49 protein-coding genes, 1 tRNA gene and 1 pseudogene (1 of these 51 cut by a window edge) are annotated in these 57,671 nt (G+C 68.4%); 33 read left to right on the top strand and 18 right to left on the bottom strand.

All coding sequences use genetic code 11. The features are described from left to right. From ACSF9G_RS19420 to ACSF9G_RS19405, 4 genes are all read left to right on the top strand, one after another. Positions 1-40: the 3' end of a metallopeptidase family protein gene (locus ACSF9G_RS19420; RefSeq protein WP_436644041.1), read on the top strand. 386 nt of this gene lie to the left of the window's left edge; only the last 40 of its 426 coding nucleotides appear in the window; its start codon lies off the left edge, out of view; the stop codon is at positions 38-40. Between the two features lie 115 nt (positions 41-155). Next, positions 156-359, top strand: coding sequence for a hypothetical protein (locus ACSF9G_RS19415; RefSeq protein ID WP_436643776.1), 204 nt, complete (start codon positions 156-158; stop codon positions 357-359). A gap of 37 nt (positions 360-396) precedes the next feature. After that, complete coding sequence (gene lysA, locus ACSF9G_RS19410) at positions 397-1,662, top strand: diaminopimelate decarboxylase (RefSeq protein WP_436643775.1); 1,266 nt, start codon at positions 397-399, stop codon at positions 1,660-1,662. Between the two features lie 205 nt (positions 1,663-1,867). Further along, positions 1,868-4,447: a TIGR02302 family protein gene (locus ACSF9G_RS19405; protein ID WP_436643774.1), complete on the top strand. Its 2,580-nt coding sequence runs from the start codon at positions 1,868-1,870 to the stop codon at positions 4,445-4,447. On the opposite strand, the gene ACSF9G_RS19400 is transcribed toward ACSF9G_RS19405, so the two are convergent. Genes ACSF9G_RS19400 through ACSF9G_RS19390 form a run of 3 tightly spaced genes read right to left on the bottom strand, consistent with a single transcriptional unit; the run spans position 4,417 to position 6,323 of the window. Beyond that, on the bottom strand, positions 4,417-4,824 hold the full coding sequence (locus ACSF9G_RS19400; protein ID WP_436643773.1) for a response regulator: 408 nt from the start codon (positions 4,822-4,824) through the stop codon (positions 4,417-4,419). The genes ACSF9G_RS19405 and ACSF9G_RS19400 overlap by 31 nt on opposite strands. Positions 4,825-4,839: 15 nt before the next feature. After that, a complete protein-coding gene (gene hpt / locus ACSF9G_RS19395; RefSeq protein ID WP_436643772.1) occupies positions 4,840-5,478 on the bottom strand; it encodes a hypoxanthine phosphoribosyltransferase in 639 nt (212 codons plus the stop codon). Continuing rightward, positions 5,475-6,323, bottom strand: a complete 849-nt coding sequence (locus ACSF9G_RS19390) for a zinc-ribbon domain-containing protein (protein ID WP_436643771.1) — start codon at positions 6,321-6,323, stop codon at positions 5,475-5,477. The genes hpt and ACSF9G_RS19390 overlap by 4 nt, the downstream gene beginning before the upstream one ends. Before the next feature lie 205 nt (positions 6,324-6,528). Between ACSF9G_RS19390 and ftsE the strand changes: the two genes are divergently transcribed. From ftsE to ACSF9G_RS19340, 10 genes are all read left to right on the top strand, one after another. Further along, positions 6,529-7,188: a cell division ATP-binding protein FtsE gene (gene ftsE, locus ACSF9G_RS19385; RefSeq protein WP_436643770.1), complete on the top strand. Its 660-nt coding sequence runs from the start codon at positions 6,529-6,531 to the stop codon at positions 7,186-7,188. 19 nt (positions 7,189-7,207) lie between these two features. Then, entirely contained in the window at positions 7,208-8,173 is a 966-nt protein-coding gene (locus tag ACSF9G_RS19380; RefSeq protein ID WP_436643769.1) for a cell division protein FtsX, read from the top strand. A gap of 76 nt (positions 8,174-8,249) precedes the next feature. After that, complete coding sequence (locus ACSF9G_RS19375; protein WP_436643768.1) at positions 8,250-8,981, top strand: YdcF family protein; 732 nt, start codon at positions 8,250-8,252, stop codon at positions 8,979-8,981. Between the two features lie 32 nt (positions 8,982-9,013). Continuing rightward, entirely contained in the window at positions 9,014-9,799 is a 786-nt protein-coding gene (locus tag ACSF9G_RS19370) for a lysophospholipid acyltransferase family protein (RefSeq protein ID WP_436643767.1), read from the top strand. A 43-nt stretch (positions 9,800-9,842) separates the two neighbouring features. Continuing rightward, the gene (locus tag ACSF9G_RS19365; RefSeq protein ID WP_436643766.1) at positions 9,843-10,610 is read left to right on the top strand and encodes an SDR family oxidoreductase; all 768 of its coding nucleotides are present in this window, start codon (positions 9,843-9,845) and stop codon (positions 10,608-10,610) included. A gap of 178 nt (positions 10,611-10,788) precedes the next feature. Next, positions 10,789-13,200 (top strand): adenosylcobalamin-dependent ribonucleoside-diphosphate reductase, encoded by a 2,412-nt coding sequence (locus ACSF9G_RS19360; protein WP_436643765.1) that lies wholly within the window; start codon positions 10,789-10,791, stop codon positions 13,198-13,200. A gap of 295 nt (positions 13,201-13,495) precedes the next feature. After that, positions 13,496-14,431 (top strand): ImuA family protein, encoded by a 936-nt coding sequence (locus tag ACSF9G_RS19355; RefSeq protein WP_436643764.1) that lies wholly within the window; start codon positions 13,496-13,498, stop codon positions 14,429-14,431. Beyond that, complete coding sequence (locus tag ACSF9G_RS19350) at positions 14,364-15,980, top strand: Y-family DNA polymerase (protein WP_436644040.1); 1,617 nt, start codon at positions 14,364-14,366, stop codon at positions 15,978-15,980. Before ACSF9G_RS19355 ends, ACSF9G_RS19350 begins: the two co-directional genes overlap by 68 nt. Next, a complete protein-coding gene (locus ACSF9G_RS19345) occupies positions 15,977-20,245 on the top strand; it encodes an error-prone DNA polymerase (protein WP_436643763.1) in 4,269 nt (1,422 codons plus the stop codon). The genes ACSF9G_RS19350 and ACSF9G_RS19345 overlap by 4 nt, the downstream gene beginning before the upstream one ends. A 66-nt stretch (positions 20,246-20,311) precedes the next feature. Then, positions 20,312-21,283: an endonuclease/exonuclease/phosphatase family protein gene (locus tag ACSF9G_RS19340; RefSeq protein WP_436643762.1), complete on the top strand. Its 972-nt coding sequence runs from the start codon at positions 20,312-20,314 to the stop codon at positions 21,281-21,283. A 316-nt stretch (positions 21,284-21,599) separates the two neighbouring features. Here the strand turns inward: ACSF9G_RS19340 and ACSF9G_RS19335 are convergent, their stop codons facing one another. From ACSF9G_RS19335 to ACSF9G_RS19305, 7 genes are all read right to left on the bottom strand, one after another. Next, complete coding sequence (locus ACSF9G_RS19335) at positions 21,600-23,897, bottom strand: xanthine dehydrogenase family protein molybdopterin-binding subunit (RefSeq protein WP_436643761.1); 2,298 nt, start codon at positions 23,895-23,897, stop codon at positions 21,600-21,602. 120 nt (positions 23,898-24,017) lie between these two features. Continuing rightward, the gene (locus ACSF9G_RS19330; RefSeq protein ID WP_436643760.1) at positions 24,018-24,299 is read right to left on the bottom strand and encodes a DUF2160 domain-containing protein; all 282 of its coding nucleotides are present in this window, start codon (positions 24,297-24,299) and stop codon (positions 24,018-24,020) included. A 13-nt stretch (positions 24,300-24,312) separates the two neighbouring features. Beyond that, positions 24,313-25,113 (bottom strand): carbohydrate ABC transporter permease, encoded by an 801-nt coding sequence (locus ACSF9G_RS19325; protein ID WP_261615819.1) that lies wholly within the window; start codon positions 25,111-25,113, stop codon positions 24,313-24,315. Further along, the gene (locus tag ACSF9G_RS19320; protein ID WP_436643759.1) at positions 25,110-25,976 is read right to left on the bottom strand and encodes a carbohydrate ABC transporter permease; all 867 of its coding nucleotides are present in this window, start codon (positions 25,974-25,976) and stop codon (positions 25,110-25,112) included. Before ACSF9G_RS19320 ends, ACSF9G_RS19325 begins: the two co-directional genes overlap by 4 nt. A 10-nt stretch (positions 25,977-25,986) precedes the next feature. Continuing rightward, positions 25,987-27,054 (bottom strand): ABC transporter ATP-binding protein, encoded by a 1,068-nt coding sequence (locus ACSF9G_RS19315; protein ID WP_436643758.1) that lies wholly within the window; start codon positions 27,052-27,054, stop codon positions 25,987-25,989. 15 nt (positions 27,055-27,069) lie between these two features. Next, the gene (locus ACSF9G_RS19310) at positions 27,070-28,137 is read right to left on the bottom strand and encodes an ABC transporter ATP-binding protein (protein WP_436643757.1); all 1,068 of its coding nucleotides are present in this window, start codon (positions 28,135-28,137) and stop codon (positions 27,070-27,072) included. A gap of 202 nt (positions 28,138-28,339) precedes the next feature. Beyond that, a complete protein-coding gene (locus ACSF9G_RS19305; RefSeq protein WP_436643756.1) occupies positions 28,340-30,079 on the bottom strand; it encodes an ABC transporter substrate-binding protein in 1,740 nt (579 codons plus the stop codon). Positions 30,080-30,234: 155 nt separating this feature from the next. Between ACSF9G_RS19305 and ACSF9G_RS19300 the strand changes: the two genes are divergently transcribed. From ACSF9G_RS19300 to glpK, 3 genes are all read left to right on the top strand, one after another. Beyond that, positions 30,235-31,032: a DeoR/GlpR family DNA-binding transcription regulator gene (locus ACSF9G_RS19300; RefSeq protein WP_436643755.1), complete on the top strand. Its 798-nt coding sequence runs from the start codon at positions 30,235-30,237 to the stop codon at positions 31,030-31,032. 4 nt (positions 31,033-31,036) lie between these two features. After that, positions 31,037-32,590 (top strand): glycerol-3-phosphate dehydrogenase, encoded by a 1,554-nt coding sequence (gene glpD / locus ACSF9G_RS19295; protein WP_436643754.1) that lies wholly within the window; start codon positions 31,037-31,039, stop codon positions 32,588-32,590. Positions 32,591-32,654: 64 nt separating this feature from the next. Continuing rightward, the gene (gene glpK, locus ACSF9G_RS19290) at positions 32,655-34,142 is read left to right on the top strand and encodes a glycerol kinase GlpK (RefSeq protein ID WP_436643753.1); all 1,488 of its coding nucleotides are present in this window, start codon (positions 32,655-32,657) and stop codon (positions 34,140-34,142) included. A gap of 86 nt (positions 34,143-34,228) precedes the next feature. Here glpK and ACSF9G_RS19285 read toward each other — a convergent pair whose 3' ends face one another. From ACSF9G_RS19285 to ACSF9G_RS19275, 3 genes are all read right to left on the bottom strand, one after another. Further along, positions 34,229-37,252 (bottom strand): EAL domain-containing protein, encoded by a 3,024-nt coding sequence (locus ACSF9G_RS19285; protein WP_436643752.1) that lies wholly within the window; start codon positions 37,250-37,252, stop codon positions 34,229-34,231. 152 nt (positions 37,253-37,404) lie between these two features. Next, on the bottom strand, positions 37,405-38,358 hold the full coding sequence (locus ACSF9G_RS19280) for a homocysteine S-methyltransferase family protein (RefSeq protein ID WP_436644039.1): 954 nt from the start codon (positions 38,356-38,358) through the stop codon (positions 37,405-37,407). A gap of 171 nt (positions 38,359-38,529) precedes the next feature. After that, a tRNA-Gly gene (locus tag ACSF9G_RS19275) sits at positions 38,530-38,604 on the bottom strand. Between the two features lie 167 nt (positions 38,605-38,771). On the opposite strand from ACSF9G_RS19275, the gene ACSF9G_RS19270 reads away from it, so the two are divergent. From ACSF9G_RS19270 to ACSF9G_RS19250, 5 genes are all read left to right on the top strand, one after another. Further along, positions 38,772-39,284 (top strand): prolyl-tRNA synthetase associated domain-containing protein, encoded by a 513-nt coding sequence (locus tag ACSF9G_RS19270; RefSeq protein WP_436643751.1) that lies wholly within the window; start codon positions 38,772-38,774, stop codon positions 39,282-39,284. A 125-nt stretch (positions 39,285-39,409) separates the two neighbouring features. Then, positions 39,410-40,345: a thioredoxin gene (trxA, locus tag ACSF9G_RS19265; protein ID WP_436643750.1), complete on the top strand. Its 936-nt coding sequence runs from the start codon at positions 39,410-39,412 to the stop codon at positions 40,343-40,345. A 22-nt stretch (positions 40,346-40,367) separates the two neighbouring features. Then, positions 40,368-41,045, top strand: a complete 678-nt coding sequence (locus tag ACSF9G_RS19260; protein WP_436643749.1) for an LON peptidase substrate-binding domain-containing protein — start codon at positions 40,368-40,370, stop codon at positions 41,043-41,045. 10 nt (positions 41,046-41,055) lie between these two features. After that, positions 41,056-41,262, top strand: a complete 207-nt coding sequence (locus ACSF9G_RS19255; RefSeq protein WP_436643748.1) for a Trm112 family protein — start codon at positions 41,056-41,058, stop codon at positions 41,260-41,262. Then, positions 41,259-41,696 carry a bleomycin resistance protein gene (locus tag ACSF9G_RS19250; protein WP_436643747.1) on the top strand — a complete coding sequence of 146 codons (438 nt, stop codon included), beginning with the start codon at positions 41,259-41,261 and terminating at the stop codon, positions 41,694-41,696. Before ACSF9G_RS19255 ends, ACSF9G_RS19250 begins: the two co-directional genes overlap by 4 nt. 247 nt (positions 41,697-41,943) lie before the next feature. Here the strand turns inward: ACSF9G_RS19250 and ACSF9G_RS19245 are convergent, their stop codons facing one another. After that, a complete protein-coding gene (locus tag ACSF9G_RS19245; protein ID WP_436643746.1) occupies positions 41,944-43,155 on the bottom strand; it encodes an FAD-dependent monooxygenase in 1,212 nt (403 codons plus the stop codon). A gap of 100 nt (positions 43,156-43,255) precedes the next feature. Here ACSF9G_RS19245 and tesB point away from each other — a divergent pair, with 100 nt between their 5' ends. The 7 genes from tesB to ACSF9G_RS19210 all read left to right on the top strand — a co-directional run bounded on the left by tesB (position 43,256) and on the right by ACSF9G_RS19210 (position 52,457). After that, positions 43,256-44,125 carry an acyl-CoA thioesterase II gene (gene tesB, locus ACSF9G_RS19240; RefSeq protein WP_436643745.1) on the top strand — a complete coding sequence of 290 codons (870 nt, stop codon included), beginning with the start codon at positions 43,256-43,258 and terminating at the stop codon, positions 44,123-44,125. Between the two features lie 313 nt (positions 44,126-44,438). Then, entirely contained in the window at positions 44,439-44,777 is a 339-nt protein-coding gene (locus ACSF9G_RS19235; RefSeq protein WP_261615803.1) for a P-II family nitrogen regulator, read from the top strand. Positions 44,778-44,834: 57 nt separating this feature from the next. After that, the gene (gene amt / locus ACSF9G_RS19230) at positions 44,835-46,187 is read left to right on the top strand and encodes an ammonium transporter (protein ID WP_436643744.1); all 1,353 of its coding nucleotides are present in this window, start codon (positions 44,835-44,837) and stop codon (positions 46,185-46,187) included. Positions 46,188-46,475: 288 nt separating this feature from the next. Further along, positions 46,476-47,777, top strand: coding sequence for an ammonium transporter (locus ACSF9G_RS19225; RefSeq protein ID WP_436643743.1), 1,302 nt, complete (start codon positions 46,476-46,478; stop codon positions 47,775-47,777). Positions 47,778-47,944: 167 nt separating this feature from the next. Then, positions 47,945-50,542 carry an FtsK/SpoIIIE family DNA translocase gene (locus tag ACSF9G_RS19220; protein WP_436643742.1) on the top strand — a complete coding sequence of 866 codons (2,598 nt, stop codon included), beginning with the start codon at positions 47,945-47,947 and terminating at the stop codon, positions 50,540-50,542. A 133-nt stretch (positions 50,543-50,675) separates the two neighbouring features. Then, a complete protein-coding gene (locus tag ACSF9G_RS19215; RefSeq protein WP_436643741.1) occupies positions 50,676-51,347 on the top strand; it encodes a LolA family protein in 672 nt (223 codons plus the stop codon). Between the two features lie 291 nt (positions 51,348-51,638). Further along, positions 51,639-52,457 carry an exodeoxyribonuclease III gene (locus tag ACSF9G_RS19210; protein WP_436643740.1) on the top strand — a complete coding sequence of 273 codons (819 nt, stop codon included), beginning with the start codon at positions 51,639-51,641 and terminating at the stop codon, positions 52,455-52,457. A 54-nt stretch (positions 52,458-52,511) separates the two neighbouring features. Here the strand turns inward: ACSF9G_RS19210 and ACSF9G_RS19205 are convergent, their stop codons facing one another. Beyond that, positions 52,512-52,910 carry a tautomerase family protein gene (locus ACSF9G_RS19205; protein WP_436643739.1) on the bottom strand — a complete coding sequence of 133 codons (399 nt, stop codon included), beginning with the start codon at positions 52,908-52,910 and terminating at the stop codon, positions 52,512-52,514. 110 nt (positions 52,911-53,020) lie between these two features. Here ACSF9G_RS19205 and ACSF9G_RS19200 point away from each other — a divergent pair, with 110 nt between their 5' ends. Then, a complete protein-coding gene (locus ACSF9G_RS19200; RefSeq protein WP_436643738.1) occupies positions 53,021-53,875 on the top strand; it encodes a LysR family transcriptional regulator in 855 nt (284 codons plus the stop codon). 242 nt (positions 53,876-54,117) lie between these two features. Here ACSF9G_RS19200 and ACSF9G_RS19195 read toward each other — a convergent pair whose 3' ends face one another. Together ACSF9G_RS19195 and ACSF9G_RS19190 are read right to left on the bottom strand one after the other, a co-directional pair. Then, positions 54,118-54,603, bottom strand: a complete 486-nt coding sequence (locus ACSF9G_RS19195) for a cyclic nucleotide-binding domain-containing protein (protein WP_436643737.1) — start codon at positions 54,601-54,603, stop codon at positions 54,118-54,120. Further along, positions 54,600-55,313, bottom strand: a complete 714-nt coding sequence (locus ACSF9G_RS19190; RefSeq protein WP_436643736.1) for a response regulator transcription factor — start codon at positions 55,311-55,313, stop codon at positions 54,600-54,602. Before ACSF9G_RS19190 ends, ACSF9G_RS19195 begins: the two co-directional genes overlap by 4 nt. A 99-nt stretch (positions 55,314-55,412) precedes the next feature. On the opposite strand from ACSF9G_RS19190, the gene ACSF9G_RS19185 reads away from it, so the two are divergent. Further along, a complete protein-coding gene (locus ACSF9G_RS19185; RefSeq protein WP_436643735.1) occupies positions 55,413-55,946 on the top strand; it encodes a L,D-transpeptidase family protein in 534 nt (177 codons plus the stop codon). 299 nt (positions 55,947-56,245) lie between these two features. On the opposite strand, the gene ACSF9G_RS19180 is transcribed toward ACSF9G_RS19185, so the two are convergent. Next, a complete protein-coding gene (locus ACSF9G_RS19180) occupies positions 56,246-56,917 on the bottom strand; it encodes a YggS family pyridoxal phosphate-dependent enzyme (RefSeq protein ID WP_436643734.1) in 672 nt (223 codons plus the stop codon). 149 nt (positions 56,918-57,066) lie between these two features. Here ACSF9G_RS19180 and ACSF9G_RS19175 point away from each other — a divergent pair. Together ACSF9G_RS19175 and ACSF9G_RS19170 are read left to right on the top strand one after the other, a co-directional pair. Next, positions 57,067-57,344, top strand: a pseudogene (locus ACSF9G_RS19175) (type II toxin-antitoxin system RelE/ParE family toxin). After that, on the top strand, positions 57,316-57,630 hold the full coding sequence (locus tag ACSF9G_RS19170) for a HigA family addiction module antitoxin (protein ID WP_436643733.1): 315 nt from the start codon (positions 57,316-57,318) through the stop codon (positions 57,628-57,630). The pseudogene ACSF9G_RS19175 and the gene ACSF9G_RS19170 overlap by 29 nt, the downstream one beginning before the upstream one ends. The last annotated feature ends 41 nt before the right edge of the window (positions 57,631-57,671 follow it).

Here is a 57,671-nt window from a genome sequence, read left to right as displayed (position 1 = left end):
CGACGACATGGAGGCGATCGAGGCGCAGGCCCGGGACTGAGCCGGCCCGACAAGCGGCACGGCCCGCCGGGTTGTTCCGTTTCCCGAAGAATTCTGCTACCCGTCGCCGACAGCGTCTTTTCCTCCGGCCGATCGGGAACAATTCGAGCGTGCAGATGCCTTATTTGAGAGCCGCGATCCTGGGTGCCGCCGCAACGGCGGTGTTGCTGCTTGCCGGCTGCGGCGTCAAGCCGTCGCAGCTCCAGCCACCGGCCGATACCGAGGCCTCCGAGATACGCGATCCGAACATCAAGAAGGCGCCGCCCAAGGACGGCACGAAACCGGACAAGCCGTTCATTCTCGACGGCCTGCTGATGTAGCGGCCCTTTCGGGCGGCGTACCTGCGGACACAGACCCATGCATCACTTCGATTACCGGCAGGGCGTCCTCCATGCCGAGGGCGTGCCGGTGCCAGAGATCGCGGCGGCGGTCGGAACGCCGTTCTACTGCTATTCGACGGCGACGCTGGAACGGCACTACCGCGTCTTCACCGAGTCTCTGGCCGGCGTCCCGGCCATGGTCTGCTACGCCATGAAGGCCAATTCCAACCAGGCCGTGCTCGCCACGCTGGCCCGGCTCGGCGCCGGCATGGACGTGGTCTCCGAGGGCGAATTGCGCCGCGCCCGCGCCGCCGGCGTTCCCGGCGAGCGCATCGTCTTCTCCGGCGTCGGCAAGACGGCACGCGAACTCAGCCACGCGCTCGACGAGGACATCTACTGCTTCAACATCGAATCCGAGCCGGAACTGGAGTTGCTCTCCGAGATCGCCGCCGCGCGCGGACAGACGGCGCGCGTCTCGATGCGCATCAATCCGGACGTCGACGCCAAGACCCACCGGAAGATCGCCACCGGCAAGTCGGAGAACAAGTTCGGCATCCCCTGGGCCCGCGCCGTCGACGTCTACGCCCGCGCCGCCGAGCTGCCCGGCATCCGGGTCACCGGCATCGACCTGCACATCGGCAGCCAGATCACCGATCTCGGCCCGTTCGAGGATGCCTTCACCCTGTTGCGGGAGCTGATCGGCACGCTGCGCGCCGAAGGCCACGTCATCGAGCATGTCGATCTCGGCGGCGGTCTCGGCATTCCATATGTGGCGGGCAACACGCCGCCGCCGCTGCCGGCCGACTACGGCAGGATCATCCATCGGCACCTGGCCGAGCTCGATTGCCGCGTCATCGTCGAGCCGGGCCGGCTGATCGCCGGCAACGCCGGTATGCTCGTCACCAGCGTGATCTACGAGAAGCACGGCGCCGACAAGACCTTCGTGATCGTCGACGCGGCGATGAACGACCTGATCCGCCCGACGCTCTACGAGGCCCATCACGAGATCGTGCCGGTCGCCGAACCCGCGCCGGACGCCGTGCGGCAGGCCGTCGACGTGGTCGGCCCCGTCTGCGAGACCGGCGACTATCTCGCCCACGACCGGGCGCTGCCGCCGCTGCGGTCCGGCGCGCTGCTCGCGATCATGTCGGCGGGCGCCTACGGCGCGGTCCAGGCCTCGACCTACAACACCCGCCTGCTGGTGCCGGAAGTGCTCGTGAACGGCGACCGGTTCGTCGTCGTCAGGCCGCGCGGCACCTATGAGGACCTGATCGGCCTCGACCGCCTGCCGGACTGGCTATAGCCCGGTCTCACGCCCGGGGGTTCACAAACGCCTGATTGGCGCCATCTTGCCGTTTGAGACTATGCTGACGCTGTGCCGCGAAAGCGGGCGGACCCATGTCCGCGACCAGCAGTGTCCGTGACCATATGCCGATCGTGCCCTAGATTAGGGATCCCGGATCCGGGATATTCCCATTCGGGGCGACGCGACCGGGAAGGATGAACCGTTGGCCGACTCCCGAGAACGGCGCAGCGACGCCGGCGACAAGGCGACGTCAGCACGCAGGCTGATCCAGGGCGCGATCCGCCGCGCCGCGGCTGCGATCGCCTTCGAACGGCTGTGGCCCGCCCTGTTGCCGGCGGTGACCGTCATCGCCGTCTACTGCATCGTCTCCTGGCTTGGCCTGTGGATTTCGCTGCCGCCCTATATCCGTCTCGGCGGCCTCGCCCTGTTCGTGCTCGCCTTCCTGGCATCGCTCTGGCCGCTGGCCCGTCTGCGCCTGCCGCGCCCCGGTGAGGCGCGCCACCGCGTCGAGACCGCGACCGGCCTCTCCCATCGCCCGCTCACCGCGCTCGAGGACCGGCTCGCCGGCACCCATCCTTCCGGCGCCGCTGCCGATGCCGCCACCGAGCGCCTGTGGGCCGCCCACCGGGCCCGCGCCGCCGCAGGCATCGGCCGGCTGTCGGCGGGCATGCCCGCCCCCCGCGTCGCCGCCCGCGATCCCTATGCCCTGCGCGCCATCGTCGTCCTGCTGTTCGTCGTCTCGCTCGCCTGGGCGGGCCCCGACTGGGGCGGCCGGCTGCTGTCGGCCGCGGCCCCCGTCGGCCCGGACGAGGCCCAGATCGCCCGCATTGACGCCTGGGTGTCGCCGCCGCGCTATACCGGCCGTCCGCCCGTTCTGCTAACCGGCAGCGGCGCGCGGCGCGAGGAAGGGCTTGGCGCGAACGGCGCCGCGCCGGCCCCGATTTCCGTGCCGCAGGGCTCGCAGCTCGTCATCCGCGCGCCCGCAGATGCCGGCGTCGCCGTCGCCGCCGCCTTCGGCACGGCCGAATCGGCGCCGGTGCCCGCCGCGGACGTCGAAAGTGCTGCCACCGCGCCGGCGGAGTACCAGATCGCCCTGGACGAGAACGGCTCCGTCAACGTCAGCCTCGACGGACATCAGGCGCTCGGCTGGCGCTTCGAGGTCATCGCCGACCGCCCGCCGTCGATCGCCTTCGCCCATCCGCCCGACTTCACCGCCACCCAGGCGTTGCGGCTGAACTACACGGTCAGCGACGATTACGGTGTCGTCGGCGCCGACGCCCGCTTCGAACCGCTCGACCCCCGGCTCGCCGACGCCGACCCGCTGGTTCCCCCGCCCGACTTCCCGCTGTCGCTGCCGCAGTTGCGGGCCCGGTCCGGCGCCGCCCAGACCATCAAGGAGCTGTCGAGCCATCCCTGGGCCGGCTCCAAGGTGCGGCTTCGCCTGGTCGCCCGCGACGACGCCGGCCACGAGGGCCTGAGCGATCCCGTCGAGATCACCCTGCCGCAGCGCCGCTTCTACGAGCCGCTGGCCCGCGCCATCGTCGAGCAGCGCCGCAACCTGGCGCTCGACCGCAATGCCGTGCCGATGGTCGCCGGCGCCCTCGACGCGCTGGCCCTGGAGCCGGAGAAGAATGTCGGCGACTACGGCGTCTATCTGGGCATGCGTTCGGCGTTCTGGCGGCTGCGTGCCGGCGACGGCAGCGAGGAGACCCTGCGCGGCGTGATCGACCAGCTCTGGGAGGTCGCGCTGCAGATCGAGGACGGCGACCTGTCGCTGGCGGCCGAAGACCTGCGCGCCGCCCAGGAACGGCTGATGCAGGCGCTCGAGAACGGCGCCTCCGACGAGGAGATCGAGCAGCTGATGGCGGAGCTGCGCGAGGCGCTCGACGAGTTCCTGCGCGAGCTCGCCCAGCGGGCGATGGAGAACCAGGATCAGGCCCAGCAGATGCCGATGGATCCGAACGCCCAGACCTTCAGCCGCAACGACCTGCAGCGCCTGCTCGACGCCATCGAGAACATGGCGCGCTCCGGCGCGCGCGATTCGGCCCGGCAGATGCTGAGCGACCTGCGCAACCTGCTCGAGAACCTGCGCAACGGCCGCATGCAGCCCGGCCAGATGCAGTCCGGCCCGATGGGCGAGATGCTCGACGAGCTCGCCGACCTGATCCGCCGCCAGCAGGAGCTGATGGACCAGACCTTCCAGCTCGACCAGCAGGGACAGCAGCCCGGTCAGGGCGAGCGTGGCCAGGGCGAACGCGGTCAGGGCCAGCAGGGCGAAGGCCAGCAGGGTCAGGGCGGCGACCAGCTGGGCCAGCTCGGACAGGGCCAGGGCGAGCTGCGCGAGGCGCTGCGCCAGCTGATGGAGAAGCTGAAGGAGCTCGGCGGCCAGCCCGGCAACGAGCTCGGCCAGGCCGGCGAGGCGATGGGCGAGGCCGAACAGTCGCTCGGCCTCGGCGATACCGGCGACGCGCTGGACCAGCAGGGCCGGGCGCTCGACAACCTGCGGCGCGGCGCCCAGTCGATGGCCGAGGCGCTGGCGCAGGGCATGGCCCAGGGCATGGGAATGGGCCAGCCGGGGCCGAACGGCCGCCAGCGCACCGATCCCTTCGGCCGCCCGCTGCGCACCGAGGGTCCGGACTACGGCGTGACGGTCAAGGTTCCCGACGAGATCGACGCCCAGCGCGCCCGCGAGATTCTGGAGGAACTGCGCCGCCGCCTGTCGGATCCGCTCCGGCCGCGGCTGGAAAAGGACTATCTGGAGAGGCTGCTCGAGCGGTTCTGAACGTCGGCCAGGTCGTCTGCGAACACGTCCCTGACGCGGACGCGGATCTCGGCGAGCGTGAACGGCTTCAGCACCACGTCATGGACGATCTCGTCGAGCCCGTCGGCACGTTCGCGCTGATTGGCATAGCCGGTCATCAGCATCACCGGCACCTCCGGCCGCTCCCGCGCCACGTTGAGCGCCAGCGCAATGCCGTCCATCACCGGCATGACGATATCGGACAGGACCAGACCGGCGCCGCGCGCAGGTCCCCGCAACAGGTCGAGCGCCTCGGCGCCGTCCGTCGCCTCCTGGACCGCGTAGCCGTCGATCTCCAGGGCGCGGCGCACGAAAGTGCGCACGCCGTCGTCGTCGTCGACCAGAAGGATCGTCTCCATCCGTCCCGCTCCCTATCAGCCGTTCGTCTGGTCGCCATCGTCGGGGGCACCAACGTCCGGGACGCCAACGTCCGGAACGCCAGCGTCCAGGGCGCCATCATCCCCGGCGCGCCCTTCCACGATGCCGACGAACGGCAGCTCCCGGAACGCGTGCGCCACGTCCATGCCGTAGCCGACGACGAACAGGTCGGGACAGGAAAAGCCGACGAAATCAGGGTCGATGTCGGCCGCCCGCTTGCCGGGCTTGTCGAGCAGGACGCAGGTCAGGACGGTATCGGCGCCGCGTGCCGCGAGCAGGTCCTTGGCATAGGCAAGGGTGCGCCCCGATTCGAGAATGTCGTCGACCAGGATGACGGTGCGGCCCTTCACGTCGCTGTCGATGTCGCGCAGCACCGTGACCCGGCCCGACGATTCGGTGCCGGCGCCATAGCTCGACAGGCTCATGAACTCCACTTCCGGCGACAGGCCGGCGGTATAGAGCGCGCGCAACAGGTCGGCGGCGAAGACGAAGCTGCCCTTGAGGATGGCGATGACCAGCGGCCGCGGTCCGGCGCGGGTGCCTATCTCCTGCGCGATCTCGCCGTTGCGGGCGGCGATCTCCTCCGGCGAGTACAGCACCCGGATGCGATGGCCGCCCCGTTCGATCGTCGTCAATTGCCGAGCTCCACAATCCGTCTGTCGCGCTCCATGAAGCGCAGCTGCAAATCGTCCGCGCCCCGCGGCGGCGAGGCGAGCCGGGTGCGGAAGGTCATCGCCGCGTCGGGGTCGAGCACCCGTTGCCGCGGCTCCAGCGTCCAGGCGTACAACTCGTCGCCGCCGTCGGTCCGCAGAGAGAAGCGCAGCGCGGGCACCGGCATCGCCCGGTCGCGGATGTTGAGGATCTCGCCCTCGATGATCAAAACCGGCACTCCGTCCTCGAAATCGCGCCGCTGCGCGACGTTGCCGAACTCCAGTCCGCGCAGGTTTACCGGAAATCCGATCGCGGAGTACAGACCGGCTGTGGACGGCAGTGTCCGCACCACGTCCTCGCGGTAGTGGAACGCGGCGACGAGACCGGCCAGGACACAGCCGAACACGAACGCGTCGAGGCCACGTCCGCCGCGGCCCCGGTAGCGGATTTTGGGCCGGTTGCCGGCATGTTTCGCCGCGAATCGCGCGCGCGCCTCGGCGGCGTGCTCGATCGGGTTGAGGTCGGTTTCACCGGCGGCCGCAGCGCTGTCGGCGCCGCCGTCGTCGACAATGCGCGCGCCGAGCGGCTCGGCCTGTGATTCGGCACGCACCCGCTCGCCGGTCTGCGGCTCCTGGACCCGGTCGGCCCGGCTCGGCGGCGGCGGCGCATCCTCGTCCGGTTCCGGCGGCAGGACCATCGGCTCGGACGTATAGGCGACCGCATGCCAGACATTCCGGCACTTTACGCAGCGCACCGAGCGGCCGTCGGGCGGAAACGTCGCACCGTCGACATCGTAGCTCGTATTGCAGTTCGGACAGGTTATTTTCATAGAAACCCGCGTGCGGCACGGCGAACGTCGCCCGCTCCGGGCGTCCGGCGTGCACATCCACCTCGCCGGATTATGATTAATGAAGCGTTAAGGGCCGGTCTGCGAAGGTTCGTCGATCCGGTCGCGCCAGCGGCAGCCCAAGGGCTGCCGCCGGTACCGCCCCAACACCGATCGGGGCCATGAGATCGGTCCGGGAGCCCGTGAATTGATCCGTTTCGAGAATGTCGGGTTGCGCTATGGCATGGGGCCGGAGGTCCTGCGCGATGTGTCGTTCGCCATAGAGCGCGGCTCGTTCCAGTTCCTGACCGGGCCGTCGGGCGCAGGCAAGACGTCGCTGATGCGGCTGCTGTTTCTCGCGCTGAAGCCGACCCGCGGCCTGATGTCGCTGTTCGGCCACGACGTCGCCACCCTGTCGCGCACCGACCTGCCGACGCTGCGGCGCCGGCTCGGCGTCGTGTTCCAGGATTTCCGGCTGCTCGACCACCTGTCGACCTACGAGAACGTCGCACTGCCCCTGCGCGTGATCGGCAAGGAGGAGACGTCCTACCGCACCGACGTCGTCGAGCTTCTGCACTGGGTCGGCCTCGGCCATCGGGTGCACGTCCATCCGCCGGTCCTGTCCGGCGGCGAGAAGCAGCGCGCCGCGATCGCCCGCGCGGTGATCACCCAGCCGGAATTGTTGTTGGCCGACGAACCGACGGGCAATGTCGACCCGACCCTTGCCCGCCGGCTGCTGCGCCTGTTCATGGAGCTGCACCGGCTCGGCACCACGGTGGTGATCGCCACCCACGATATCGGCCTAATGGATCAGTATGATGCGCGCCGCTTCGTTCTGAACGAAGGCCGCGTGCATATTTACGACTAGAAGGAACGGACAGGCTGACATGGCCATTCCGGCGGAACGCGACGATCTGAACGACGAGACCGACCGGTCCGATGTCTACGACGGCTTCGGTCCCTCCGCCGCGATCGTGCCTGCCTCCGGCGTCTCCGGCCGGGCGCTGTTCTTCGTGCTCGCCATCATGTCGTTTTTGGCCTGCATCACCGTCGGCACCGTCACCGTCATCGCCTCCGCCGCGGCCGACTGGCGCTCCGACATTTCCGGAGAGATCACGGTGCAGATCCGCCCGCTCGACGGCGTCGACACCCTTGCCGCCATCGACAAGGCGCTCGCCGTCATCCTCGAGACGGACGGCATAGAGTCCGCCCGGGCCCTGTCGGAACAGGAGCTGCGCGACCTGCTGGAGCCCTGGCTCGGCGCCGGCGTCGATCTGGAGGAGCTTCCGGTCCCGCGCCTGATCGTCGTCGAGATCGACCGCGCCGCGCCGCCGGACTTCGTCGAACTGCGCCAGCGCCTGACCGGCGCGGTGCCGGCGGCGAGCCTCGACGATCACCAGCTCTGGCAGGGCCGGCTTGCGGTGATGGCCAACACGCTGGCGGTCAGCGGCGCCGCGATCCTGGTCCTGGTCCTGGTCGCCACCGTCCTGTCGGTCGTGTTCGCCACCCGTGGCGCCATGGCCACCAATCGCGACATAGTCGAGGTCCTGCATCTGGTCGGCGCCAAGGAGGCGTTCATCGCCCACGAATTCGAGCGCCATTTCCTGCGGTTGGGCTTTCGCGGCGGGCTTGCCGGCGGCATCGCCGCCACCATCGCCTTCGGCGCCGTCCGCTGGATTTCGGCCCAGTTCACAGCGACTCCGGCCGGAGATCAGTTCGACGCCCTGTTCGGCGGCATCTCGATCGGCTGGGCCGCCTTCGTCGGGATCGCCCTCACCGTCCTGCTCGTAGCGGCCCTGACGGCGATGAGTTCGCGGCTCACCGTCTTCCATTTCCTGAAGGTTTTTGACTAGGAAGGCGTTTGAATCACGGTCCGCCGCGGCCCTTGCCGTGGCCACGCCGCATTTCTTAGTATCCTCCGGGGACGGAATGGTAGACAGCGACCGCAGCGAACTGCCTTTGGAGGGTGCCGACCGGGCAGGTCCGGCGCACGGCGTTCGCGCGCCCGGGCGCCATCGCGGGCGCCGTATCGCCTCGGTGGCGATGGGCGGCCTTCTGATCGGCGGCGCCATTGCCTTCACCATCGGCTTCGTCCATTTCGTCCTCAATGTCGGAGCGATCGAGAAGCCGCGCCCGGCCGAACGGGCCGACGCCATCGTCGCGCTGACCGGCGGGGCCGACCGCATCACCGACGCGATCCAGCTCCTGGGCGAGGGCCGCGCCCGGCGGCTGCTCATCTCCGGCGTTCATCCCAGCACCTCGCGCGAGACGCTCGCCAGCATGACGCCGGGCCGGACGCAATTGTTCGATTGCTGCGTCGATTTGGGCCACGCCGCGCTGAACACCGTCGGCAACGCCAAGGAGGCGCGCGACTGGGCCCGCTTCAACGGCTTCACCTCGCTCATCGTCGTCACCTCCAGCTACCATCTGCCGCGCAGCCTCAACGAAATCAGCCGCGAGATGCCGGAGGCCCGGCTGATTCCCTATCCGGTCGTCACCGACCGAATGCAGATCGGGGACTGGTGGCACAATCCCGGCACCACGCGGCTGCTGCTGGCCGAATACGTCAAGTACCTGATGTCGATGGCGCGTCTGCGGCTCGGCGGGCCCGATACCTCGCTCGAGGCGGCGCGCGCCGACGCCTCGGGCGCCGGCGGCTGAGCGCCGGTCGGCGGCTTTCGAAGGCATACCGCGTGGTCCTGCGCTCGCTCCTCTTCAACCTGGCCTTCTACGTCAATCTCGTCCTGTGGATGGTCGTCTGCCTGCCGCTGATCGTCCTGCCGCGGCGGGCCCTGCGGCCGTTCATGCACGCCTGGGCGAAAAGCTCGATCTGGCTGCTGCGCGTCGTCGCCGGCACGCGGCTAGAAGTCCGCGGCGCGCCGGAGCGATTCGACGGGCCGCTGCTGGTCGCCGCCAAGCATCAGTCGCTGTTCGAGACCTTCGCGCTGCTGCACTGCTTCGCCGACCCCGCCTTCATCCTGAAGCACGAACTGACCCGCATTCCTCTGTTCGGCTGGTGGATCACCAGGATCGGCATGATCGCGGTCAGGCGCGACAAGGGCGCGCGGGCGCTGAAGGACATGGGCCGCGACGCGCGCGTGCAGGCGGAGTCCGGCCGCCAGGTGCTGATCTTTCCCGAAGGCACGCGCCGTGCGCCCGGCGACGACCCCGCCTACAAGGTCGGCGTCGTGCTGCTCTACCAGGAGATGGGCGTTCCCTGCCTGCCGGTGGCGCTCAATTCCGGCCTCTACTGGCCGCGCCGCAAGTGGCAGCGCTATCCGGGCACGATTCTCGTCGAGTTCCTGGAGGTGCTGCCCGCCGGCCTGCCGCGCAAGGAATTCCTGGCGCGGCTGGAAACCGCGATCGAGACCGCATCGGACCGGCTGCTTGTCGAGGCGGCGCGGGCGCCCCACCCGCCGCCGCTGCCGGAGACGGCGAGGAAACGGCTGCAGGCCATCGGCGAGGCCGAGGCCCGGTAGTCGCCGGAAAATCCATCACGAACCTCTGCATGGGAGTGCGCACATGAGCGAATTGACCGGAAAGGCCGCGATCGTAACCGGGGCGAGCCGCGGCATCGGCGCCGCCGCGGCACGGGAACTGGCGAAACGCGGGGCCGCCGTCGTGCTGGCGGCCCGTTCGAGCCGGGAGATCGCGGGTGTCGCGGAGGACATCGTCGAGAACGGCGGCCGGGCGATCGCCTGGACATGCGACGTCTCGCGCTACTACAGCGTCGTCGATACCGTCGAGACCTGCCGCAACGAGTTCGGCCGCCTCGATATCCTCGTCAACAATGCCGGCGTCATCGAGCCGATCGCCCGGATCGCCGAGTCCGACCCGGTGAAATGGGCGGACGCCGTGGACGTCAACCTGATGGGCGTCTACCACGGCCTGCGCGCCGCCATTCCGGTGATGCAGGCGCAGGGAGGCGGCACGATCGTCAACATCAGCTCGGGCGCGGCCACCAGCCCGCTCGAGGGTTGGAGCCACTACTGCGCGACGAAGGCGGCGGTGCTGTCGCTGACCGGGTGCGCCGACAAGGAATACCGCGACCACGGCATCCAGGTCGTGGGCCTCAGCCCCGGCACGGTGGCGACCGACATGCAGGTCGCCATCAAGGCCTCGGGCATCAACCCCGTCAGCCAGCTCGACCCGTCGGTGCACATTCCCACCGAATGGGTTGGCCAGGCGATCGCCTGGCTCTGCGAGGGCGGCGCGGCCGACTTCCTCGGCACCGACGTCTCGCTTCGCTCCGAGGACATCCGCAAGGCGGTCGGCCTGCCGGTGGCATAACGCCGGTCCCGGATCGCGCGAGGGGCCGGGACACCAAATCGGCCCCTTTCGGCCGGCCCACGGGGGCCTTTGCGGCGGCAAGATAGTACAAACCAAGAACATTCATTGACCTTAAACGTCTTTGGCCCGATATTGGTAAGGTCGGGAACGATGTCCCGACGCGCGACGAGTGTTCGTCATGGCCCGCAGGACATCCGGCGGCGACGCCCGGAACCCATCGCCCATCGTCCCCTCGCCCATCGCCGGCGAGATCTGGGACATGAAGTACCGCCTGCGCGACGAGAGCGGCGCGCCGGTCGAGAAGACCGTGTCCGACACCTTTCGCCGCGTGGCAGACGCGGTCGCGGCGGCGGAACCGGCGAAATCCCGCAGGACCTGGGCGAAACGCTTCCGCGAGATGCTGGAATCCGGTGCCTTCCTGCCGGCCGGCCGCATCCTCGCCGGCGCCGGCACGGGCCGCAAGGTGACGCTGTTCAACTGCTTCGTCATGGGCGCGATCCCCGACGACCTCGACGGCATCTTCACCAACCTGCGCGAGGCCGCGCTGACCATGCAGCAGGGCGGCGGCATCGGCCACGACTTCTCGACGCTGCGGCCGAAGGGCGCGCTGGTGAGGTCGATTGGCGCCGATGCCTCCGGCCCGGTGAGCTTCATGGAGGTCTGGGACGCCATGTGCCGCACCATCATGTCGGCCGGCCACCGGCGCGGCGCCATGATGGGCACGCTGCGCTGCGATCATCCCGACATCGAGCTGTTCATCGACGCCAAGGCCGACGCCGCCAGGCTCAGGATGTTCAATCTCTCGGTCCTCGTTACCGACGCCTTCATGACGGCGGTCGAGGCCGACGCCGACTGGGACCTCGTCTTCGCCGGCATGGTGTACCGGACGGTCCGGGCGCGGGCGCTGTGGGACCGCATCATGCGCTCGACCTACGACTATGCCGAGCCCGGCGTGATCTTCATCGACCGGGTGAACGCCGAGAACAATCTCGCCTATTGCGAGACGATCCACGCCACCAACCCCTGCGGCGAGCAGCCGCTGCCGCCCTATGGCGCCTGCCTGCTCGGCTCGGTCAACCTGGCCCGCCTGGTCGTCGACCCGTTCGGCGACGCCGCCCGCCTCGACACCGGCCGGCTGGCGGAGGCGGTCGCCGTCGCCATCCGCTTCCTCGACGATGTCGTCGACATCTCGCGCTATCCGCTGGAGGCGCAGGCGAAGGAGGCGAAGGCCAAGCGGCGCCTGGGGCTCGGCGTCACCGGGCTGGCCGACGCGCTGGCCATGCTCGGCCTCGTCTATGGCCGCGAGGACGCGGCCAAGGCTGCCGGCGATTGGATGCGCGTCATCCAGAATGCCGCCTATCGCGCGAGCGCGCAGATCGCCGCCGAAAAGGGCTGCTTCCCGCTGTTCGACAGGACGCCGTACCTGAAGAGCCCGACGGTCGCCCGGCTCGACCCGGACGTGCGCGCGGCGATCCGCGCGAACGGCCTGCGCAACTCGCACGTCACCTCGATCGCCCCGACCGGCACCATCTCGCTGTTCGCCGACAACGTCTCCTCCGGCATCGAGCCGATCTTCTCGCTGTCCTACCGCCGGGCCGTGCTGATGCCCGACGGCAGCCGCCGCGACGAGGAGGTTAGCGACTATGCCTGGCGCCTCTACCGGGCCAGGGCCGGCGGGGACGCGCCGCCCGAGCCTCCGGAGGCCTTCGTCACCGCCCAGACGCTCGACCCGGACGCGCATCTCAGGATGCAGGCGGCGCTGCAGCCCTATGTCGATTCCTCGATCTCCAAGACCATCAACGTGCCGCGCGAGATCTCCTTCGAGGCCTTCAAGGACGTCTATGCCCGCGCCTACGCGCTGGGCCTGAAGGGCTGCACCACCTACCGGCCGAACCCGGTGACCGGCTCCGTCCTCAGCGTCGGCGAGGCGGTGTCCGCCGAGGGGGCGCCCGCCGAAGACAAGCAGACGAGCCTGCCGCTGCCCGCGCCCGCGGTTCCCGTGGCGGCGCGGGAGGCGGCGCGCGCGGTTCCGCCCGAGGGCGCGGCCGTCGTGCGCCTGACCGAGCCTCTGAAGCGCGACACGATTCTGCCGGGCTTCACCTACAAGCTGCGCTGGCCCGACACCGAGCATGCCTTCTACATCACCATCAACGACATCATCCGCGACGGCCGGCGGCGGCCCTTCGAGATCTTCATCAACTCGCGCAATGTCGAGCACTACGCCTGGACGGCGGCGCTGACGCTGCTGATCTCCGCCGTGTTCCGCCGCGGCGGCGACGTGTCCTTCATCGTCGACGAGCTGAAGGCCGTGTTCGATCCGCGCGGCGGCCACTGGATGAACGGCCGCTACGTGCCCAGCCTGCTTGCCGCCATCGCCGACGTCCTCGAGAAGCACATGGTCGACATCGGCTTCCTGGCGCCCGCGCGCACCGGGACGGGCACGCCTCGGGGCGAGTCGGGCGACAGGGAGGCGGAGGCGGTGATTCCCGAAGGCGCCGGCGCCACCTGCCCGCGCTGCGGCCATCCCAGCCTCTACCATCGCGAGGGCTGCCTCGCCTGCCTTGACTGTGGCTATTCCAAATGCGCGTGACGGTTTGGTGAGCCTGTTATTGCGTTTAGCCAAACACTTCTGCGGTCATGCCGGGACGGGGTCCGGGTAGCCATAAACCCGGTCTTTGCGCCTTGCACGCGGACCTGTGTTGGTGGATTGCCGGGACAAGCCCGGCAATGACACGGAGTGTACGGAGCGATCTCTGCTCGGGCCTTGCTTAAGCCACCCAACGATTGACTCCGCCGCCAAACGGTGGAATCCATATTAGAACAAACATAGAACATTTGCCTTGACACCGGGCGGCGACACCGCTCGCCCGGAACGGAGACCCATTGTGTCGAACGCACCCGAACCCGATGCCCCGCCCGATGGCGACGCTGTTGCCGGTCGCGCCCTGACCGATCGCAACACCGTTGCCGATATCGGCACCCTGCGCGCGCGGATCGCGCGGCTGGAGGCCGGATCCGCTGCCGGCGCGGCCGGGGAACGCACACCTGCGGCGCCGTCGGTGCTGCTCGGGGTCGCCGAACTCGACGCCGTGCTCGGCGGCGGCCTGCGGCGCGGCGCGCTACACGAGGTCCGCTCGGCCGACGCCGACGGGCCGCTCGCCTTCGGCTTCGCCCTGGCGCTCGCCGCCCGCCTTGCCGCGAACCGGCCGGCGCTGATCGTCACCACCGTCGACGGCGCCGGCGAATGGGGCCGGCCCTACGGGCCTGGGCTTGCCGCCTTCGGCCTCGATCCGGGCGGGCTCCTTTTCGTCGAGACGCGCCGGCCGCGCGAGGCGCTGTGGGCGGCGGAGGAAGGACTTGCGAGCCGGGCGCTGTCGGCCGTCGTCGCCGAGATCCGCGGCGACCCGGCCGTCGTCGACCTGACCGCGACGCGGCGGCTGGCGCTCAGGGCCGCCCGGAATGGCGGCACCGCCCTGCTGGTGCGCCCCGGCACCGCCGACGGCCTGAGCGCGGCGCGCACCCGCTGGCGCGTCGCCCCCCTCGCCCTGGCCGGACCGGACGCCGCCGCGTTCGCCCTGCCCCCCGCCTGGGCCCTGCCGCCGCCCGCCTGGGCGGTCGATCTCGAACGCAACGCCGCCCGCCCCGGCGGCCGCTTCGCCCTGACCTGGAGACCCGATGAACGCCTCTTCGCTTCCGCCGACGCCGGCGACATCAGGCCGGCGCTTCCTCGCCCTGCGCCTGCCGCGCCTGCCGGTGGAGCGACTCGCGAAGGAACTCTCGCGCAGGACACCGCCGTCCTCCGCTTCCGCCGAACCGGATAGTGTGCCGCGCGCGGCCCTGCGCGCGGCACCACGTGCCACGATCGCGACCGTCGGCAACGCCACCCGGCTGATGGCAGTCGATACGGCCGCCGCCGATGCCGGCCTCGAGCCGGGCCTGACGCTCGCCGACGCCCGCGCGCGCGTGCCGGCGCTGGACGCCGTCGAGGCCGATCCCGACGGCGACCGCCGCGCCCTCGAAGCCCTCGCCGAATGGACCGGGCGCTATACCCCGCTCGTCGCCCTCGACGCCCCCGGCGGAACGAGCGGCCTCGTGCTCGACATCACCGGCTGCGCCCATCTGTTCGGGGGCGAACAAGCGTTGCTCGCCGACCTGACGGGGCGCCTCGAAGGGCGCGGCCTCACGGTGCAGGCGGCCGTCGCCGACACGCCCGCCGCCGCCCGCGCCGTGGCCAGGACGGCATCCGGCACGATCGTTCCGCCGGGCGGCAACGCGCGCGCCGTCGCCGGATTGCCGGTCGCCACGCTCGACGCCGAGCCGGAAACCGTCTCGATGCTGGAACGGCTCGGCCTGAAGCGCATCGGCCAGCTCGTCGACATGCCGCCGTCCACCCTGGCCGCCCGCTTCGGGTCCGGCCTGCTGACCCGCCTCGACCGCGCGCTCGGCCGCGCCGACGAGCCGCTGTCGCCGCTCAGGCCGCCGCCGGTCTTCGTCGTCGAACGCGTCTTCGCCGAGCCGATCCGGCTTGTCGAGGATATCGAGCGGGTGGCGCGGGCGCTTGGCGAGGGCCTCGCCGAACCGCTGTCGCGTCACGGCCAGGGCGCGCGGCGGCTGGCCCTCACCCTGTTCCGCATCGACAACAAGGCGTTCCGCATCGCGGTCGGCCTGAGCCGGGCGAGCCGCGATCCCGCCCGGCTGGCGGGGCTGCTGATCGAGCGCCTGGGCACCTTCGACCAGGACCTCGATACCGGCGAGGGCATCGAGCGCGTCCGCCTCGCCGCCGAGGCCGTGGAGCCGTTGCAGGCCGCCCAGACCACCGCCGGCGATCTGGCGGGAGAGAGCCGGGCGGAGGATGCCGAGGCGCTCGCCCGCCTCGCCGACCGGCTGACCGCCCGGCTCGGCCACACCCGGGTGGTGCGGCTGGTGCGCCACGAAAGCCATATCCCCGAGCTTGCGGTCACGGCACGCCCCGCCGTGGCCGGCGTCGCGGCCGGCGCCGCCATGTGGCCGCAGCGCGCCGCCCACTGCGATCCCGGCCCCGAGCGCGGCCCCGGGCGCGCGCCGGAACGGCCGCTGCGCCTGCTCGACCGGCCCGAGCCGATCGAGGCGATCGCCGAGGTGCCGGACGGACCGCCAGTGCGCTTCCGCTGGCGGCGCGTGCTGCGCGCCGTCGCGCGCATCGAGGGGCCCGAGCGCATCGCCCCGGAATGGTGGGCCCCGAAACTGTTCAACGGGGAGGCGGAGGCGCTCACCCGCGACTATTTCCGCGTCGAGGACGAGGAGGGGCGCCGCTATTGGGTCTATCGCGCCGGGTTGTACGACCGCGAGACGGTAACGCCGCGCTGGTATCTGCACGGGTTGTTCGGATGAGATCGCCGCCGCCCTACGCCGAGCTTGCCGCGGCCACCAACTTCTCGTTCCTGCGCGGCGCCTCGCATCCGGAAGAGCTGGTCGACCGCGCCGCCGCGCTCGGGCTCGCCGCACTCGGCATCGCCGACCGCAATTCGCTCGCCGGCGTGGTGCGCGCCCATGTGGCGGCGAAGGAGCGCAACCTCCGCATCGTCGTCGGGGCCCGGCTCGTCTTCTGCGACGGCTCGCCCGATATCCTCGCCTGGCCGCAGGACCGCACCGCCTATGGACGGCTGTGCCGGCTGCTCACCATCGGCAACCGCCGCGCCGAGAAGGGCGACTGCCGTCTGACACTCGCCGACCTGTCGGAATGGGGTGAGGGTATCCTTCTCGCGGTTGTACCGGGGGCATCAAGCTATGACGGCTTACTTTTATCTCCGAAAAATAACAATCCGACTAACCAACATCCACCTTCCCTGGAAAATCCCCTGCGGGCGCTGGCCCAGCACTTCCCCGGCGCCGTGCACCTGGCCGCCCGCTTCGCCTATGATGGCGACGACCGCGGAAAACTGGCGGTTCAGGCCGATCTCGCCGCCCGCTGCGGCACGCCGCTGCTCGCCATCAACGACGTGCTCTACCACGCTCCGGACCGCCGCCATCTGCAGGATGTCGTGAGCTGCATCCGTAATCACGCCCCGATTAACAAAGCCGGCTTATTACTGGCGGGCAATGCTGAGCGATTTCTAAAGCCCCCGGCCGAGATGGCCCGCCTGTTCCGGGGCTACCCGGAGGCTGTCTCGCGGATCTCGGTATTGATTAGCCGAATTTCTTTTTCCCTCGATGAACTGCGCTACGCCTATCCGGACGAGCCCACCGGCACCGATCCGACACCGCAGGCGGCATTGATCCGCTTGACCGAAGAAGGCGCGCGACAGCGTTATCCGGAGGGGCTACCCGATAAAGTACGCCACCTAATTGAATACGAGATAAAGCTCATCGGGGAGCTCGACTACGCCCCCTATTTCCTCACCGTGCACGACATCGTCCGCTTCGCCCGCGCGCGCGGCATCCTCGCGCAGGGCAGGGGCTCGGCGGCCAATTCCGCCGTCTGCTTCTGTCTCGGCATCACCGAGGTCGATCCCGCCCGCATGGACCTGCTGTTCGAGCGCTTCATCTCGGCGGAACGGCGCGAGCCGCCCGATATCGACGTCGATTTCGAGCACGAGCGCCGCGAAGAGGTGATCCAGTACATCTACGGGAAGTACGGCCGCGCGCGCGCCGGCCTCGCCGCCACCGTCACCAGCTACCGCGCCCGCTCGGCCGTGCGCGAGGTCGGCAAGGCCTTCGGCCTGTCGGAGGATGCCGTCGGCGGGCTCGCCGGCGCCATCTGGGGCTGGTCGGATTCCGCGATCACCGAAACGGACGTGCGCCGCCGCGGCCTCGATCCCGCCGATGCCTCGCTGGCGAAGATGCTGGCGCTGTCGCGCGAGATCGTCGGCTTTCCCCGCCATCTCTCCCAGCATGTCGGCGGCTTCGTCATCACCAGGGACCGGCTCGACGAGACCGTGCCGATCCAGAACGCGGCGATGGAGGACCGCACCGTCGTCGAATGGGACAAGGACGATCTCGACGCGCTGGGCATCCTGAAGATCGACGTGCTGGGCCTGGGCATGCTGACCTGCGTGCGCAAGGCCTTCGACATGCTTAGGCGCCACTACGACCGCGACCTGACGCTCGCCACCATCCCCGCCGAGGACCCCGCCGTCTACCGCATGCTGCAGCGGGCCGATTCCATCGGCGTCTTCCAGGTCGAGAGCCGCGCCCAGATGACCATGCTGCCGCGGCTGAAGCCGGCGAATTTCTACGATCTCGTCATCGAGGTCGCGATCGTCCGGCCGGGCCCGATCCAGGGCGACATGGTGCACCCCTATCTGCGCCGCCGCCAGGGCCTCGAGCCTGTCGCGTTCCCCGCCCCCTCGCCCGAGCACGGCCCGCCCGACGAACTGGAAAAGGTGCTCGGCAAGACGCTCGGCGTCCCCCTGTTCCAGGAGCAGGCGATGCGCATCGCCATCGTCGCCGCCGGCTTCACCCCATCGGAGGCCGACCGCCTGCGCCGCGCCATGGCCACCTTCCGCCGTGTCGGCACCATCGGCACGTTCCAGGCCAAGATGGTCGAGGGCATGGTCCGGCGCGGCTACGACCGCGACTTCGCCGAGCGCTGCTTCCGCCAGATCGAGGGCTTCGGCGAATACGGCTTCCCGGAAAGCCACGCGGCGAGCTTCGCCCTGCTGGTCTACGCCTCGGCCTGGCTCAAGTGCCACTACCCCGATGTCTTCGCCGCCGCGCTGCTCAACAGCCAGCCGATGGGCTTCTATGCCCCGGCCCAGATCGTCCGCGACGCCATCGAGCACGGCGTCCGCGTCCACCCCGTCGACATCAACCTGTCCGGCTGGGACAACACGCTGGAACCCGAGGGCCCGGACGCGCCGGACGAGCATCCCGTCCCGCCACCCCCCTCTCCATCTCTCCCCCGCAAGGGGGGAGAGGGCCCCATGCCGCAGCCCTCTATACGAACACCGCCATTCGAGGAGCTACCGTCTCGCACAGAAAGCCGTGCTTCCGGGGACCGGCGCGGCGATCGCCCCCCTCCCCCCTTGCGGGGGAGGGACGGGGAGGGGGGTGGCGAAGGCGGGACCGCAAGTCCCGGCTTCGCAGCGCATGGCCACGCCCGCCCCGCCGCGCACGCGCCGGTCTCCAAGGGCCTGCGCGAAAAATCCAGGGCGCTCCGGCGCGACATGACCGACGCGGAGCGGCGGCTCTGGTCGGTTCTCCGGGCCAACCGGTTTCAGGGATATTCGTTTCGCCGGCAGGTTCCGATGGGACACTTCATCGCGGATTTCGTCTGCCATGACCGCCGCCTCGTCATCGAACTCGATGGTGGCCAGCACGGTGAAGCCGGCCATGCCGCCGCCGATGCGACCCGCGACGCCTGGTTCCAATCGCGCGGATACCGGGTACTCCGCTTCTGGAACAACGAGGTTCTGGAGAACCTAGACGGCACACTGCACCGGCTCGCCGAGGCTCTGCGCCTACCCCCCTCTCCAGCTCTCCCCCGCAAGGGGGGAGAGCGGCATATGCCGCCCGGCGATCCCGAAATTGCATCCCCGACGGACGCTGCTGGTCAGGGCATGAGTGAGATGCCCGCCACCATCGGCGACGCGGAACCCCCTCCCCCCTTGCGGGGGAGGGACGGGGAGGGGGGTCGCGAAGGCGGGACCGCAAGTCCCGGCTTCGCAACGCATGGCCACGCCCGCTCCGCCGCGGCGCGTCTCCACCCCCTGCACGCCGACATGCGCGCCGATATCTGGTCGGACCACGCGATCCGGCTCGGCCTGCGGCAGATAAAGGGGATCGGCGAGGAGGAGGCGCGGCTGATCGAGGAGAAGCGCGGCGCGGGCTACGATTCGCTGCGCGACCTGTGGCTCAGGACCGGCCTGCCGGCCAGGACGATCGAACGGCTCGCCGACGCCGACGCCTTCCGCTCGATCGGCCTCGACCGGCGCGCCGCGCTGTGGGCGGCGCGCGGCCTCGACAGGGGCCCGGCCGCCAGCGGGAAGACCGGGCGCCTGCCGCTGTTCGAGGCGGCCGATCACGCGGACCTGCGCCGCGAGCCGGATGTCGACCTGCCGCCGATGCCGCTCGGCGAACAGGTGGTCAACGACTACCGCTTCCTCAAGCTCTCCCTGAAGGCCCACCCGGCGAGCTTCCTGCGCGCGCCGCTTACCCGCCTCGGCGCGGTGCGCCACGAGACCCTGCGGACGACGCGGCCGGGCCGGCGGCTGACGGTCGCCGGCCTCGTGCTGGTGCGCCAGCGGCCGGGCTCGGCCAGGGGTGTCATCTTCATGACGCTGGAGGACGAGACGGCGGTCGCCAACGTCATCGTCTGGCCGAAAGTGTTCGAGCGCTTCCGCGCGCAGGTGATCGGCGCCCGCCTGATCGCCGCCACCGGGCGCCTGCAGAACGAGCAGAACGTCATCCACCTGGTCGCCGAGCGCATCGACGACCTGACGCCGCTGCTCGCCACCCTCGGCGACGACGGCACCGACCTGGAGGCGCTCGCCCGCTGCGACGAGGTGCGCCGGCCGGTTCCCGACATCCACGAGAAGGTCGCCCGCCGCTCCCGCCTCGGCCGGCTGCTCGCCGACGCGCCCGAGCTTGGCGGCGACCTGGAGAAACTCGCCCGGGCGACCCACGCCGTCCTGCCTAAGGGACGCAATTTCCACTGAAGCCGAGATTCAATCCGTCGCCAACTCGGGCTACGCTGCCAGCCGCCACAAAGACGGACCGCTCGCATGCGCCTTGCCACCTTCAACATCGAGAACCTCGGCAGCGACGACGACGATGCCGCCCCGATCGACGAGCGCATCGCGGTGCTGAGGCCCCAGCTCGAGCGGCTGCGCGCCGACATCCTCTGCCTGCAGGAGATCAACGCCAAGACGAAGGTCGCGGGCGTGCGCCGGCCCGTCGACCTGTTCCGCCTCGTCGAAGGCACCGCCTACGCCGACTACACGCTCGACATCACCGCCGGGCTCAAGGGCAGGGGGCCGGCCGACGTCCACAATCTGGCGATCCTCTCGCGCTACCCCGTGCTGGAGCGCGAGGAAATCCGGCAGTCGCTGGTGACGCCGCCGACCTGGATCCGCACCACCGCCGAGCCGGCCGACACCGCGCCCTTCCCCGTCGGCTGGGACCGGCCGATCCAGCGCCTCGTCGTGGAGCTGCCGGGCGGTGCGCCGCTCACGGTCTTCAACCTCCACCTGCGCGCGCCGCTGGCCGCCGCGGTGCCGGGGCAGAAATCCGGCCCCTTCGCCTGGAAATCGATATCCGGCTGGGCCGAGGGCTTCTTCCTGGCGGCCATGAAACGCAGCGGACAGGCGCTCGAGTTGCGGCTGGCGATAGAGCGGATCTTCGATACCGATCCCGACGCCCTGATCGCGGTCTGCGGCGACTTCAACGCCGAGGATCACGATACCGCCCTGCGCATCGCCTGCGCGGCGGAGGACGATACCGGCTCGGGCCGCCTGGCGAGCCGGGTGCTGACGCCGGTGGAGCGCGGGCTTGCCGCCGACCGCCGCTTCACCGTGCTCCATCACGGCCGGCCGCAGGTCCTCGACCACATCCTGGCCAGCCGCGCCCTGTTCGGCCATCTCGAAGAGGTCCGGATCCACAACGAGATGCTGGAGGACGAACTCGTCGCCTACGGCCGCATCGCGCAACCGCCGGAATCGCTGCACGCGCCGATGGTCGCGGAATTTTCGCTTTAGACGAACGGCATGGGTTCCGGATCGCGTCCGGGACATGCGGCTGGTCGCGTGGCACGGAGATGCCCGGATCAAGTCCGGGCATGACGCGCAAAGGGGGCGAGACTTTAGCCCACCCTCCTACGTCATTGCCGGGCCTGACCCGGCAATCTCGGGCCGTATCACGCCACCTTCGCCACGGAATTCGCCCTCTACGCGAACCGCACGAGGCCTATCCTGTGGCATGGCGCCCCCGGCACGACGAGGCGCGTGCCCTGGACTTGATCCAGGGCCCAGACGGTCGCGCCACATAGTCCCCCCTTGAAGCAGGCGCGCGTCCCTATGCCGCCTGCGCCGCCTTGAGCGCCCGCCAGACCCGTTCCGGCGTCATCGGCATGTCGATGTGGACGATGCCGGCGGCGCGGTGCAGCGCGTCGACGACGGCGTTGACCACCGCCGGGCAGGCGCCGATGGCGCCCGCCTCGCCCGCGCCCTTCATGCCCAGAAGGTTGGTCTTGCACGGTACGTTGCGGGTTTCGAAGCCGATGTCCGGGATCACGTCGGCGCGCGGCAGGGCATAGTCCTGCAGGGTCGCCGACAACAGCTGGCCGCTCTCGTCGAAGACCGTGCGCTCCAGCATCGCCTGGCCGATCCCCTGGGCGATGCCGCCATGCACCTGGCCGGCGAGCAGCATCGGGTTGAGCAGCACGCCGAAATCGTCGACCACCGTGTAGGAGACGATGTCGATATGGCCGGTATCCGGATCGACCTCGACCTCGACCACATGGCTGCCGTTCGGATAGGTCGCCTCCGGCGGTGCCCAGCTGTCTGTCTCCTTCATGTTGTCGCCGTCCGCCGCCGCCTTTTCGGCGACCTCGGCGAAGCCCACCGCCCGGTCGGTGCCGGCGATGCGGACCGTGCCGTCGAGGAATTCCAGGTCGCCGACCGCGCTTTCCAGCATGTCGGCCGCCTTCGCCTTGATCCGCTCGCCGAGATTGACGGCCGCCACCGAGACCGCCGCGCCGCCAACCGGGATCGACCGCGATCCGCCGGTGAACGAGCCGTGCTCGTAGGCGTCCGAGTCGCCCTGCACCACGGAGATGTTCTGCGGATCGAGGCCGAGGCGTTCGGCGACGATCTGGGCATAGGCGGTGACGTGGCCCTGGCCCGTCGACTGGGTGCCGACGAAGACCGTGACGCCGCCGTCCCCGTTGAGCGCGACGCGCGCGGTTTCCGCCGCGCCGCCTGAGCACGCCTCGATATAGGTGGCAAGGCCGATGCCGCGCAGCTTGCCGGCCTTCCGGCTCGTCCGCAGGCGGGCGTTGAAGCCCGTCCAGTCGGCCCGGTCCATCGCCTGGCGCAGGTGGCCGTCGAACTCGCCGGAATCGTAGACCTTTCCGGTCGGCGTCTTCCAGGGCATCGCCGAGGGCGTGACGAAGTTCTTGCGGCGCAGCGCGTCCGGCTTGATGCCGAGCTCGCGCGCCGCCTTGTCGACCAGCCGCTCGATCATGTAGGCGGCCTCCGGCCGGCCCGCGCCGCGATAGGCGTCGGTCGGCACCGTGTTGGTGTAGACGCCGCGCACCCGCCCGTGGACGGCCTTGAACCGGTAGAGGCCTGGGATCATGCCCGCGCCGACATAGGGAACGAACGGCCCGAACTGGGCGAGATAGCCGCCCATGTTGGCCAGCGTGTCGACCCGCAGGCCGAGAAACCGGCCCTTGGCGTCGAGCGCCAGCTCCGCCCTGGTGAGATTGTCGCGGCCGTGGCTGTCGGCGAGGAAATGCTCGCTGCGGTCGCTGATCCAGGTCACCGGCCGGCCGATCATCTCGGCGGCCACCAGCACCAGCGGATATTCCCGGTAGACGAACAGCTTGGTGCCGAAGCCGCCGCCGGTATCCGGCGTGATGATGTGGAACTTGTCCTTGTCGGCCTTGAAGATCATCCCGGCCAGGACGGTCTTGACCAGGCCGACGCCCTGCGAGCCGCAGATCAGGGTGTAGCGCTCGCTCTGCGGATCGTAGCTGCCGATCGCCCCGCGCGGCTCCATGTAGTTGGTGACGAGCCGGTTGTTGACCAGTTCCAGCGTGACGATCCTGTCCGCTTTGGCGAAGGCCGCGTCGGTCGCGTCCTTGTCGCCGACATGGGCGTCGTAGGCGATGTTGTTCCTGCGCGTCGGCCAGATCTGCGGCGCGCCGTCCTGCAGCGCCGCGGCCATGTCGGCCACGGCCGGCAGCTCCTCGTAGTCGACCATCAGCGCCTCGGCGGCGTCCCGCGCCTCGGCCGGCGTGCGCGCGACGACCATCGCCACCGCGTCGCCGACATAGCGCACCGTGTCGGTCGCCAGGATCGGGAACGGCGGCACCTCGAGCTTGGAGCCGTCGGAGTTCGGCGCCTGGCCGACGCAGGGGCTGGGATTGAGGTGGGCGACGTCGTCGGCGGTCAGCACGGCATCGACGCCGGGCATGGCCTTGACGTCGTCGAGGTTCTCGATCCGGAAACGCGCATGGCCGATCGGGCTTCGCACCAGCTGCGCCCAGGCGCTGCCGTCGGGAACCCTGTCGGCCAGATAGCTGCCCTGTCCGGTGATGAACGCGGAATCTTCCTTGCGTCGCAGCGAGGCGCCAATACCGAATTTCATGGGACATCCTGTTCCGCTCTTGGGAGCCGATGAGCTAGAGGCTAGCGCCGGGCCGGGTTCACGGCAACACCGCCGGCGTACTATCGGGCGTCCCGGGCCGGAACGGTCACGGGTTCACGTTCAGACGTAGCGGAACACCAGGACCGCCCAGACGATGGCGATGCCGAGCGGCGCCCACAGCGGCGGCCCCATCAGCCCGAGCCAGGCCAGGAAGATGAAGGCCGAGCCGAGCAGCGAGATGAACAGCCGGTCGCCGCGGGTGGTATCGAGGCCGAGAATGCCGTGGCGCGGCGCCCCGCCCGGCGATTTCAGCTCCCACACCGTCATCGTCACCAGGCACAGCGCGACGAAGCCGAAGAACGCCGCCGTCGGCCACGTCCACGCCATCCAGCTCAGGCCCATCGTCGCCTCCCGGTCAAACCCGCCCGAGGGCGAAGCCCTTGGCGATATAGTTGCGCACGAAATAGATGACGAATGCGCCGGGAATGATGGTCAGCGTTCCCGCGGCGGCCAGGAGGCCGAGCTCGTAGCCCGATGTCGAGGCCGTGCGTGTCATCGTCGCCGCGATCGGCTTGGCGTCCACCGCCGTCAGCGTCTTGGCGAGCAGCAACTCGACCCAGGAGAACATGAAGCAGAAGAACGCGGCCACGCCGATCCCCGCGGCGATCGTCGGAATGAAGATGCGGGTGAAGAAGCGGCCGAACGAATAGCCGTCCACATAGGCGGTCTCGTCGAGCTCCTTGGGCACGCCCGACATGAAGCCTTCGAGGATCCAAACCGCCAGCGGAATGTTGAACAGCGTGTGCGCCAGCGCCACCGCCAGGTGGGTGTCGAACAGGCCGACCGCCGAATAGAGCTGGAAGAACGGCAGCGCGAACACCGCCGCCGGCGCCATGCGGTTGGTCAGGAGCCAGAAGAACAGGTGCTTGTCGCCGATGAACCGGTAGCGCGAGAACGCGTAGGCCGCCGGCAGCGCCGCGCCGACCGACAGCACCGTGTTGATGGTGACGTAGATCAGCGAGTTGACGTAGCCCATGTACCAGGTCGGGTCGGTCAGGATCTTCTCGTAGTTCTCCAGCGTGAAGTCCGCCGGCCACAGCGTGAACGAGCCGAGGATCTCGTTGGTCGTCTTGAACGACATGTTGACGAGCCAGTAGATCGGCAGCATCAGGAACAGGATGTAGAGGGTCGGGACGAGGAAGCGCATCTGTCTCATTGCTGCGCCTCATTTCTCATCATCAGCGTGTAGAACACCCAGCTCAGAAGCAGGATGATCAGGAAGTAGACCAGCGACATCGCCGCGGCCGGTCCGAGGTCGAACTGGCCGAGTGCGATCTTGACGAGGTCGATCGACAGCAGCGTCGTCGCGTTGCCCGGCCCGCCGCCGGTCAGCACGAACGGCTCGGTGTAGATGTTGAAGGAATCCATGAAGCGCAGCAGGATCGCGATGGTCAGCACCCGCTTCAGCTTCGGCAGCTGGATGTAGCGCAGGATCGCCCAGCCGCGCGCGCCGTCGATCTTGGCGGCCTGATAGTAGGCGTCGGGAATGGAGACGAGGCCGGCATAGGTGAGCAGCACCACCAGCGACGTCCAGTGCCACACGTCCATCAGGATCAGCGTGAACCAGGCCGAAAGGGGCTGGCGGGTGTAGTTGTAGTCGAAGCCCATGCCGTTGAGCATGCGGCCGAGCAGGCCGATGTCGGGCAGCGCGAAGATGTTCCAGATCGCCCCGACCACGTTCCACGGGATCAGCAGCGGCAGCGCCATCAGCACCAGGCAGACCGAAACCCACGGCCCCTTGCGCGGCATCGCCAGCGCGATCGCCACGCCCAGCGGCACCTCGATCACCAGGATCAGGAAGGTGAACAGCATCTGCCGGCCCAGCGCGTCGTGGAAGCGCTCGGACGTCAGCACCTGCTCGAACCAGATGATGCCCGACCAGAAGAAGGTGTTGTCGCCGAAGGTCTCCTGCACCGAGTAGTTGACCACCGTCATCAGCGGGATGATGGCGTTGAAGGCGACCAGCGCCACCACCGGCAGCACGAACAGCCACGCCTTCTGGTTCTCGGTCTTGTTCATCGCTCCAGCCTCATTCCACGATCCAGCCGTCGGCGTAGACCTGCGTGTGCGCGGGGTCGAAACGCAGATGCGCCGCCTCGCCGGGAACCTCGACGCCCTCGCCGATCAGCAGCTTGATCTTCGTGTCGGCGTGCACGGTGTCGACGATGCGGTAGCGGCCGGCGTCGCTGACCTTGGTGATCCGCACCGGAATGCCGCTGTCGGAAAGGCTGACGAATTCCGGGCGGACGCCGAGTTCCAGCCGCCCCGCGCCGCCCGTCCAGGCCCGCGCGTTGTTAGTCTCCACCGCCAGCCCGTCGAGGAAGGCCGTGCCGTCCCTGACCTCGCAGGGCAGCACGTTCATGCCCGGCGAGCCGATGAAATGGCCGACGAAGGTGTGGCGCGGCCGCTCGAACAGGTCCTGCGGCGCCCCGATCTGCACCACCTCGCCCTCGTTCATCACCACCACCTGGTCGGCGAAGGTCAGCGCCTCGGTCTGGTCGTGGGTGACGTAGATCATCGTCACCCGCACCCGCTGGTGCAGCTCCTTGAGCTTGGAGCGCAGCTGCCACTTCAGATGCGGATCGATCACCGTCAGCGGCTCGTCGAACATGATGACGTTGACGTCGGAGCGCACCAGCCCGCGCCCCAGCGAGATCTTCTGCTTGCCGTCCGCGGTCAGGCCCGCCGCGCGCCTGTCCAGCGTGTCGGTCAGGTCGAGCATGCCGGCGATCTCGCGCACGCGGGCATCGACGTCGGCTTCCGCGACGCCGCGGTTGCGCAGGGGAAAGGCCAGATTGTCGTAGACGCTCATGGTGTCGTAGACGACCGGGAACTGGAACACCTGGGCGATGTGGCGCTTGTCCGGCGGCAGCGCGGTCACGTCGGCGCCGTCGAACAGCACCTGGCCCTCGGTCGGCTGCAACAGTCCCGAGATGATGTTGAGCAACGTCGTCTTGCCGCACCCCGACGGCCCGAGAAGGGCGTAGGCGCCGCCGTCCTGCCAGTCGACGTCGAGGCGCTTGAGCGCCCAGTCCGCCTCGCTCGCCGGATTGGCGAGATAGCTGTGGCGCAGCCCCTTCAGCGTGATCTTGGCCATCGCCGCGCTAGCCCCTCATGACGCCACGAGGCGGCCGTCCGCCGCAAACAGCATCGCCCGGGAGACGTCGATGAACAGCGGCGCGCGCGAGCCGACCTCGAAGGGGTGGATGCCGTGCGATTCCGACACCCAGGTCGCCTCGCCGATACGGAAATGGATGACGCTTTCCGATCCGCTCAGTTCGGTCACCAGCACCCGGCCCTCGATCGGCACGGGATGATCCCCCCTTTCTCCCGGGGTGACGTGGTGGGGCCTGACGCCCAGCACGTAGTCCCCGTCCTTCAGGTCCGCCTGCGGTCCCGTGGCCTGCCAGGTCGCCGCATCTCCCAGTGTGAACGTGTGTCCCGCCTTGCTCACCGGCGCCACGTTGATCGGCGGGTCGGAGAACACCTTCGCCGTGGTCAGGTCGCGGGGATGGCGGTAGAGCGAGGCCGTCGGCCCGAACTCGGTGACGCGGCCTTCGAACAGCGTCGCCGTGTGCCCGCCGAACAGAAGCGCCTCGGTCGGCTCGGTCGTCGCGTAGACGACGATCGCCTCGCGGTTCGAGAACAGCCTCGGCAGCTCGTCGCGCATTTCCTCGCGCAGCTTGAAGTCGAGATTGGCGAGCGGCTCGTCGAGCAACACCAGATCGGCGTCCTTGACCAGGGCGCGGGCGAGCGCGGTGCGCTGCTGCTGGCCGCCCGACAGCTCGCCGGGGCGTCGGTCCAGCATCGGCGTCAGCTTCAGAAGCGTCGCCATCTCGCGCACCCGCGCGTCGATGTCGGCCTTGCCGACGCGGGCCACCCGCAGCGGCGAGGCGATGTTCTCGTAGACCGTGAGGTTCGGGTAGTTGATGAACTGCTGGTAGACCATCGCCACGTTGCGCTTCTGCACGGGCATGCCGGTCGTATCGACGCCGTTGAACCAGACCGAGCCGCTGGTCGGCCGGTCGAGCCCCGCCATCAGCTGCATCAGGGTCGTCTTGCCGGCCAGCGTCGTGCCCAGCAGGATGTTGAAGCTGCCGGGCTCGAGCGTGAGGTCCGTCGGATGGATGTGAACGTCCGCGCCGACGCGCTTGGTGACGTTCCTGAGTTCGAGTGTCATGGCCGTCGACAGCGTTGCTTAAGGAAGCGCGCGGGCGCAACCCCGAAGGGCGGTGGGACGGGGCGCATCCCGGGATGCGTCCCGAAGATGCGTCCCGTCCGGTCAACGGCCTGAGGCCGTCGGGAGGATTGCCGTTCCGGTCCGGCGACCGGCCGATGAGCCGGTCGCCGCCCCCGGGGCATGGCCCCGGGCAATTCCGCCTTTATTGCGCCGCCCAGCGCGCGGTCAGCTCGTCGTACGAGATCGTCTCGCCCTGCGGCTTCTCGTTGTCGAGCTTCGCCGCGGGACCGTCGGGCTTGCCGAGCCATTCGGACGGGTCCTTGGCCTCGTTCAAGCGCGGTCCGCAACCGCCATAGGTATTGTTGGCTTTGTCGGCGGCTTCCATGCGGGCCATGATCTGGTCCATCTCCCCGGCCAGCCGGTCCATCGCCTCCTGCGGCGTGAACGCGCCCGAGTTGACGTCGCCGATCTGCTGCCACCACAGCTGCGCGAGCTTGGGATAGTCCGGCACGTTGATGCCCGTCGGCGTCCACGCCACCCGGTCGGGCGAGCGGTAGAACTCGACCAGGCCGCCGAGCTTCGGCGCGCGCTGGGTGAAGGAGTCGTGGTTGATCGTGGAGTCGCGGATGATCGTCAGGCCGACCTGGCTCTTCTTCACGTCCACCGTCTTGGAGACCACGAACTGGGCATAGAGCCACGCCGCCTTGCGCCGGTCGACCGGGGTCGACTTGAACAGCGTCCACGAGCCGGTGTCCTGGTAGCCGAGCTTCATGCCCTCCTTCCAGTAGGGCCCGTGCGGCGAGGGCGCCATCCGCCATTGCGGAGTGCCGTCGTCGTCGACGGTGTTGTTGCCCTCGCTCTTGGGCGCGACCATGTTGGCCGTGAACGCGGTGTACCAGAAGATCTGCTGGGCGACGTTGCCCTGCGCCAGCGCCGGCAGCGACTGGTAGAAGTCATAGTCGGCGGCGCCGGGCGGGGCGTACTTGCGCAGCCACTCGTCCCATTTGCGGATCGCGTAGACCGAGCCGGGCGCGTTGGTGCCGCCGCCACGCGAGACCGAGGCGCCGGACGGGTTGCACGTGCCTTCCTCCATGCGGATGCCCCACTCGTCGATCGGCCGTCCGTTCGGCAGGCCCGGCGAGGTGGAGCCGGCCATCGACAGCCAGGCGTCGGTCATGCGCCAGCCGAGATCCGGCGCGCGCTTGCCGTAGTCCATGTGGCCGTAGACGCGGACGCCGTCGATTTCCTTGATGTCGTTGGTGAAGAACTCGGCGATGTCCTCGTAGGCCGACCAGTTCACCGGCACGCCGAGGTCGTAGCCGTATTTGGCCTTGAACTTCTCCTTGATGTCGGGACGGTCGAACCAGTCCTTGCGGAACCAGTACAGGTTGGCGAACTGCTGGTCGGGCAGCTGCCAGATCTTGCCGTCCGGCCCGGTGGTGAACGAGATGCCGATGAAGTCCTCGATGTCGAGCATCGGGTTGGTGACGTCCTTGGCCTCTCCGTTCATCCAGTCGGACAGGTTCACCGCGCTCTGCAGGCGCGAATGCGTGCCGATCAGGTCGGAGTCGTTGATATAGGCGTCATAGAGGTTGCGGTTCGTCTGCATCTGCGTTTGAACCGCCTGGACCACTTCGCCCTCGCCGAGAAGCTGGTGGTTCACCTTGATGCCGGTGATCTCCTCGAACGCCTTGGTCAGGGTTTCCGATTCATAGGTGTGTGTCGGGATCGTCTCCGACAGCACGTTGATCTCCATGCCCTGGAACGGCTCCGCGGCCTTGATGAACCATTCCATCTCCTTCATCTGCTCCTCCTTGGAGAGCACCGAAGGCTGGAACTCGCTGTCGATCCACTTCTCCGCTTCCGCCATGCCGGCGACGGCCGGGCCGGACAGCGCGAGAAGGGCCGTGGCTGCTACGGCAGCCATCATTTCGCGTTTCATTGGCTTCCTCCCATGTGGAATGCAGAAAAACTATCAAACGAAAGAAACCGAACGTCAATACGAAAATATCGTTGTTTTATTGGCTGGTTTAGCGAAAAATATTGAGGCGCGAACCGGCAATTTCGCACATGCGAAAATAACCGAAAGGAATGGAAATGCAGCCACTTACGCCGCGTCAGGCCGACATCCTGGGCCGCGCACGGCAGGTCGGACGCGTCGAGGTCGAGGGACTTTCGCTTCAGTTCGACGTCACCCCGCAAACCATCCGAAAGGATCTGAACGAGCTGTGCGAGCGCCGGCTCCTGCAGCGGATCCACGGCGGCGCCATCTATCCGTCGGGCGCGTCGAACTACGCCTATGATTCGCGCCGCATGCTGGCCGCCGAGGAGAAACGGCGCATCGGCGTTCGCGCCGCCGCGCTCATTCCCGACAACGCCTCGATCATGCTCAACATCGGCACCACCACGGAGCAGGTCGCCCGCGCGCTGCGCTTTCGCGAGGGCATCATGGCGATCACCAACAACATCAACGTCGCCCATATCCTGCGCGAGGCGCCGTCCGGCGAGGTGGTCATCGCCGGCGGCCTGGTGCGCAAGTCCGACGGCGGCATCGTCGGCGAGGCCACCGTCGACTTCATCAGGCAGTTCAAGGTCGACTACGCGGTGATCGGCGCCTCGGCGATCGATCTCGACGGCACCATCCTCGACTACGACTACCGCGAGGTGCGGGTCGCCCGCGAGATCGTCCAGCACGCCCGCCAGACCATTCTCGTCGCCGACGCCATGAAGTTCGAGCGCAACGCGCCGGTCAGGATCGCCCATCTCTCCGACATCGACGTGCTGGTGACCGACCACGTGCCGCCCGAGCCGATCGCCGAGATCTGCCGCGAGGCGCAGGTCCGCATCGAGGTCGCCGGGGCGGACACCGCGGAAGACACCGGCGAGGCGGCCTGAGCACATGGCGGCTTCCGACTTCACCTCCGATCTCGACTACGACGTCTTCGTCATCGGCGGCGGCATCAACGGCGCCGGCGTGGCCCGCGACGCGGCCGGCCGCGGCTTTTCCGTGGGGCTCGCCGAAAAGGACGATCTGGCCAGCGGCACCTCGTCCGGCTCGACCAAGCTGATCCACGGAGGCCTGCGCTACCTCGAATTCTACGAGTTCCGCCTCGTCCGCGAGGCGCTGGTGGAACGCGAGGTCTTGTGGGCCAACGCCCCGCACATCATCTGGCCACTGCGCTTCGTGCTGCCGCATCAGGCCGGCCTGCGCCCCGCCTGGATGCTGCGCCTCGGCCTGTACCTCTACGATTACATCGGCGGACGCAGGCGCCTGCCGCCGGCGCGCACCATCGACCTGCGCACCGATCCGGCCGGCAAGCCGCTCAAGCCAGGCTTCTCGAAGGCGTTCGAGTATTCCGACTGCTGGGTACAGGATGCCCGCCTCGTCGCCATCAACGCCCGCGACGCGGCCGCGCGCGGCGCCGACATCATGACCCGAACCGAATGCACGCGGCTGCAGCGCGCGGACGGCGGCTGGCGCATCACCCTGGAGGACCGCCATACCGGCGCGTCGCGCGAGGTCACCGCCCGCCTGGTCGTCAACGCCGCCGGCCCCTGGGTCGACGCGGTGCTGACCCGGGTCGCGGGCGTAAACCGGGTGCACAACATCCGCCTCGTCCAGGGCAGCCATATCGTCGTGCCGCGCCTGTTCGACCATGACCGCTGCTACATCTTCCAGAACGCCGACGGCCGGGTGATGTTCGCCATCCCCTACGAGCGCGACTTCACGCTGATCGGCACCACCGACCGCGACTTCGACGGCGATCTCGACCACGTCGCGATCGCCGTCGACGAGGTCGCCTATCTGTGCGCGGCCGCCAGCGAGTACTTCGCCCGCCCGGTGACGCCCGACCAGGTGGTGTGGACCTATTCCGCCGTCCGCCCGCTCTATGACGACGGCGCCTCGAAGGCCCAGGAGGCGACCCGCGACTACGTGCTGAAGACCGACGGCGACGCCGCCACCGGCGCGCTCGTCAACGTCTTCGGCGGCAAGATCACCACCTATCGCCGTCTCGCCGAAGCGGTCATGGCCGATATCGAGGCAATCCTGGGCACGCGGGGGCCCGCCTGGACATCGTCGGTCGCCCTGCCGGGGGGCGATTTCCCAGCGGAGGGCTTCGACCGGCTGGTCGACGATCTCGCCGCCCATCACCCCGCCCTGCCGCGGCCGCTGATCCATCGCCTCGCCCGCAACTACGGCACCGAGGCCCGGCGCATTCTCGCCGGCGCCAGATCGCTCGACGCGCTCGGCGCCCGTTTCGGCGCCGATCTGCACGAGGCCGAGGTCCGGTTCCTGATCGACGCGGAATGGGCGCGCACCGCCGACGACGTTCTGTGGCGGCGTTCCAAGCTCGGCCTGCGCCTGAGCGCGGATGAGGCGGCCGGTCTGCAATCCTGGATGGCGCGGGTGCAATCGGAAGCCGGACGGCCTATGACAGACGCCAAGCCGTGACGGCGGGCCATGCATTGATCGGGGCCACGCCTGGAAGCGGCATGGCCATTGGGGGAGGCAAGGCATGAGCGCGAACGTTCTGGCGATCGATCAGGGCACCACGTCGTCGCGCGCCATCGTGTTCGACGGCGACTATCGCAACATCGCCGTGGCGCAGGAGGAATTCGCCCAGCACTTCCCCGCCTCCGGCTGGGTCGAGCACGAACCCGAGGACATCTGGGACACGACGCTGCGCACGGCGAAGGCCGTCGTCGCCGAGGTCGGCGGGCCCGGCGCCATCGCCGCGCTCGGCATCACCAACCAGCGCGAGACCACCGTGATCTGGGACCGGCGCACCGGCAAGGCGATCCACCGCGCCATCGTGTGGCAGGACCGGCGCACCGCAGACCGGTGCGCGCGGCTGAAGGCCGACGGCCTCGAGCCGACGGTCGCGGCCAGGACCGGCCTGCTGCTCGATCCCTATTTCTCCGGCACCAAGATCGGCTGGATCCTCGATCACGTCGACGGCGCGCGCGCCGCCGCCGAGGCCGGCCATCTCGCCTTCGGCACCGTCGACAGCTTCCTGCTGTGGCGGCTGACCGGCGGCACGGTGCACGCGACCGACGCCACCAACGCGTCGCGCACGCTGCTGTTCGACATCCACAAGGGCGACTGGGACGACGAGCTGCTGGCCGCCCTCGACGTTCCGCGTACGCTCCTGCCCGAGGTCCGCGATTCCTCCGCCGATTTCGGCGAGACCGTGCCGGACCTGTTCGGCGGGGCGATCGCGATCCGCGGAATGGCCGGCGACCAGCAGGCGGCGACCGTCGGCCAGGCCTGCTTCGCGCCGGGCATGGTCAAGTCCACCTACGGCACCGGCTGCTTCGCCGTGCTCAACACCGGGCCGGAGGCGGTCACCTCGCAGAACCGGCTCCTGACCACCATCGCCTACCGGCTCGACGGCCGGACCACCTACGCGCTGGAAGGTTCGATCTTCATCGCCGGCGCCGCCGTCCAGTGGCTGCGCGACGGGCTCGGCGTCATCGCCCATGCCGACCAGTCCGGCGAGTTCGCCGCCGAGGCCGACCCCAGCCACGACGTCGTGCTGGTACCGGCCTTCACCGGGCTTGGCGCGCCGCACTGGGACGCGGATGCGCGCGGTGCCCTCTACGGGATCACCCGGGCGACCGGGCCGCGCGAGCTTGCCCATGCCGCGCTCGAATCGGTCTGCTTCCAGACCCTCGACCTGATCGAGGCGATGCATCGCGATCTGCCCGGCCACGACGCCGACACCGTGCTGCGCGTCGACGGCGGCATGGTCGCCAGCGACTGGACCATGCAGCGCCTCGCCGACATTCTCGACGCGCCGGTCGACCGGCCCGTGGTGCTCGAGACGACGGCGCTGGGCGCGGCCTGGCTCGCCGGCCGGGGCGCCGGCGTGTGGCCCGACATGGACGGGTTTTCCGCGTCCTGGCGCCGCGACCGGCGCTTCGAGCCGTCGATGGCCCCGGACGTGCGCGCGGCGCGGATCGCCCGGTGGAACGACGCGGTCCGGCGCACCCTCAGCCGTTGACGGCACCGCCGCCCCGGTAGCGCCCTGGTCGCATCGCCCCGCGCCTAAGGGCCGGATTCGGGCTCCGCCGGCTAGTTGGATACGGCTCAAGCGGTGGCGCGGTGGCGCCGGCGGATTCCGGTGGGTTTGAAATCGAGCGCGCCGACGGGCCGCGGCTTCGCGAACAGATAGCCCTGCATCTGCGTGCAGCCCGCCACGCGCAGCAGCTGGAGCTGCTCCTCGGTCTCGATGCCTTCGGCGGTGGTGTCGATGCCCATGGTCCTGGCGAGCCCCGCGACGGCGCAGACGATCGCGCCGCTGTCGCCGTCCCCGGACACCTCGGCGACGAACGATCGGTCGATCTTGATCTTCGAGAAGCGGAACTCCTTGAGGTAGCGCAACGAGCTGTAGCCGGTGCCGAAATCGTCCAGGACGACGGCGACGCCGAGATCGCGCAGCCGGTGCAGCAGGCTGAAATCCCAATCGTATTTCTGCAGCAGGACGGATTCGGTGATTTCCAGTTCCAGCCGTCCGGGCTCGAGTCCCGTCTCGTGAAGCGCCGAGGCGACGACATCGACGATGTCGCCGGTGCGGAACTGGACCGGCGAGATGTTCACCGCCACCTTGATATGCGCCGGCCACGCCATGGCGTCGGCGCAGGCCTGTCGCAGGATCCACCGGCCGATCGGGACGATCAGCCCCGTGTCCTCGGCGATCGGAATGAAGCTGTCCGGAAGCAGCAGGCCGGCGCTGGGATGGTTCCAGCGCACCAGCGCCTCGAAGCTCACCGGCTCGCGCGTCGATGCGGCGACGATCGGCTGGTAGTGGAGCGCGAGTTCGGACCTGGGCAGCGCCGCCATGAGATCCGCCTCGAACGCCCGGCGCGAGCGCACCTCCTCGTCCATCTCGGACTCGAAGAAACGAAACCCGCGGCGGCCGTCCGATTTCACCTTGTAGAGCGCCAGGTCCGCGCTGCGCAGCAGCACGTCCGCGTTGACGCCGTGATCGGGCGCGAGCGCGATGCCGATGCTCGCGCCGACGCGGACCTGGTGACCGGACAGGTGGAAGGGCTGGCCGACCTCGCGCAGGATCCGTTTGGCCAGGCTGGCGGCGTCGTCCCGGGGATCGCTGCCCAGGCGTTCCAGAATGGCGAATTCGTCGCCGCCGAGCCGGGCGACGGTATCGCCGCTGCGGATCGTGGCGACCAGGCGCTGGGCGACCATCTCGATCAGCGTATCGCCGCAGGGATGGCCGAACCGGTCGTTGACCGCCTTGAAATCATCGAGATCCAGGACGTGCACCGCGAACCGCGTCCCGTCCCTCGCGCTTTGCGCCATCGCCTCTGCGACGGTCTCCAGGAAGAATCGGCGATTGTAGATCTGGGTCAGCGGGTCCTTGATGGACTCCCGCACCAGCCGGCGGCGCATCTCCACGTTCGACAGGGCCAGCGACAGGCCTTCGGCGACCGCCACCGCCAGCTCCCTGTCGTTCCTGGCATGGTCGTCCCGATTCCCGGGAGACGGCGCGACCACCAGCGACCCGAACGTGTCGCCGTCGGATACCAGCGGAACACAGACGAGGTTCTTCGGTTCGCAGCCGCGGCAACGCTCGTGGAAGCCCGACAGCGCGGCGGCCTCGTTCGCGGCGCAGGTGGCGTGCGAAGAGTCCGCCAGCGCCGCGCGCATGTCGACGTCGAGCGTGTCCTTGCCCCACCAGCGGACGCCTCTCAGCTCTCCGCTCCCCGGATCGCCATGGATCGAGATGGCGCCGTAGCGGCCGCTGAAGATCCGCTTCGAGAACGCGTGCACGACATCCAGCGCGTCCTCGCCCCGGTCGCACGACATCAGCATCTCGAGCATCTGGTTGAGCAGCACCCGTTCGCGGTCGCGTCGCGCCATCGTCGCGACCGTCGTCTTCAGCTCGGCGACCAGGTCGGCTGATCGCCGCTCGGCCTCCGTCAGGGCGATTTCGGCAAGCCGCTGCTCGGTGATGTCCAGCACGGTGCCCGCGGATCTGAGCGGCGTCCCGTCGTCTGAAAAGTCCGTCACGCCGCGCTCGTGGACGTACTTGATGCGACCATCGGGCATTCTCAGCCGATGGATGACCTCGTAGGGCGTGCGATCCGTCAGCGATCGGTTGTAGGCCGCGTCGACCAGCGCGCGATCGTCTTCATGGACGACGTCGAGGAACGCGTCGTACGACGGAGTGAATCCCAAGGCGTCGAGCTCGAAGAGCCGGAAGATTTCCTCGGACCAGTGCAGCGCACCGGTACGCAGGTCGAGTTCCCAGTTCCCCAGGCCGGCGATCCTCTGCGCCTCCTTCAGCCGCGCCTCGCTGGCGGCCATCGCCGCCTGCGCGGCGAGGCGCTGGCTGACGTCCTGGCCGACGGCCAGCAGGGAAACCGGCTGGCCGGTCTCGTCGCGGATGGCCTGATCGTGCCACTCGACCTCGATCTCGCGGCCGTCGCGCGTCAGGATGGCGTTGGTGTTTCCGCGGCCGGGACAGCCGGACAGGGCCTGTCGGAACACCCGTTCGACGCATCCGCGCTCACGCTCCGGCACGAAGGTCGCGAACCAGTCCTTGCCGCGTATCTCCGCCAGCGCGTAGCCCGTCAGCTGCTCGAAATGCGGGTTTACATGTGCGATCCTGCCGTCCTTGTCGAGAACGAGAACGATGACAGGCGCCATTTCGACGAGATTCTCCGCGAAATCCTTTTCCTGTTCCAGTTGCTTGAGAATGGCCTCCCGGTCCGACACGTCCGTCGCCGAGCCGACGATCGCCGTGACCTGTCCGCGTTCGTCCAGAAGCGGCACCAGGGTGCCGTCGAGGGCGACGATCTGGTCCTCGGCGGCCTTGATCGTCAGGTCCAGGCGGACCGTCTCTCCTTCGGCGGCCGTCTTGAACGCCGCGCGCAGCCTGGCCTGCTGCTCCGCCGAATGCGACAACCAGAAGGTATCCCAGATTGGCTTTCCGACGGCGTCCTCCCGGCGCAGGCCGGCGCGATCGAGCGGAGACTTGTTCACCTCGAGAAAGGTACCGTCGACCGCGAATATGCCTATGAAGGAAAATAGGCTGTCGAGAACCGCGCCGAGCCCATACCGCCCGGAATCCGACATCGATGTGTTTTCCATATGCGCCCGCCCGCCACCGAAAGGCTTACTCTTCTTCGGCGTAACGGCGCACACGATGACGCGGGAATGTATACATTTAGTGCAACGAAAAGAGTGGCTTCACTCCTAGAGTTAACAAATTGCTTACGAATCGCCGCGAGGCCGCCGCGACGCTAGGCCGCCCGCGCCTGCACGCAGGCGTCTCGGATCGTCGTCACGTGCCGGTGGTCGGTACCACAGCAGCCGCCGAATACGGTGAGGTTGGGCATGATCCGGGTGAGCGCGCGCAGGCGCCGGCCGAGATCGTGCGGATCGCCCTCGTCGAGGGTCTCCGCTTCGTCGAGTTCGGCGTGGCTCTTGGTGGAGGCGTTGGCGCGCACGCCGCGCACCCGTTCGAGCCACGCCCCGCCGGCCGTCACCGCATCCTCGAAATGGCTCGGATGCGCGCAGTTGATCATGTAGTAGGCCGGACCGTCGCCGGTCGCCGCGTCGACGGCGGCCACCGCCGCGCCAAGCGCCTCGCCCGACGGCAGCCGTCCGTCGGTCTCGGTCGTGAACGAGATCGCGCAGGGCATGCCGGCATCGCGCGCGGCAAGCGCCAGTCCGGTGGCTTCCGGCACGTTCGTCATGGTGATCGCGGTGACCATGTCGGCCCCGGCCTCGGCGAACGCTCCGATCTGGGCGCTGTGATAGGCGCGCGCCTCCCCGGCATCCATCGGCGCGCCGGGATCGTAGCCGTCGCCGCGCGGACCGAGGCAGCCGCTGATGACGAATTTCGACGCCGGCGTCTCGTATCGCTCGCGCAGCTCCGCCATCAGGGCGATCGCATCCCGGTTCACCCGCGCCATCGCCTCGGCGTCGTAGCCGAGCTTTTCGCCCCAGTCGGCGCTTGCCCGCCAGGTCGGGCTTTCGAGAATGAAGCCATGGCCGCCGTCCACGGCAAGCCGCGCGTAACGGCCGAAATAGTCGCGCAGGGCCTGCCGTCCCGCATCGCGGTCGAGCAGCGTGAACGCGGCGAAGTAGGGCAGGTCCAGCCCGTCGTGGAAGATCAGGCAGGTTTCGATCCCGCCGTCGGTCAGAAACATCTCGCCCGACATCTGCGGCAGGGCATTGCGGTACTTGGCCATCGCGTGTCGCTCCGTCATCCAGCAATCGTGATCCTGGAACGGAGACGTAGCGGCGGCGGGTTCCGGTCATATGTCGGCGCTGTTTCCGGGCCGTTTCAGCGGCGGAAAACGCGTTTCAGGCGCGCTTCCGACGCACCCGCAAAACCGAAATCGAGATTTTTGGAGAGAATTTGGAGCGGGCGATGAGATTCGAACTCACGACCCCAACCTTGGCAAGGTTGTGCTCTACCCCTGAGCTACGCCCGCTCTGGCGTCGCCGTTTCCGGCGCTTCGGGCGCCTTATATGCACAACAGCCGTACCGATTGCAATGGGCCTTCGCGTCTGAATGCGGGCAATGGTGGGATTGTGATAATCCGTCACGGTCTCTAGAAGCGATCGAACGACGAATTCTCAGCCCAGGACGCCGCGTTCCATGCCGTTTTCCCCCGACGATCTCTTCGCCCGCCTGGACGCGCTCGGGATCGAGACGACCACCGTCGAGCACCCGCCGCTGTTCACCGTCGCCGAATCGCAGGCCCTGCGCGGCAAGATCGCCGGCGGGCATTCCAAGAACCTGTTCCTGAAGGACAAGAAGCACCAGGTCTGGCTGGTCGTCGCCGAGGAAGACGCCGAAATCGACCTGAAGCGCCTGCATGCGCGCATCGGGTCGGCGCGGCTGTCCTTCGGCAAGCCGGATCTGCTCGAGGCGCTGCTCGGCGTTCAGCCCGGCTCGGTGACGCCGTTCGGCGCGATCAACGACCGCGACGGCCGCGTCATCGTCGTCCTCGACGCGGCGCTGATGGCGCACGATCTCCTCAATTTCCACCCGCTGACCAACGCCGCGACGACCACGATCCGCCGCGACGACCTGATCGCCTTCCTGAAGGATTGCGGACACGAGCCCCGCATCGTCGCGGTCTCCGGCACCGACGCGGCGGCGGACTGACCAATCGTGCCCGCGCGGCGGATTTGCACTTGGCGGCGTCACGCCCCATCTTAGGCGCCAATCGGACCGGACCGGCCTCGGCCGGTGTCGTGGCCTCGGAAACCGAACAACAGGACGGCTCAGACATGGATCTTTCATCGCTCGCACCCGGCGGTGGCAACGGCGGCGGCCCCAATGGCGGCGCGCCCGGCGGCCTCATCAAGGACACCACCACCCAGGACTTCATGAAGGACGTCGTGGAGGAATCGCGGAACCAGCCGGTTCTCGTCGATTTCTGGGCGCCCTGGTGCGGCCCCTGCAAGCAGCTCGGCCCGACGATCGAGAAGATCGTCACCGAGGCCGGGGGCCAGGTGAAACTCGTCAAGATGAATATCGACGAGCATCCCGCCATCGCCCAGCAGATGGGCGTCCAGTCGATTCCCGCCGTCTTCGCCTTCGTCGACGGCCGCCCGGTCGACGGCTTCATGGGCGCGCTGCCGGAAAGCCAGATCAAGGAATTCATCGCCCGCATCGCCGGGCCGACACCGGAGGAAGCCGGGCTCGAGGACGTGCTCGCCTCCGCCCAGGCCTCCTTCGACGAAGGCGATTTCGCCGGCGCCGCCGAGATCTACGCCGCCGTGCTCCAGGAGGATCGCGAGAACGTCGCCGCGATCTCCGGTCTCACCCGCTGCCTGATCGCCTCCGGCGAGCTCGACCGCGCCCGCCAGACGCTGGCGCTGGTGCCGCCGGGCAAGGAGGCCGACCCGCTCGTCGCCGGCGCCAAGGCGGCGCTGGATCTGGCCGAGCAGACCGCCGACATCGGCGATCTCGGCGAGCTCTCCCAGCGGCTCGAGGCCAACGCCAACGATCACCAGGCCCGCTTCGACCTGGCGCTGGCGCTCAACGCGCGCGGCGACCGCGAGGACGCGGTCAATCACCTCATCGAGATCATCCGCCGCAAACGCGACTGGAACGACGAGGCCGCCCGCAAGCAGCTGCTGCAGTTCTTCGAGGCCTGGGGGCCGATGGACCCGATGACCATCGAGGCGCGGCGCAAGCTGTCCTCGGTGCTGTTCGCATAAAGCCCGGTCGGGAGGCCGGCTGATGGCGATCAACAAAGGCTACCATGCGCCCGGCGACCTGCCGCCGGTGATCCCCGTGTTTCCGCTTGCCGGTGCGCTGCTGCTGCCGCGCGGCGAGTTGCCGCTGAACGTCTTCGAGCCGCGTTATCTCGCCATGATCGACGACGTGCTGGCCGGCAATCGGGTGATCGGCATGATCCAGCCGCATATCGGGCCCGACGGCGTCGACGAATCCGATCCCCCGGCGCTGTCGCAGGTCGGCTGCGCTGGCCGGCTGACCGCGTTTCAGGAGACCGGCGACGGTCGCTACCTGGTCACGTTGACTGGCATCGTGCGGTTCCGCGTGGTCGAGGAGGCCGGCGTCGACACGCCCTACCGCCAGTGCCGCGTCACCGCGGAGCCCTTCGCCGTCGATTTCGCCGCCCATCAGGGCGAGGAAGCCGTTGACCGCGACAAGCTGCTGGCCACGCTCCGCGATTTCCTCGAGGCCAACGACATGGAGACCGACTGGGAGTCGATCAACCGCGCCTCGAATGAGACGCTGGTCAACGCCCTGTCCATGCTCAGCCCCTACGGCCCGCGCGAGAAGCAGGCGCTGCTAGAGGCCGCCGATCTGAACACCCGCGCCGAGGTGCTGATCGCGGTCACCGAGATGGCGCTGGCGCGTGCCGGCGACGAGCCCGGCCCCTCCCTGCAATAGAGACGTTGAAATGACCGCGCGCACCTCGATCGACCCCAAGCTGCTGGAAATCCTCGTCTGCCCGCTGACCAAGACGGTGCTCGAATATGATTCGGAACGCCAGGAACTGATCAGCCGCGCCGCCAAGCTCGCCTACCCGATCCGCGACGGCATCCCGATCATGCTGGCGGAGGAAGCCCGGCAGCTCGACGAGGACGAGCTCAGGCAGAAGCCGTGACGGTCACGGGCGCCCGGCTCGTTCCCGAACTTCTCTGTTCCAGCCTCAAGGACAGTCTCGCCTTCCATGTCGGTCTTGTCGGCTTCACGGTCCTGTATGACCGCCCCGAGGACGGTTTCGCCTATCTCGATCTCGAAGGCGCCGAGCTGATGCTCGAGGAAGCCCCCGAACGCACCGACGACGCGCGCGTCTGGTGGACGGCCGAACCCGAGAAACCCTATGGACGCGGCATCAACTTGCAGATCGAGGTTACCGACGTCTACGCGATCCACGCGCGCCTGAATGCCGCCGGCTGGCCGCTGTTCCGGCCTATCGAGGAAAAGTGGTACCGCAAGGATGACGGCGAGGTCGGCAACCGCCAGTTCCTCGTCCAGGACCCGGACGGCTATCTGTTCCGTTTCTTCTCCGATCTCGGCGAGCGCCCGCTCGGCTGAGCGGATCGCGCGCGGCGCAACGTGTGCCGGGAGCCGACAGCCCAATGGATACCGGCCGGCAAATGCTGGCCGGCGGATACTGGATTCCCGCCTTCGCCGGAATCCCGTGTCGCGCGCTGGGTCTCGCCTCTCCATCGCTCATTCCCGCGCAAGCGGGAATTGGGAAGCGATGGTATCCGGCCGTGCCGCACGCTGGCCGATCCCCGCTTTCGCGGGGATGAGCGGGGAAATGACGGGTTTTAAAGTCCTACACCGGTTCGCCGCGCAGGAGCCGCGGCGCGCTGCCGGCGTCGCCGGCGGCTTCCGTCACGAACAGCGTCTTCAGCGGCGCGATCCGGTCGACGAGCCCGAGGCCAACGTCGCGCAGCGCCCGTAAGGGCCCCAGATCGTTGGAGAACAGCCGGTTGATTGTTTCGGTGGCGGCGGCGAGCTGCACCGTGTCGAAGCGCCGCCAGCGCTGGTAGCGCTCCAGCACCGTCAGCGCGCCGATGTCCTCGCCGCGCCGCGCCGCCTCGGCGACGACCTGCGCCAGCGCCGCGACGTCGCGTAGCCCCATGTTAAGGCCGAGCCCCGCCAGCGGATGCAGCCGGTGCGCCGCATCGCCCACGAGCGCGATGCGCGGGGCGACGAAGGCGCGGGCCAGGATCAGGTCGAGCGGATGGACGCGCGGCGCCTCGACGACGGCGATGTCCCCGACCTCCGGCCCCGCGCGCTGTTCCAGTTCCGCAAGAAAGCCGTCGGCGTCCAGCCGGGCGAGCCGGGCTGCCTCGTCCGAAACTTCGGTCCAGACGATGCCGCGCCGGTTGCCAGGCAGCGGCAGCATGGCGAACGGCCCGCCGGGCAGGAAATGCTGGATCGCCTCGCCATCATGCGGGACTTCCGTCTCGATGATGGTGATGATGGCCGCCTGGCCGTAGGACCAGCCGACGGTCCGGATGCCGGCCGCCTTGCGCACCGACGACCGGGCCCCGTCGGCGCCGACCAGGAGCCGCGATGACACCTCTTCGCCGGCAATCCGCACGCCATAGGTGTCGACCGAGACGCCATCGACGGTAAAGTCGTTCTCGACCGCCAGCCCGGCCTCGTCGCTCGCCTCCAGGATCGCCCGCTGCAGGTCGCGGCCATCGACGAAATGGGCGAACGGCTCGCCCTCGCCGACCGTGCCGGCGATCGTCAGGAACACCGGCCGCACCAGTTCTGCGGCACGGCTGTCCGTGATCCGCATGGCGGTACAGACCTGGGTCTTGCCTTCGAGCCGCTGCCAGATGCCGAGCTCCTCCAGCATCCGTACCGTGCTCGCGGCCATCGCGTAGGCGCGCGTGTCGTTGGGTTCGACATGCGCCGGGGCGGCATCGACGAGGCCGATATCGAGGTCGACCCCGCCCGCCCCGTGCAGCGCCAGCGCCAGCACGCGGCCCGCGTATCCGGCCCCGGCGATGGTGATATCGAATTCGCTCATGGCAGCTCTGCCCCGAATGGACCCGTCTTCAGCGCGCGCTCACTTGACTTGGCGGCGGCACCCCCGGCACCTTCGCGCATCTTCCGGAGGGTGTAAGCGCATGTCGACTGCGGTCAAGAACCTGATTTCGATCCTCGACCTTGAACGGCTCGAGGACAACCTGTTTCGCGGTCGCAGCCCACAGGACGGCTGGCAGCGCGTCTATGGCGGCCAGGTGATCGGTCAGGCGCTCGTCGCCGCCTCCCGGACGGTGGACGCGAGCCGGCTCGCCCATTCCCTGCACGGCTACTTCATGCTCGGCGGCGATCCCAAGGTGCCGATCATCTACGAGGTAGAGCGCATCCGCGACGGCGGCAGTTTCACCACCCGGCGCGTCGTCGCGGTCCAACACGGCCGCGCGATCTTCTCCATGTCCTGTTCCTTTCACCTCGACGAGCCCGGCCTCGACCATCAGTTCGAGATGCCCGACGTGCCGCAGCCCGAGACCCTGCCCGGCGAGGCGGAACTGGTCTCCAAGTTCCCCGACATGATCCCCGAGCCGATCCTCAAGTACTGGCAGCGCGAGCGGCCGATCGAGTTCCGGCCGGTCGATCTGTCGCGCTATCTCGGCGCGCCGAAGAAGGAGCCGTATCAGCAGCTCTGGTTCCGCGCGACGGCGCCGCTGCCCGATTCGCCGGAGATCCAGCGCTGCGCGCTCGCCTACGCCTCCGACATGACGCTGCTCGACACCTCGCTGGTGGCCCATGGCCGCAGCGTCTTCGAGCCCGACATGATGGTCGCCAGCCTCGACCACGCCATGTGGTTCCATCGCCCGTGCAAGTTCGACGACTGGCTGCTCTACGCCGAGGACAGCCCGTCGAGCCAGGGCGCGCGCGGCTTCAACCGCGGCCTGATCTTCACCCGCGACGGCACCCTCGTCGCCTCCACCGTGCAGGAAGGCCTGATTCGCCAGGTGACGCGGGACAAGTGATTCAGAATTCCGCACATTCCCGACCCGCGAACGACTTGCCTATATTTTAAACACACGTCATTCAGCGCCTAATTTATAGGCATTATTGCCGCCGGCGCCCTGGCCGGCGTGCGTCCAGGATTCTGAAATACACGTGAAATCAACCAGTTAGCCAACTTCTCAGCAACTGGCACGGCTCTTGTTTTGTACGGCCCTCGAGACCTGTCCGCGTCGCCCGTCCGGCGCCCGCCGGGTGGACCGACCGGACACGGTTCTTCGTCAGCGTTCGCGGCACGCGCCGCGGACGGAGGTCGGAACAGGACAGGGAGCCGACATGAAAATCGTCATGGCTATCATCAAGCCCTTCAAGCTGGATGACGTCCGCGAGGCCCTCACCGCCGTGGGCGTGCAGGGCCTCACCGTCACCGAGGTGAAGGGATACGGACGACAGAAGGGACACACCGAGATCTATCGCGGCGCCGAATACGCCGTCAGCTTCCTGCCGAAGCTGAAGATCGAGGTGGTGGTGCCTTCGGACCAGGTGGACACGGTCGTCGATGCGATCTCCGGAGCCGCGCGCACCGGCCAGATCGGCGACGGCAAGATCTTCGTTCACGGCATCGACCGCGCCGTGCGCATCCGCACCGGCGAAACCGACGCGGACGCGCTCTAGGGCGTGGCCCCAGCGCGTCGAAAAACCCGCGAAACAGTTTTCAGGGGATCAGATCCGATGAATCTGCGTAAGCTACTCTACATTCTCGCCGGGGGCGCGACGTTGAGCGCCCTCGTGATCGAGCCGAGCCTCGCCCAGACGACGGAAACCGCCGTCGAGGTGACCGAGGCGGTCGCCACCGGGGTATCCGCCGAGACGGCCTACATCTTCAACACCTTCCTGTTCCTGGTCACCGGCTTCCTGGTGATGTTCATGGCGGCCGGTTTCGCCATGCTCGAAGCCGGCATGGTGCGCACCAAGAACGTCTCGATGCAGCTGGTGAAGAACATCGCGCTGTACTCGATCGCCTCCATCATGTTCTGGATCGTCGGCTACAACCTGATGTACGACGGCGTCGACGGCGGCTATATCGGCTCCTTCCTGCCGAAGATGATCCCGGCGCCCGACGCCGATCCGGGCGACTATTCGGCGGCCTCGGACTTCTTCTTCCAGCTGGTGTTCTGCGCCACCACCGCCTCGATCGTCTCGGGCACGCTGGCCGAGCGAATCAAGCTGTGGCCGTTCCTCATCTTCACCGTCGTCCTGACCGGCTTCTTCTACCCGATCACCGGCTCCTGGCAGTGGGGCGGCGGCTGGCTCAGCGAGCTCGGCTTCTCCGATTTCGCCGGCTCGACGATCGTGCATTCGGTCGGCGGCTGGGCGGCGCTCTCCGGCGCCATCCTGCTCGGTGCGCGCAAGGGCAAGTTCGGCGCCGACGGCAGGGTCCACCCGATCCCCGGCTCGTCGATGCCACTCGTCATGCTCGGTGCGATGATCCTGTGGCTCGGCTGGTTCGGCTTCAACGGCGGCTCGCAGCTCGCCCTGGGCTCGGCGGCCGACGCCTCGGCGGTGTCGCGCATCTTCGTCAACACCAACATGGCCGCCGCCGCCGGCGTCATCGCCGCCATGGTCGTCACCCAGCTGATCTACAAGAAGGTCGACGTCACCATGGCCGTCAACGGCGCGCTCGCCGGCCTCGTGTCGATCACCGCCGAGCCGCTCGCGCCCAGCCTGTTCATGGCGCTGGTCATCGGCGGCATCGGCGGCATCATCGTCGTCATCGTCGTCCCGCTGCTCGACAAACTGAAGATCGACGACGTCGTCGGCGCCATTCCGGTCCACCTGGTCGCCGGCATCTGGGGCACGCTGGCGGTGCCGATCACCAACGCCGATGCCGGCTTCGGCACCCAGATCATCGGCATCGTCGCCATCGGCGCCTTCACCTTCGTCGCCTCGGCGATCGTGTGGACGATCCTCAAGGCCACCGTCGGCATCCGGGTCGGCGAAGAGGAAGAGGCGAGCGGCCTCGACCTGGCCGAGATCGGCGTCGAGGCATATCCCGAATTCGGGACCGGCAGCCAGCGGCTGTAGGACCTGCGAGTATCCTCCCGGCGCCTGGCCAAGGCGTCCTCCTGAACGGCCCGGTCATCCCCGGGCCGTTTTTTTGCCCGCGGACCCGACCGCCGACACAGCCCAAAAACCGGGCATGTGCACAGTTGTGCGGCAGCCTCGCGAATCGCCAGATTCGTAGATTCGCGATTTGAATCAATACGATGCCGCTGCCGAAAGCTTTGGCACACCCCTTGAAGTAAAGCCAGCGGCGGAAAGCCGGCCCGACCGTAGACCCCTGCCGGCGCGAATGTGCGGAGGACAGCGATCATGAAGCAATTCCACCGCGGCGGACTTGGCGCCGCCGCGATCTGGCTGGCCACGCTCGGTCAGGCCGCCGCCCAGGACACGACCGGATCATCGCTCGATTCCGGCGACACCGCCTGGATGCTCACCGCGACCGCGCTGGTCCTGATGATGACCATTCCCGGCCTCGCCCTGTTCTATGGCGGCATGGTCCGCCGCAAGAACGTGCTGGCGACGATCATGCAGAGCTTCGCGGTCGCCTGCCTCGTCACCGTCCTGTGGATGGCGGCGGGCTATTCGATCGCCTTCACCGACGGCGGCGCGCTCAACGCCTGGATCGGCGGTTCCGACCGGCTGATGCTCGCCGGCCTCGGCGTCGATTCGGTGTCCGGCACCGTCCCCGAGACGGTGTTCGCGATGTTCCAGCTTACCTTCGCGATCATCACGCCGGCCCTGATCTGCGGGGCGTTCGCCGACCGCATGAAGTTCTCGGCGCTGCTCTGGTTCGTCGGCGCCTGGCTGCTGGTTGTCTATTGCCCGATCGCCCACTGGGTGTGGGGCGGCGGCTTCCTCGCCGACGACGGCGTCCTCGATTTCGCCGGCGGCACGGTGGTGCACATCAATTCCGGTATCGCCGGCCTCGTCGCCGCGCTCGTCATCGGCAGGCGGGTCGGTTTCGGCACCGAGAACATGGCGCCGCACAATCTGGTCCTCTCCGTGATCGGCGCGTCGCTGCTGTGGGTCGGCTGGTTCGGCTTCAACGCCGGCTCCGCGGTCGCCGCCAACGGCCTTGCCGGCATGGCGATGGCCGTCACCCAGATCGCCACCGCCGCCGCCGCGCTCGCCTGGATGTTCGTCGAATGGGCCACCCGCGGAAAGCCGAGCGTGCTCGGCATCATCTCCGGCGCCGTCGCCGGCCTCGTCGCGATCACCCCGGCCTCGGGCTTCGTCACCCCCTCCGGCGCGCTTTGGATCGGCCTGATCGCCGGCCTCGTCTGCTTTTGGATGGTGACCTGGGTGAAGGGCAGGCTCGGCTACGATGATTCGCTCGACGTGTTCGGCATTCACGGCATGGGCGGCATCGTCGGCGCGGTGCTGACCGGGGTGTTCGCCGCCCCGGAGATCGGCGGCGCCGCTGGCCCGCTCCACGGCAATGCCGGGCAGGTCTGGACCCAGATCGTCGGCATCGCCGCGACGGTCATCTGGTCCGGACTCGGCGCCTTCGTCATCCTCAAGGTGATCGACCTCACCATCGGCATCCGCGTCTCCAAGGACGTCGAAGTCGAGGGCCTCGACGTCAATCTGCACGGCGAAGTCGTGCACTGACCGCGGTCGACCTTCCGTTTCGGCCCGCGCGGAGCCCCCGCGCGGGCGTTTTGCCGGCCCCACGAGATGCCGGTCGGGGCGTCAGGGTTAATGGCCTCTTTACCCGTGGCGAATAGCGTCTGGTGGAACATCGTCCGGCGTCCCGGACGGGATGGAAACCAGGACCCATGAGCGCGACCGGATCGCCGTTCAGCGACGAAGTCAGTCTTACCGAGCGCCTGCGCGACGCCGCCGAACGCCTGTCGACCCAGGCGACCGGCCTGGCCGTGCTGGCGCTTGTCTGCGCGATCGTGCTCGCGCTTGCCACGTGGTCGGTTCAGGACCCCTCGCTGTCCCACGCCACCGAGAGCGCGCCGGTCAACCTGCTCGGCTTTCCCGGCGCGGCGATGGCCGACCTGATGATGCAGATGCTCGGGCTTGCCTCCGGGGCGATGCTGATTCCCGTCGCCGCCTGGGCGGTTCGGCTGATCGCCGACAATCCCGTCGGGTCGATCGCGCGGCGCCTGGTCGCCTGGCTTCTCGGCTCGGCCTTCGCCTGCGCGTTCTTCGCCGCCATTCCCGCTCCGGCCGGCTGGCCGCTACCGTCCGGCCTCGGCGGGCTCGTCGGCGACGCGCAGCTTTACGTCACCGGATTCCTGCTGTCGCCGGTCTTCGGCGGGCTCGCGGCGGTTCCCGCCGGCCTGGCCGCCGGCGTCGGCGCCACGATCCTGCTCGCCTATGCCGCCGACATTGCCCTGCCGCGCCTGCGCAGCCGCGACGCGGACGATCGCGACCGCGAGCACGAGTGGCAGGCGCGCCGCGCCGCCCGCCACGATGACGACCATGATGACGGGGGAGACGACGAGGGCGATGACGCCGGATCGGCCGGCCTCGTCCCGCTCGGCCTGATCCAGCACGGCTGGCTGAGCTTCAAGGCGCGCCTGCGCCGCACGATCGGCCTGAAGCCATCCCCGGGGGGTACCGGGGCACCGCGCCGGACCGCCGCCGGCGGCGGAACCCTGACCAGCCTGTGGCGACGTCTCGTCGAGGACGAGCCGCTGGACGCCGTTCCGGTGACCGGCCGGGTCGAACCGAATTTCGGCGGCGACGATCCCTGGGGGCCGCCGGCGCAGGAACCCGACGACGGCTGGGACGACGACGGCTGGGACGAACAGGAAGACGACGACGACGAGCCGGCCCAGCGCGTCACGCCGGCCAAGCAGCGCCTCAAGCAGGGCCGCCGCGCCTCGAAGGAGGCGCAGCCGTCCTTCTTCGGCCAGGGCTACGAGTTCCCGCCGCTGCGATTGCTCGCCGAGCCCAAGCAGGTGCGCAACAAGACCGCCAACGACACCGAGGCGCTGGAACAGAACGCCCGGCTGCTCGAGACCGTGCTCGAGGATTTCGGCGTCAAGGGCGAGATCATCAACGTGCGCCCCGGTCCGGTGGTGACGCTGTACGAGCTGGAGCCGGCGCCGGGCACCAAGTCCTCGCGCGTCATCGGCCTGGCCGACGACATCGCCCGCTCGATGAGCGCGATATCCGCGCGCGTCGCCGTGGTGCCGGGCCGCAACGTCATCGGCATAGAGCTGCCGAATTCCTTCCGTGAGACCGTCTACCTGCGCGAAATCCTCGCCTCCGAGGTGTTCGAGAAGTCGAAGGCCAAGCTGCCGCTTTGCCTCGGCAAGACCATCGGCGGCGAGCCGGTGCTGGCCGACCTCGCCCGGATGCCGCATCTGCTGATCGCCGGCACCACCGGCTCGGGCAAGTCGGTCGCCGTCAACACCATGATCCTGTCGCTGCTCTACCGGCTCGGCCCCGACGCCTGCAAGCTGATCATGATCGACCCGAAGATGCTGGAACTGTCGGTCTATGACGGCATCCCGCACCTGCTGTCACCGGTCGTCACCGATCCGCGCAAGGCCGTCGTCGCGCTCAAGTGGACGGTCCGCGAGATGGAGGACCGCTACCGCAAGATGTCGAAGATGGGCGTGCGCAACATCGACGGCTTCAACGCCCGCGTCGCCGAGGCCAGCCGCAAGGGCGAGACCATGGTGCGCACCGTGCAGACCGGCTTCGACCGGGAGACCGGCGAGCCCGTCTACGAGCAGGAGGAGATGGACCTCTCGCCGATGCCCTTCATCGTCGTCATCATCGACGAGATGGCCGACCTGATGATGGTCGCCGGCAAGGACATCGAGGGCGCCGTCCAGCGGCTCGCGCAGATGGCGCGCGCCGCCGGCATCCACCTGATCACCGCCACCCAGCGCCCCTCGGTCGACGTCATCACCGGCACCATCAAGGCCAACTTCCCGACCCGCATCTCCTTCCAGGTCACCTCCAAGATCGACAGCCGCACGATCCTCGGCGAACAGGGCGCCGAGCAGCTGCTCGGCCAGGGCGACATGCTCTACATGATGGGCGGGGGCCGCATCACCCGCGTGCACGGGCCGTTCTGTTCCGACGAGGAAGTCGAGGACGTCATCGCCTTCCTGAAGCAGCAGGGCGCGCCGGACTACCTCGACGAGATCACCGAGGAGAGCGACGACGGCGGTTTCGAGATCCCGGGTCTTGTGTCCGGGGGCGAGGCGGACGATCTGTTCAGGAAGGCGGTGGAGGTGGTACTGCGCGACGGCAAGGCCTCGACCAGCTACGTCCAGCGCCGCCTGTCGATCGGCTACAACCGCGCCGCCACCCTGATCGAGCGGATGGAAGAGGAAGGCATCATTTCCAGGCCCAATTCAAAGGGCCAGCGCGAGATCCTGATCGGCGAGGGCGCGGAGGGGTAATCGGGGGAGGGGTTGGCGCCGCCCGTTCGGTTGCGCCCGATCGACCCGCCGGAAACCCCGGTCGCGGTTTCGCCACATGGCGATGTCAGTGGATGCCGCAACGACCGGATAGCGTGGGAAACATCCCCGGAACATGAAGACTGGAACCGTCATGGCTTTCGCCAGAAAATTGATGATCGCGACCTTCGCCGCCGCCCTCAGCCTGTCGTCGGCGGCCCATGCGGCGAAGACCGACGCCTCGCAGTTCTCGATCGAGCAGATCGCCGCCATCGACCAGGTCAGCGCCTATCTCAACACCATCACCACGCTGACCGGCGATTTCGTGCAGACCGCGCCGGACGGCGGCGTCACCCAGGGCCGTTTTTTTATCGAGAAGCCCGGCCGGCTGCGTTTCGAATACGCCCCGCCGGCGCAGCTGCAGATCGTCTCCGACGGCCTGTGGGTCGCGGTTCAGGACAAGAAGCTGAAGACCACGGAGAAGTATCCGCTCGTCACCACGCCGCTTCGCATGATCCTGTCCGACAATGTCGACCTGATGCGCGACGCCAAGATCCTCGCGGTCTTCCCCGAGACCGATCTCGTCACCCTCTCCATCGAGGAGACCACCGGCGAGGCGCCCGGCACGCTGACCCTGATGTTCGATCCGTCGGAGAACCGGCTGACGCGCTGGACGGTGACCGACGTCCAAGGCCTCGACACCACGGTTTCGCTGGAGAACACGGTGGCGGGCGAGCCGATCGATCCGTCGAAATTCCGGATCATCGAGCATCGGATTCTCGACGTCGGCGGCACCAACACACGCTGACTTTGGGTTACTTCACGAATCCGTGTTTTTCGGCAAAAGTCTTGAAGCCCCCCCGGGTCGATCCCATTTCTTTACATAGTGGCGGCAAGGCAAATGTTTCGGTAACGCCCCCGTCTCGCCGAAATGACCTTGTCGCTGACGCCGGCGTTCCCTCCCGGCGTTCCGCCTGAAACGCGGACGGCGCCCGGTTCTCTCCCCCCGAGAGCCGGGCGCTTTGTATTTGCGCGCCGGTTGCCGTAGCGGCTTGCACGCGTTAGAGCGAACCCAGCCACGCCCGCAGGATCGATACTCGTGCCGCTGACCATCGCCACCTGGAACATCAATTCCGTGCGTCTGCGCCAGGACCTGGTCGCCCGTCTGGCGGCCGAAAGGGCCCCGGACGTGATCTGCTTGCAGGAGACCAAGTGCCCGAACGCCAGTTTCCCCTCGAAGGCGTTCGAGAAGCTCGGCTACACGCACATCGCCATAAACGGCCAGAAGGGCTATCACGGCGTCGCCGTGCTGTCGCGCCGGCCGATGAAGGACGTGGTGGCGCGGCCGTTCTGCGACATGGGCGATTCCCGCCACATCGCCGTCGACGTCGAGGCCAGGGGCGGCCGCAGCGTCCGGATTCACAATTTCTATGTCCCCGCCGGCGGCGACGAGCCCGATCCCGGGATTAACCCCAAGTTCGCCCACAAGCTTGCGTTCCTGGACGAGATGATCGATTGGTTCGGAACCGAAACGGAAGCCGTCGCGCCGACCGACGGCGCCATCGTCCTCGGCGATCTCAACATCGCCCCGCTGGAGGACGACGTCTGGTCGCACAAGCAGCTTCTCAGGGTGGTCAGCCACACGCCGGTGGAGACACAGAGGCTGGAGCAGGTGCGCCGGGCCCTCGACTGGGTCGACGTGGTGCGCCGCGACATTCCCCCGCCCGAAAAGCTCTACACCTGGTGGAGCTACCGGGCGAAGGACTGGGACGCCGCCGACAAGGGCCGCCGGCTCGATCACGTCTGGCTGTCGAACGGGTTTTCAGACGCCTGCGACCGCGTCGAGGTGCTGCGCGAGGCCCGCGGCTGGGAGCGCCCGTCGGATCACGTGCCGATCATCGTCCGGCTCGACGTCTAGCCCGCCGGATCGCCCGTCGTGGCACCTCAGCCGGGGCGCCGCAGCCAGGGTACCTCAGCCATGCGATGACTTTCCCGGCCCGAACTGCATCTCGCCGTTCCCGACGGACCAGTTTTCCTTCGGGGTGTCGTAAATGGTCACGAAGACGTTCTCGGGGCTGATGCCCGGGCGTTCGGCCAGCAGCTCGCCGATCCGGCGAAACAGCGCGGCCTTGTGCGCGACGGTCCGCGTGTCGAACAGCGTTATCGCGATATAGACCAGGTCGTCGGTGCGCGCGATCCCGAAGGCATCGCCATACCGGAAGTTCGCCGCATCATGTTCCGTTAACGTCATGAAGCGGTCTCCTGCGGGGACATCCAGGGTCTCGCGCAGCGCGGCATAGAGGCTGTCCAGAATCGCCTGACGGTAACTCTCCGGTTTTCCGGCGCGCATCGAAACGTGCGAAATCGGCATCCCTGATCCTTTCCTGATGCTTTCGGGCCAATAGGACATTCAGGGTATGGAGTGGCGATCCATATTGATATGCTATCGCGAGATATATCAATGATTACGGATTGTAATGTATGGAGCGCTCCCTGGACGTCGATGCCGTACGGGCCTTCGTTCACGTCGCCGACACCGGCAGCTTTACCCGCTGCGCCGAGGTCATGGGGACATCGCAATCCGCGATCAGTCTCAAGATCAAGCGCCTCGAGACCCGGCTCGGCCAACGCCTGCTCGAGCGCACGCCGCGCTCGGTACGGCTTTCGGCCCCGGGGGCGATCTTCCTCGAACGGGCGCGCGACCTCGTTGCCGCGCACGATCGTGTGCTCTGCGCGTTCGGCACCTCTCGGCAGCGACTCGCGATCGGCATCAGCGACCATGTCGCGGGGCCGGAGCTGCCGACCCTGATTGCGCGCATGAATGCCCGCGACACCGGCGTGCTCATCGAAATCAGGATCGGCTCCACCGGCGAGCTTCTGCAGGCCTTCGATCACCGCGAGCTGAACGCGGCCATCGTCCGCTTTCACGACGACCGCGACGACGGGGAGATCATTACGGAGGAGAAATTCGGCTGGTTCGCGGCCTCCGACTGGCGCCACCGGCACGGCGAGCCGATCCCGGTGGCGACGATGCCGGAGCCGTGCGGCGTCCGCAGCCTGGCCTCGAGGCTTCTCGATGACGCCGGGATCGACTGGACCGAGATCTTCATCGGTGGCGGCGTCGCGGCGGTGTCCGCCGCCGTCACGGCGAAACTCGGCGTCGCGGCGCTGGCGCGCCGGATGCTGCCGTTCGGTGTCGTCGACGTCGGGCCGGCGCTTGGCCTTCCGGACCTGCCGCGCTTGCCGATCGTTCTGCATTCGCGCGTCCGCGACGGCCGGTCGGCGGCGATCCTCGCCGAACTTTCGGCGGCGTTCCGGAGCGCCGCGCGGGATTGAGGGGTCAGGGGGCCGGGCGCGCCCGCCGGATCATGGGCCCGCCATCTCCGCGCGGCGTAGTCCGAATTTGAGGGCGCGACGACAGCGATCTGATTCCGGGGAATCTTTCGCGCCGTGTAAAGGCCGTCGCCCGACGCCTGGCCGTCGTGCCGGGGACAAAGCCTGCCGGCACCCGAAAATCAATCCGGAATAGCATTAGCAAACACCTGCACCAAGACCGGCGACGTCCCGCCGCTGCACGGCTAATCCGTCTTGTCCGGCTCCGGCCCGTCGAGCGCCAGGATCCGCTCCCGGGTGTGGCCGAGCTCGGCGTTCAGTTGCGCCAGCCGCTCCGACAGCGACGTGCGCATCCGCGCCGCCATGTCGGGATATTCCTCGAGCACCCGTCGCAACAGGCGCCGCGACACGGCCATCAGGTTGGTCGGCTCGACCGTGACGGCGGTGACCGGCCGTGTCGTGGAGCACAGCAGCGCCAGCTCGCCGATCAGCGCGCCCGGCCCGACGATCGCCTCCTCGCGCCGCCCGCCCGCGCGCTCGCTCGACAGCGCCACCGCGCCGGAAACGACCACATAGCCGCCGTCGGCCTCCGCGCCCTCGCGAAACAGCGTCGTTCCCTCGGGCAGACGCAGCGGTTCGGCGGAAAACGCGATCAGGCGAAGCTGTTCGGACGAAAAATCCGCGAAAATCGGGATGGATTGCAGGAAATCGACGTCCTGATCGAGGGTCACGCCTGTGCGCTCCCCACCGATCCCCGGGGCACCAGCTTGTAGCCGCCGGCCTCGGTGACGAGCAGCTCGGCATTGGAGGGATCGCGCTCGATCTTCTGCCGCAGCCGGTAGATATGCGTTTCCAACGTGTGGGTGGTGACGCCGGAATTGTAGCCCCACACCTCGTGCAGCAGCACGTCGCGGGTGACGACCTTTTCCCCGGCCCGGTACAGGAACTTGAGGATCGAGGTTTCCTTCTCGGTCAGGCGCACCTTGGAGCCCGTCTCGTCGACCATCATCTTCAGGGCCGGCTTGAAGGTATAGGGCCCGATCGAGAACACGGCGTCCTCGCTCTGCTCGTGCTGGCGCAGCTGCGCGCGGATGCGCGCCAGCAGCACCGCGAAGCGGAACGGCTTGGCGACATAGTCGTTGGCGCCGGATTCCAGCCCCAGGATCGTGTCGGAATCCGATGCCTGACCGGTCAGCATGATGATCGGCGCCTTGAAGCCGTGCTTGCGCAGGATCTTGCAGGCCTCGCGCCCGTCCATGTCGGGCAGGCCGACATCGAGGATCATCAGGTCGACCCGGTCGGCCTTGGCCATGGCCATGCCGTCCTTGGCGCACTGCGCCGTGGCGGTCGAGAATTCGTCGTGCAGCGCCAGCTGCTCGACCAGCGCCTCGCGCAGATCCGCGTCGTCGTCGACGATCAGGATGTGCTTCGCCGTGCTCATCAATGCGTTCTCCGAAATGTCGCACCGGCCCCGTCACCGGTGTAGAACACGTTGGTTACGGACCGCAAGGCGGCTCAACTCCGGGGCGGGAGAGGGATAGTGGCGGCAAGGCGATACCTGAGACGGCTCCGGGTCCACAAGACCGGCCCCGATCGGCACACCGGCCTGCTCTCCGCCGATGGTCTCGCGGTCCCCTGCGCGCTCGGACGCGGCGGCATCACGACGGCTAAGCGCGAGGGCGACGGCGCCAGCCCGCGCGGCGAGTTTCCCTTGAGAAAGCTCTATTTCCGCCCCGATCGGGGCCCGGTTCCGCCAACCGGGCTCGATATCGAGGCGATCACCCCGGATCTCGGCTGGTGCGACGACCCACAGAGCGGGTTTTACAACCGGCCCGTGATCCTGCCGTTCGCCGCCCGGCACGAACGCATGTGGCGCGACGATCACCTCTATGATCTCGTTATTGTGATCGGCCACAACGACGCGCCGCCGCGAAAGGGCTTCGGCAGCGCGATTTTCATGCATCTGGCGAAGCCCGGCTTCCAGCCCACCGAAGGCTGCGTCGCGCTCCGGCGCGCCGACATGATTCGCCTGCTGCCGCGACTCGGGCCGGATACGGTCATCGCCATCGGCTAGTGGCGGTTGCCGCGATGGCAACGCTCCAGCGCTCGCATTGCAACCGAACCCGCCCGCAACGTCATTGCCGGGCGTGGACACGCGATGCCTGAAACGAGCCGGGGCATGACGGATGGGTAGGACGGATGTCCAGGCCTGTTCGGGCGGTGCCGCCATGGGCCCTGGATCAAGTCCAGGGCACCAGTTTGTTCAAGTGGCACGGCCGTGCTCCACATCGCAGCCGCGTGCCCTGGACTTGATCCAGGGCCCATGATGCCGCGCAACGGGCACGGGCGCGGGCAATCAGACCCCAGAAGCGCTCAAACCGGCTTAGGCCGGGTCCCAAAGATCGCGCTGCCCACCCGCACATGAGTTGCCCCGTGCGCCACCGCGATCTCGTAGTCGGCGCTCATGCCCATCGAGATCGTTTTCAGGCCGATTTCCCCGGCGAGTTTGGCGAGCAGCGCGAAATGCGGCGCCGGCGGCTCGTCGAAGGGCGGGATCGCCATCAGCCCCTCGATCGCAAGCCCGTGCTCCTCGCGGCAGCGCCGGACGAACGCGGCCGCCTCCTCCGGCAGGACACCGGCCTTCTGCTCCTCCGCGCCCGTGTTGACCTGGACGAAGAGCCGGAGGCTCTTGCCCTGCGCGTCCATTTCCTTCGCCAGCGCGCGGGCCAGCTTGTCGCGGTCGACGGTCTCGATCACGTCGAACAGCGCGACGGCCTCCTTCACCTTGTTGGTCTGCAGCGGGCCGATCAGATGCAGCTCGATATCGGGATAGGCCGCCTTCAATGCCGGCCACTTGGCCTGGGATTCCTGCACGCGGTTCTCGCCGAAGGTGCGCTGGCCGGCCGCGATCACCGGTTCGATGGCATCGGCCCCGAAGGTCTTGGAGACGGCAACGAGCGTCACCGACCCGTCCGGACGCCCGGTCTCGGCCTCCGCCGCACGGATGTTGGAGAGGACTTCGGTGAGGCGATCGGCGGCTGTCATGGCTTGATTGTCGGCTCGCGTTGCTGGAATTCGGCGCACGATGCGTTGAGGACAGGTGCGTTGCAAGACCGCACGCGGATTTCCGTCGCATTCGGAACCGACGCCCCATAACGCCTACCGTTATACTTTGGCACGGCGTATGGTTGCCCATGATCCGGAGCCTTGCCGACCCTGAGACGGAAGCGATCTGGTCGGGACGGCGAAGTCGCAAGCTGCCATCGGATAGTCAGGCGGTTGCGATGCGCAAACTGCGAATGCTCAATCAGGCGCGCGTGCTTGACGACATGCGCGTTCCGCCCGGCAACCGCCTCGAGGCGCTCAAGGGAAACCGTGTCGGCCAGCACGGTATCCGGATCAATGGCGTATCTGTTTCGTGTGGGATGAGGGAGGACCGCGCAATGTCGAAATTGTCGACTATCACCGCTGACCTCTTGCCGAATCCGCACCCGGGCGAGATTCTGCTTGAGGAATTCCTGAAGCCCATGGGGCTCAGCCAGAACGCGCTCGCCCGGGCCGTGCACGTGCCGCCGCGCCGGATCAACGAAATCGTGCTGGGAAAACGGGCGATCACCGCCGACACGGATCTGCGGCTGGCGCGCTATTTTGGGATGTCGGAAGGATTTTTCCTCGGTCTGCAGGCCGATCACGACCTTATGGAACGGCGCCGCCGTATCGGCGAGGAGTTGGCGGGGATCGAACCACGAGCAGCGTGACGGGCCGACGCCCGGCGCGTTGATTCGCCGCCACCATTGAC

The sequence above is a fragment of the Microbaculum mangrovi genome (assembly GCF_051390635.1).
Classification (GTDB): Bacteria; Pseudomonadota; Alphaproteobacteria; order Rhizobiales; family Tepidamorphaceae; genus Microbaculum.
The sequence above is the reverse complement of the archived record's forward strand: the minus strand, read 5'-3'. Positions and strand labels throughout refer to the sequence as shown.

Coding starts and splice junctions, on each gene's coding strand:
- ACSF9G_RS19415 (WP_436643776.1), top strand. CDS start 156: ATGCCTTATTTGAGAGCCGCGATCCTGGGTGCCGCCGCAACGGCGGTG.
- lysA (WP_436643775.1), top strand. CDS start 397: ATGCATCACTTCGATTACCGGCAGGGCGTCCTCCATGCCGAGGGCGTG.
- ACSF9G_RS19400 (WP_436643773.1), bottom strand. CDS start 4,824: ATGGAGACGATCCTTCTGGTCGACGACGACGACGGCGTGCGCACTTTC.
- ACSF9G_RS19390 (WP_436643771.1), bottom strand. CDS start 6,323: ATGAAAATAACCTGTCCGAACTGCAATACGAGCTACGATGTCGACGGT.
- ACSF9G_RS19380 (WP_436643769.1), top strand. CDS start 7,208: ATGGCCATTCCGGCGGAACGCGACGATCTGAACGACGAGACCGACCGG.
- ACSF9G_RS19375 (WP_436643768.1), top strand. CDS start 8,250: ATGGTAGACAGCGACCGCAGCGAACTGCCTTTGGAGGGTGCCGACCGG.
- ACSF9G_RS19365 (WP_436643766.1), top strand. CDS start 9,843: ATGAGCGAATTGACCGGAAAGGCCGCGATCGTAACCGGGGCGAGCCGC.
- ACSF9G_RS19360 (WP_436643765.1), top strand. CDS start 10,789: ATGGCCCGCAGGACATCCGGCGGCGACGCCCGGAACCCATCGCCCATC.
- ACSF9G_RS19345 (WP_436643763.1), top strand. CDS start 15,977: ATGAGATCGCCGCCGCCCTACGCCGAGCTTGCCGCGGCCACCAACTTC.
- ACSF9G_RS19340 (WP_436643762.1), top strand. CDS start 20,312: ATGCGCCTTGCCACCTTCAACATCGAGAACCTCGGCAGCGACGACGAC.
- ACSF9G_RS19335 (WP_436643761.1), bottom strand. CDS start 23,897: ATGAAATTCGGTATTGGCGCCTCGCTGCGACGCAAGGAAGATTCCGCG.
- ACSF9G_RS19330 (WP_436643760.1), bottom strand. CDS start 24,299: ATGGGCCTGAGCTGGATGGCGTGGACGTGGCCGACGGCGGCGTTCTTC.
- ACSF9G_RS19325 (WP_261615819.1), bottom strand. CDS start 25,113: ATGAGACAGATGCGCTTCCTCGTCCCGACCCTCTACATCCTGTTCCTG.
- ACSF9G_RS19320 (WP_436643759.1), bottom strand. CDS start 25,976: ATGAACAAGACCGAGAACCAGAAGGCGTGGCTGTTCGTGCTGCCGGTG.
- ACSF9G_RS19315 (WP_436643758.1), bottom strand. CDS start 27,054: ATGGCCAAGATCACGCTGAAGGGGCTGCGCCACAGCTATCTCGCCAAT.
- ACSF9G_RS19310 (WP_436643757.1), bottom strand. CDS start 28,137: ATGACACTCGAACTCAGGAACGTCACCAAGCGCGTCGGCGCGGACGTT.
- ACSF9G_RS19305 (WP_436643756.1), bottom strand. CDS start 30,079: ATGAAACGCGAAATGATGGCTGCCGTAGCAGCCACGGCCCTTCTCGCG.
- ACSF9G_RS19300 (WP_436643755.1), top strand. CDS start 30,235: ATGCAGCCACTTACGCCGCGTCAGGCCGACATCCTGGGCCGCGCACGG.
- glpD (WP_436643754.1), top strand. CDS start 31,037: ATGGCGGCTTCCGACTTCACCTCCGATCTCGACTACGACGTCTTCGTC.
- glpK (WP_436643753.1), top strand. CDS start 32,655: ATGAGCGCGAACGTTCTGGCGATCGATCAGGGCACCACGTCGTCGCGC.
- ACSF9G_RS19285 (WP_436643752.1), bottom strand. CDS start 37,252: ATGGAAAACACATCGATGTCGGATTCCGGGCGGTATGGGCTCGGCGCG.
- ACSF9G_RS19280 (WP_436644039.1), bottom strand. CDS start 38,358: ATGGCCAAGTACCGCAATGCCCTGCCGCAGATGTCGGGCGAGATGTTT.
- ACSF9G_RS19270 (WP_436643751.1), top strand. CDS start 38,772: ATGCCGTTTTCCCCCGACGATCTCTTCGCCCGCCTGGACGCGCTCGGG.
- trxA (WP_436643750.1), top strand. CDS start 39,410: ATGGATCTTTCATCGCTCGCACCCGGCGGTGGCAACGGCGGCGGCCCC.
- ACSF9G_RS19260 (WP_436643749.1), top strand. CDS start 40,368: ATGGCGATCAACAAAGGCTACCATGCGCCCGGCGACCTGCCGCCGGTG.
- ACSF9G_RS19255 (WP_436643748.1), top strand. CDS start 41,056: ATGACCGCGCGCACCTCGATCGACCCCAAGCTGCTGGAAATCCTCGTC.
- ACSF9G_RS19245 (WP_436643746.1), bottom strand. CDS start 43,155: ATGAGCGAATTCGATATCACCATCGCCGGGGCCGGATACGCGGGCCGC.
- tesB (WP_436643745.1), top strand. CDS start 43,256: ATGTCGACTGCGGTCAAGAACCTGATTTCGATCCTCGACCTTGAACGG.
- ACSF9G_RS19235 (WP_261615803.1), top strand. CDS start 44,439: ATGAAAATCGTCATGGCTATCATCAAGCCCTTCAAGCTGGATGACGTC.
- amt (WP_436643744.1), top strand. CDS start 44,835: ATGAATCTGCGTAAGCTACTCTACATTCTCGCCGGGGGCGCGACGTTG.
- ACSF9G_RS19225 (WP_436643743.1), top strand. CDS start 46,476: ATGAAGCAATTCCACCGCGGCGGACTTGGCGCCGCCGCGATCTGGCTG.
- ACSF9G_RS19220 (WP_436643742.1), top strand. CDS start 47,945: ATGAGCGCGACCGGATCGCCGTTCAGCGACGAAGTCAGTCTTACCGAG.
- ACSF9G_RS19215 (WP_436643741.1), top strand. CDS start 50,676: ATGAAGACTGGAACCGTCATGGCTTTCGCCAGAAAATTGATGATCGCG.
- ACSF9G_RS19205 (WP_436643739.1), bottom strand. CDS start 52,910: ATGCCGATTTCGCACGTTTCGATGCGCGCCGGAAAACCGGAGAGTTAC.
- ACSF9G_RS19200 (WP_436643738.1), top strand. CDS start 53,021: ATGGAGCGCTCCCTGGACGTCGATGCCGTACGGGCCTTCGTTCACGTC.
- ACSF9G_RS19190 (WP_436643736.1), bottom strand. CDS start 55,313: ATGAGCACGGCGAAGCACATCCTGATCGTCGACGACGACGCGGATCTG.
- ACSF9G_RS19180 (WP_436643734.1), bottom strand. CDS start 56,917: ATGACAGCCGCCGATCGCCTCACCGAAGTCCTCTCCAACATCCGTGCG.
- ACSF9G_RS19170 (WP_436643733.1), top strand. CDS start 57,316: ATGTCGAAATTGTCGACTATCACCGCTGACCTCTTGCCGAATCCGCAC.